This is a genomic window from Prescottella defluvii, from assembly GCF_000738775.1.
GTDB lineage: Bacteria > Actinomycetota > Actinomycetes > Mycobacteriales > Mycobacteriaceae > Prescottella > Prescottella defluvii.
Genome location: NZ_JPOC01000038.1, coordinates 1 through 55821 on the forward strand (window position 1 = coordinate 1; position 55821 = coordinate 55821).

Genomic DNA, 55821 nt, shown 5'->3' on the forward strand with positions numbered 1-55821 from the left:
CCCCGCCGGTACAACGCGACGACCTGCAGCACCGTCTCCGTCGACAGGCTCGACGGCGTGAAGCGGAGCCGCTGCGACGCCCCCTGCACCTCGACCGCGAGACCCTCGACCGCACTGAACCGGATGCCCTGGGCTTCGGTGCTGGCGGTGAGCAGGACCCGATGGATGTCCGCGGGCACGGCCGTCAGATCGATCGAGACGCTGTCGTCCGCGGTGAGAGCGACACCGGCGACCTTCGGGTTGTTGAAGAACACGAAGTCGTCGTCCGAACGCACCTTGCCGTCGTCGGCGAGCAGCACCGCCGCGATGTCGACGAGTCCCGACTGCCCGGACGTGGTCAACCGGACCGTGTACCGGTCCTCGCCCAGGTCGGTCTTCGAACCCTTGACCACGTCCAGCATCGCGTTCCCCATCGTTCCTGTTCGTCGTGTGACGGTCCGTCGACCGCGACCCATGCTGACACACCGGGTCCGCGGAACCGCTCGCCGATCTCGGCGTCCGTGTGCTGCTAGGCCGTCAGGCCGGCGGTGACCATGTCGACCAGGGTTTCGGCGAGCGCGTCGAGGGAGGCCGGCCCGTGGTCGAGAGACTCCTCGTTCCGGGTCTCGTAGACGGCGAACGCCCCGACGATCATGTTGAACGCCGTGTCGATGCGGTCGGCGGCGACGGTGCCCGGCAGGTGCGCGAGGGCCTGACGGAACCCGGCGATGGTTCGCTGATCGGCCGGGTCGAGGGTGGCGACGCAACTGTCGGAGTTGTAGTCGATGCGCGGGGTCATGCGTGCGGCGTACCGCGCGAAGTCGGAGTGCGGCAGTGCACCTCGAACGTGGTCCGCGATCGGGTACACCACCGCCTCGACGAGCCCCCGCACTCCCAGGTCACGCCCCTCGGCCGCGGCGGCGTCGAGGAATTCCGTACGGGCGTGGGTCGGATCGGCTTTCATGTTGCGGTCTACTCCTCGAGTCGTTCTGGTGGGTGGGCGCGGCTCCGATGCCCAGCGGTCGATGGGAGTCGGAGCCAGCGGCGTATCAGGCGGTGAGACCGGCCGTGACCATGTCGACGAGCGTGTCGGCAAGCGCGTCGAGGGTGGCCGGCCCGTGGTCGAGGGATTCCTCGCGGCGGGACTCGTAGGCGGCGAGGGCACCGACGATCATGTTGAAGGCCGTGTCGATGCGGTCGGCGGCGACGGCGTCCGGCAGGTGCGCGAGTGACCGACGCAGACCGGTGACGATGCGCTGGTCGGGCGCGTCGAGAGTGGCGACGGCGCCGGCGGAGCTGTAGTCGATGCGCGGGGTCAAGCGTGCGGCGAACCGGGCGTAATCCGAGCGCGGTGGCGCGTCCCGCATGTGGTCCCTGATCGGATACACCACCGCTTCGACGAGGTTTCGTACGTCCAGGACACGCCCCTCGGCGGCGGCAGCGTCGAGGTACTCCGTCCGGGCGATGCCCAGGGTGACGCGGCGCCGGCGGAACACCGCCGCCAACAGGCCCTCACGATCCCCGAAGTAGTACTTGACCGCGGACATGTTGTGCTGCTCCGACTCGCGGAGAATCGTCCGGATCGTGACGTGGCCGCTCCCCCGTTCGTCGAAGATCCGGTCGGCGACGCTGACGATGCGTTCTTTCGCCGCCGTGATGATCACCATATAAGTCAACGTATTAGTAGGGGCGTGGGGAGTCAAGGGGAGTCAAGGGGAGTCAACAGGACACAAAAAAGCCTCCCATCTGCAAGCAGATGGGAGGCTTTATGGCGGTGGCGGAGGGATTTGAACCCTCGGTACGGGGTTACCGTACACAGCATTTCGAGTGCTGCACCTTCGGCCGCTCGGACACGCCACCGCCGAGAACTGTACCGGAGCCGACGCTCAGCCCGAAATCGGCAGGTCAGCCCTATTTTCCGGTCAGTTTGTCCTTGATCGTCGAGGCGGCGTCCTTGACCTTTTCACCCGCGTCCTTGACTGCGGATTCGACCTGGTCGCCCTTGCCCTCGTTCTTCAGGTCCTCGTCGCCGGTCGCCTTGCCGGCGGCCTCCTTGGCTTTACCGCCGAGGTCCTGCGCCTTGTTCTGGGCCTTGTCTCCGATTCCCATGAGTCACCTCCGTGAATCTGCGTTGAACCTTGCGGTCCCGGTGCCACACGAGCACCTGCCTCCACAAGACCACGATTCGCCGAACCCTGCCGGGAAAGTCAACGCCCGAAAGTCCCCAGAGTCGGCGTTACCACTGGTCAACGGGTCAGCGCTGATCCCGGAAGAATTTTTCGAGAACGCCGGCGCACTCGTCCTCGAGCACTCCACCGCGCACCTCGGGACGGTGGGTGAGGCGGCGGTCGCGGACCACGTCCCACAGCGAACCGACCGCACCGGTCTTCGGCTCCCACGCCCCGAACACCACCCGCCCGACGCGGGCGAGCACCAGGGCGCCCGCGCACATCGTGCACGGCTCCAGCGTCACCGCGAGCGTCGCGCCCTCGAGCCGCCAGCCGTCGCCGTGCACGCGGGCGGCCGCGCGCAGGGCCAGGATCTCGGCGTGTGCGGTGGGATCGCCTGCGGCCTCGCGGGCGTTCGCGGCGCGGGCCAGTTCCACCCCGTCCGCGTCGAACACCACCGCGCCGACGGGCACGTCCGCGTCCGAGCCCGCGGCGGCGGCCTCGAGCGCGACACGGATCATCCGCTGGTCGTCCTGCAGGGTCACGCCGGGATGCCTGCCGTCAGCGCGAAGCGAGCTTGTCGAGCTCCGCCGACAGCTCCGTCTCGAAGCCGCAGCGCTGCGCGATCATCGCCAGCTGCTCGTCCGGGTACAGATCGGTCTCGGCGAGGATCACCCCGAGCACAGCGTCGGGCAGGCCCAGGTCCGCGAGCACACCGAGGTCGCCCTCCTCCCACGGTTCGACGTCGTCGAGCTCGTCGGGGTCGATGTCGGGGATCTCGATGTTGAGCGACTCGAGGACGTCGGCGGCGATGTCGTAGTCGATGGCGGCCGTCGCGTCGGAGATCAGCAGGCGGGTGCCGGTGGGCGCGGGCCGGACGATGACGAAGAACTCCTCGTCGACGTCGAGCAGACCGAACACGGCACCGGAGCTACGCAGTTCGAGCAGTTCCTTCTCGGCCGTCCGCAGGCTCGTCAGCGCACCGCCGGTCAACGGCGCGCACTTCCAGCGGCCTTCCTCACGGACGACGGCCACGCCGAAGCCGTCCAGGTCCTCCATCGAGCCCGCCGAGGCGCTGTTCTCGTTCGCGCGCTGTGCACCCATGCGGGCAACGGTAGCCCGCGCAGTGCCGCTATAAGAAGTCCACCGACAAATGTGCCAACCTGTTCCGGTGACTGACGACGTTTCCGCACCTGAAGTCTGTGTTCTCGGTCTGGGTCTGATCGGCGGATCCCTGCTCCGCGCGGCGGTGGCGGCGGGCCGTGACGGCTGGGGCTGGAACCGCTCGGCCGGGGCGGTGGAGGCCGCCCGCGCGGACGGATTCGACGCCGACACCGACCTGATCTCCGTGCTCCGCCGGGCCGCCGGGACCCGCGCGCTGATCGTGGTCGCGGTGCCGATGCCGGCCGTCGACGCGACACTCGCCGCGATCGCCGAGCACGCCCCCGGCTGCCCGGTCACCGACGTCGTCAGCGTCAAGGCCGAGGTGGCCGCCGCCGTCGCCCGGCACGGCCTGCGCGACAGGTTCGTCGGTGGGCATCCGATGGCCGGGACGGCCCGGTCCGGCTGGGAGGCCGGCGACGCCGACCTGTTCCGCGACGCGGTGTGGGTGGTCGGCGCCGACGACGGCGCCGATCCGCTGATCTGGTCGCAGGTGGCGCGGTTGGCGCTGGACTGCGGCTCGGTGGTGGTGCCGGCGGAATCCGTCGAACACGACGCCGCCGTCGCCCGCATCTCGCATCTGCCGCACGTGCTTGCGGAGGCGCTCGCGCTGTCCGGGGCGGCGGGCGGCGATCTCGCGCTGGGGCTGGCCGCCGGGTCGTTCCGGGACGGCACCCGGGTCGCCGGCAGCGCGCCGGGACTGGTCCGGGCGATGTGCGAGGGCAACCGGGACGCCCTGCTCACCGCGCTCGACGAAACCCTCGGCGTTCTCAACCGCGCCCGCACCGAACTGTCCGACGCGGGCACGGTCGCCGACCTGGTGGAGTCCGGGCACGCGGCCCGCCTGCGCTACGAGGACCGCGAACGCTGGACCATCACCGACATCGAACCCGGCTCCGCGAACTGGCTCGAACGGATGCGCGACGCCGGACGCCGCGGCGGGGTGCTGCGACCGTGAGCACGCCGACGCTGCGGGACGTCGCGGGCCTGCTCGCCAAGAGGGAGATGACCGCCACCGAGCACGTGCGGGCCACGCTCGACGCACTCGACGGACTGCTCGGCACGCCGTGGTCGAACCTGGTGGCCGCGCGCGACGACTCCGCGGCACTCGACGCCGCCGCCCGCGCGGACGCCGCGATCGCCGCCGGCGACTGGATCGGACCGCTGCACGGCATCGCGGTCGCGGTGAAGGACAACATCGACGTCGCCGGGATGCCGACACGTTGCGGCAGCGCCGTCCTCGCCGACGCCCCGCCCGCGGCGTCCGACGCCCGGATCGTGACGCGACTGCGGGAGGCCGGCGCGATCGTCGTCGCCAAGACGCACCTGCACGAGTTCGCGTACGGCCCGACGGGTGCGGTCAACGTGTCCGGGCCGGCCGCGCATCCCCACGATCCGACGCTCGTCACCGGGGGTTCGTCGTCCGGGTCGGCGGCGCTGGTCGCGAAGGGCGTCGTCCCGCTGGCGCTGGGCACCGACACCGGTTGCAGCGCACGCACTCCCGCCGCCCTGTGCGGGGTGGTCGGTTTCAAACCGAGCTTCGGCGCGCTGCCGACCGGCGGCGTGTTCCCGCTGTCGACCACGTTCGACCACGTGGGCCTGCTGGCCGCCGACGTCCTCGACGTCTCGTTGGCGTGGGGCGCGATCCCCGGCATCGCGCACGTCCGGACCCCGGTCGCGGGACTGCGGGTGGGGCGCTTGCGCGGGGAGAACTGGGATGTCGCCGACGGCGGCATCGCGGCGGCCGTCGAGGCGGCCTGCCGGTCGCTGACGGACGCGGGCGCCGAGGTGGTGGACGTGGAACTGCCCGAGACGCCGCAACTGCTGGCCGCGTACCCGGTCATCACCGGTTCCGAGGCCTACGAGACCCACCGGGTGTGGTTCGAATCCGCGCCCGAGCGGTACCAGGTGCCGACGGCCGCGCTGCTGGCCGCGCAGCGGGACCGCCCGGCCGTCGAGTACCTGCACGCGGTGCGGACCGTGGAACGGCTTCGCCGCCAGGCGCTCTCACGGCTGCGCGGCGATCTGGGGCTGGACGCACTGATCACCGCCACCACACCGCTGCGTGCCGTCACCCTGGAGCAGGCACTCTCGACCGATCCCGCCGTGGCCCGAACCCCGTTGCTGCGCATGTGCAGTCCCTTCAACGCGCTCGGCATCCCGGCGGTCTCGGTGCCCGTCACGATCGACGACGGCGCACCGGTCGGCATCCAACTGATCGGCCTGCCCACCACCGCGGGCGGGCACGGTTCGCACCCGGCCGAGTCCGCGGCACTGGCGTGCGCGCTGGCGGTGGGCTGACCTCCCGGCCGCGGATCAGGCCAGTTGCAGGGTCGTCACGCAGGTCGGGTCGTCGTCGTGCGTGGAGATCTCCGAGGTGGTCGAGCGGCCACCGCTCTCGACGGTGACGGTCGCGTCGACGGCACGCGGCAGCCACAGCCCGAAGAAGCCGTTGTCGTTGACGCGGAGCGCCTCGTCGACGAGTACGGCACCGGTCGCGCGGTCGACGACCTCGACCTGGACGTCCTCGTTCGGCATCTCGCCGAGGCACGTGGTGAGGCTGTGGAAGTAGCACTCGTGCGTCCGGTCGACGTAGGGCGCGATCGAGACGTAGAACTGGTCGTCGGGCAGCGCCAGGGAGGTCGTGGCGCCGCTGCTGTCGGAGAGTTCGACCGTCCGCGGCTTGACCGACGCGATCAGATCGGCGGGACGATCGGCGACCGGCATGGCGTCGAGCCGGGTGACCACCTCACGGGCGTCGAGGCCGTCGAGGCCGTGCTCGGCGAGCAGATCCGCGGGCGCGGTTGCCGACGGCCCGTCGGGGTCGGTCGAGGCGCATCCGGCGAGGAGCGTCACCCCCATCAGAACACTGGCGAGGGCCGTTACTGTCTTCGTGAACCGCGTACGAGCCATGCCGTCGACAGTAACGTGACAGCTACGGGGTAGGGGTATCCGACGGGTCGCTCAGATCCGCTCCGCCAGACCCGGGTAGTCCAGGACGAAGCCGTCGGCGTCGACGGTGATCGACGAGGACGACACCGGCGACAGGACGTGGATGCCGTCGGCGCCGCTGCTGTAGGTGAGCGAGGCCTCCTGCACCGCGAGGTCGGGCAGATTGACGTACACGACGGGCACCTGGATGTCCTCGGACTCGTGCTGCAGGCCGAACCGTCGGATGGGCAGGGTGTTGAAGAACGGACTCAGCACGACGTCGACGTCCTTCGCGCCGGCGAACCCGGACCGCAGGTGCGTGGTGCCGGTCTCGACCATCCAGACGCCCTCCTCGTCGCGGCTGATCGACATGTGCCGCTCCCCCGCGGCCAGGGCCGTGTGCAGGGACAGGCGACGGGTGACGCCGTTCTCGTCGGTGACGAGGTCGTAGGACGCGCTGAACGCGGGGTGCTCGGGACACTCGCCGCCGACGACACGTCCGGTGGCCTTGATCCGGTTTCCGCTCAACTGCACCCGTACCGATTCCAGGCGGGTTGCGTCGTGCGCACGCCATGTGAGGACGGCAGGCCAGCGCGACGCGGCGCTCGCGGACGACCGGGGTGTGCCGGGGACGGGGTTGCTCACGGTCTCTACGGTAGGCGACGAAGGCCGTCCAGGCGTGGACCGCGGGTGGGATTGCCTCGCGCGGGTCGTCATTCGGACAATTCGCCGTATTCCTCGGCGCGCTCGAGCACCGCGATGCGCCGCGAGAACACCACCAGGGCGCTCAACCCGACCGCTACGTTGACGAGCGCCCCGAACTCCTCCGCGACGAAGTTGAAGACCTCCGTCAGCAGGATCGTCACCAGCGCCGCCGCCCGCAGCATCCGCACCGGCCGGATGCCACCGCCTCGCAACCGGGCGATCGCGATCCAGCAAAGCACGAAGGCCACGGTCGAACCGCACATCTGGCCGATCGTCGTGATGTCGGTGCCGGTTCCGCCCGCGAGGCCGTCGGACAGTGTGACGATCGCGTTGACCAGGCCCGCGGTGGAGAACAGTGCGAGCGCGAGCGCGGCGATCCACAGCGCGCGGGGGCCGTCGACCACCCGCGACACGTGCTCGCGGAGCCATGTTCCGACGGTGTCGAGGCGCCCGGTCCGCCGGGGCGCGCACCGCGACAGCAGGTCCTCGATGCTCGCGATCGCCGCGGGATCGACACCGTCGGCCGCGGCCCGGCGCAACTGCCCGCGGGCCTGCGCCAGGCGGTTCGGTGTGAGCCCGCGCCCCAGTCCGTCGGCGGCGGTGGTGGCGGCGTTGACGAGGTCTTCGGCGGCGGTCCGGTGGCGGACGTCCTGGATCCAGCGGTTGAGGAGCAGCAACGCCACGACGACGACGTACATGATCGCGACCGACGGCTGGAAGAAGTAGTCGTTGGTCTTCGTGACGAATTTGCCGACCTCGTCCAGGAACAGTCCGAAGCCGATCCCCCCGGCCACCACCGCGACCATCCGCGGCAGGGCCCCCAGGAACGAGAACAGCACCACCAGGGCGATGACGAGACCGAGTCCGCCCCACAGTGAATGCGCGATGTGCAGCGTCGCGCCACCGATCTGCGGGTAGCCGGTCGCGTGCAGGTACGCGCGGGTCACCAGGATCGTCAGGATTCCGATGACGACGAACGCCTCGACCAGCGCACCGGATTGCGCGTCACGCAGCAGCCGCGCACTGCGAGTCGGGGATGAACGTTCGGCGGGTGCAGACGCGGTCACCATGCAGCACAGAACCTTTCGGCAGGTGTCGGCGGCCTGCGCCGCGAACTCGGGTGGAGGACTCTTTACTTTCGCCCGCGGTGGCCGCAAGGTTGATGGTGGTCCACCAGGATGTAAGGACGAGTCCGAACCAGATAGCTGTAGTCAGAGATTTGGAGGATAGGACATGACCGAAGGTTGGGGTCGTACAGACAGTCCCTTCGATGACATTTTCGCGAGGTTCTTCGGATCGGGGTTGTCGTCCCAGCCCCCGGTCCAGCGCGTCGATCTCGGACGGCTCCTCAACGACGGGGCCCGGCAGTTGATCGCCACGGCCCGCGACGCGGCCACCGAGTGGGGCAACAGTGAGATAACCCCCGAACACCTGCTGTACGCGGCGGCGCAGAACGATCCGACGCGGGGCGTGCTCAGCAGCATCAATCTCGATCCGGACGAGTTGGCCTCGAAGATGGCCGCGCACCTGGACAAGCACGGCACTCCCAAGACCGAGCCCGGCTCCCCCAGTCTCAGCCCCGCCGCGAAACTCGCGCTGAGGACGGCCCAGCAGCAGGCCAGCGAATCGGGACGCAGTTACATCGGACCCGAACACATCCTGATCGGCATCGCCGCGAACTCCGAGAGCCCCGCGGGCAAGGCCCTGCTGGGCGCCACCATCGAGGGCGAGAAGGCGACGGCGCCGCCGAGTTCCACGCCGACGCTCGACGAGTACGGCCGCGACCTCACCGCCGAGGCCCGGGCCGGCAACGTCGACCCGGTGGTGGGGCGTGCCGACGAGGTGGAGCAGACCATCGAGATCCTGTCCCGCCGCCGCAAGAACAATCCGGTGCTGATCGGCGATCCGGGCGTCGGCAAGACGGCGATCGTGGAGGGTCTGGCGCAGCGCATCGTCAACGGCGACGTGCCGTCGACGCTCACGGACCGTCGGGTCGTCGCACTCGACGTCGGCTCGCTGGTGGCGGGCACCAAGTATCGCGGCGAGTTCGAGGAGCGGCTCACGAAGATCCTCGACGAGGTGAAGGCGCACTCGGACGAGTTGGTGCTGTTCATCGACGAACTGCACACCATCGTCGGCGCCGGGGCGGGCGGCGAGGGCGCGATGGACGCCGGCAATCTGCTCAAACCGGCCCTGGCCCGCGGCGAACTGCACGCGATCGGCGCCACCACCATCGACGAGTACCGCAAGCACATCGAGAAGGACGCCGCGCTCGAGCGCCGCTTCCAGCCGGTGCTCGTCGCCGAGCCGTCGGTCGACGACACCATCGAGATCCTGCGCGGACTCGTCGACAGCTACGAGGCGCACCATCAGGTGCACTACACCGACGAGGCCCTCGTCGCGGCCGCCGAACTGTCCGATCGTTACATCACCGACCGGTTCATGCCGGACAAGGCGATCGACCTCGTGGACCAGGCGGGTGCGCGCGTCCGGTTGCGGACGCGCACACCCGATTTCGACACCCGAGCGGCGGAGGAGGAGTTGTCCCGGCTGAAGCGGGAGAAGGACTCCGCGGTGGGGCAGGAGGACTACGAGCGGGCCAACGACCTGAAGCGGCAGATCACCGAGGCCGAGGAGCGACTGGGGACGGCTCCCGACGAGGCCACCCCCGACGTCACCGTCCTCGACATCGCGCACGTCGTGTCGCGGCAGACCGGCATCCCGGTCGCCGATCTCACGTCCGAGGAACGCGAGCGGCTGATGAAGCTCGAGGACGTTCTGCACGAGCGGGTGATCGGCCAGGCCGAGGCGGTCACCGCGGTCGCCGAGGCGGTGCGCCGCTCGCGGGCCGGGCTGTCCGATCCGAACCGCCCGATCGGGTCGTTCATGTTCCTCGGGCCCACCGGTGTCGGCAAGACGGAGACGGCGAAGGCGTTGGCGGAGGCCGTGTTCGGCGACGAGGACCGGATGATCCGGTTCGACATGAGCGAGTTCCAGGAGAAGCACACCGTGTCCCGGCTCGTCGGCGCCCCGCCCGGCTACGTCGGCTACGAGGAGGCCGGGCAGCTCACCGACAAGGTGCGCCGGCAGCCGTACTCGGTGGTGTTGTTCGACGAGGTCGAGAAGGCGCACCCGGACGTGTTCAACGTGCTGCTGCAGTTGCTCGACGACGGCCGCGTCACCGACGCGCAGGGCCGCACCGTCGACTTCAAGAACACCATCGTGATCCTCACCAGCAACATCGGCTCCGACCTGATCCTCGGTGCGAAGGGCGAGGACGTCGAGGATCTGGTCCCGACGCTGATGGAACGGCTGCGCTCGCACTTCCGGCCCGAGTTCCTCAACCGGATCGACGAGACCATCGTGTTCCACCGGCTCGACCAGACCGAGTTGCGGCAGATCATCGAGCTCATCCTCGACGGCACCCGTCGCCAACTGCACGCGCAGAAGGTGGAACTCGACATCACCGAGGAGGCCGTCGACTGGCTCGCCGATAAGGGCTACCAGCCGGAGTTCGGGGCACGACCCCTGCGCCGGACCATCCAGAAGGAACTCGACAACCGCCTCGCCGGGCTGCTCCTGTCGGGCGAACTCGAACCCGACGACATCGTCCGGGTGTCGGCGAACGGCGGTCTCGAACTGGGCGTCGTGCATCCCGGCAAGGGTGAGGGGTCGCTTCCGTCCAGCCCCGAGCCGAGCAAGTCGGAGAAGGCGTCGTCGGACACCTGAGGTTCCAGCGACGCGGAGGCGCTCGGCCGGATCACCCGGCCGAGCGCCTCGTGGACGCCAGGACCTTCTCGAACCAGTGGGTCGCGTAGGTGTTGTCGTTGTAAGCGGGGATGCGCCGATACCCGGACCGCTCGTACAGCGCGACGGCCTCGCCGAGCGCGGCATTGGTGTCGAGCCGGACCACGCGTGCACCGTGGTCCGCGGCGTAGGCCTCGAGGTCGTCGAGCAGTCGGCGCGAGAGCCCGAGTCCGCGCACGTCCGGGGACACCCACATGCGCTTGATCTCGGCGGCCTCGTCGTGGAGCTTGACCGCTCCGCAGCCGACGGGGGTGCCGCGCAGGTCGGCGACCAGGACGGCACCGTTCGGCGGCCGCAGTTCGTCGCCGTCGGCGGACGTGCTCGCCGACGGGTCGAAGCCCACCTCGAGACGCTCGTCGACTTCGGCGAAGTAGCGCCCGAAGCAGAATCGGACGGCCTCCGAGTCGGGGTCGGCGGCCGTGATCCTGACGGCCGCGGCGTCGAGCAGACGCGTGACGGCGCCCATCGCGTCGAGCAGTTCGGCGCGGCGCCGGTCCGGCAACGCGCCGAGGATCCGTTCGGCCCGGTCCTGCGACGCCTTTTCGAGGGCATCGAATTCGGCGCGGCCGGCAGCGGTGAGAGTGACCAGGCGCCCGCGCCCGTCCGCAGGGTCGGGCGTGATCTGCACGACGCCGTCGTCGGCGAGAGCCGCGAGCAGCCGGCTGGTGTAGCCGGAATCGAGGTCGAATCGCGCACGCAGGTCGCGGACACGGACGGTGCGGTGGCCGACCTCCCAGAGGATCCGGGCCTGCGAGTACGGGCGCCGAAGATCCAGGTAGCGGTCGTGCAGCACACCCAACTGCTCGGTGATGCCCATGTTGAACGCCCGCAGCGCTGCGGTGTCCTCCCGAAGGTCGCTCATTTACCTGACTTTAGTCAGAGATTCCGCGTTCGGCCAAGTGCCGGGGAAACCGGCCGGGGCGGGTGGGCGGTGTGACGCGTCCACGTCGGAGGACTCGAGTAACGTGCTCCTGTATCTGTGCGTGAGGAAGGGTGCCGTGACGTCGACGGGGAACATGGTTGGGCTGTTCGCCGGTATCGGCGGCGTGGAGTTGGGGTTGCGTGGGCACGGCTGGGAAACCGAACTGCTGTGCGAGATCGACCCCGGCGCCCAGCAGGTTCTGCGAACCCGGTTCACGGGCGTCGAACTGCACGGTGACGTCACCCGACTGCGGTCGCTGCCGCAGGCCACCGAACTGGTCGCGGCCGGCTTCCCGTGCCAGGACCTGTCGCAGGCCGGCCGCACCGCCGGCATCACCGGCGCCCGATCCGGGCTGGTCGACGAGGTGTTCCGGCTGGTCAAGCGCAAGAAGGGCCCGCGCTGGCTGCTGATCGAGAACGTGCCGTTCATGCTGCAACTCAACCGCGGCGCCGCGATGCGGCACATCACCGACGCCCTCGAGGACCTCGGCTACACGTGGGCGTACCGGGTCGTCGACGCCCGTGCGTTCGGACTGCCGCAGCGTCGGCAGCGGGTGCTGATGCTGGCGTCGCGCACCGACGATCCCCGCGAGGTGCTGTTCGGGCAGGACGCCGGCGCCCCCGACGTGGGCGACCCGTCGCTGCAGCCGTGCGGCTTCTACTGGACCGAGGGCGTTCGCGGTCTCGGGTGGGCGGTCAACGCGGTGCCCACCCTCAAGGGCGGCTCCACCGTCGGGATCGCGTCACCGCCGGCGGTGCGGTTGCCGTCCGGGGAGATCGTCACCCCCGGCCTGATCGACGCCGAACGCCTGCAGGGCTTCGACCCCGACTGGACCGCCCCCGCCACCGAGGTCAAGGGCGTGCGCAATGGGCACCGCTGGCGTCTGGTCGGGAACGCGGTGAGCGTGCGGATGGCGGCGTGGGCGGGTGGACGGCTCAACGAACGCATCCCCTACAGCCCCGACCACGAGACTCCGCTGAAGCCGGGCGACGCGTGGCCGGGTGCCGCGTGGGGCCGCAACCGGCAGGCCTTCCGTGTCCACGAGTCGCACTGGCCGGTGCAGGATCCGTACGAGGATCTCAGCGGGTTCCTCGAGCATTCCCAGTTGTTGTCGGCGCGGGCCACCGCCGGGTTCCTCAAGCGGGCCCGCACCGGCAGCCTGCGGTTCGTGCCCGGTTTCCTCGACGACGTCGAGAGCCACCTCGACCGGATGGGCGGCTATCCGGAAGCGGTGGCCTGAGCCCGCTGCGAGAATGGTGTCGATGCCGTCGACCGATCCCGCGACCAGTGCCCGCATGCGGGCACAACGTCGACGCGACACCGCACCCGAGATCGCGTTGCGCCGCGAACTGCACCGCCGCGGGGCCCGCTTCTTCGTCGACCGCGCGCCGCTACCCGGTCTGCGCCGGCGGGCCGATCTGGTGTTCCCGCGCCGCCGCATCGCCGTCTACGTCGACGGCTGCTTCTGGCACCGCTGCCCACAGCACGCGACCGCACCCAAGAACAATGCGCAGTGGTGGGCGGACAAGTTGGCGGCCAACGTCATTCGCGACCGCGACACCGACGCCCGACTCGCCGCAGCGGGGTGGACCGTGGTGCGGATCTGGGAGCACGAGGACCCGGCCAACGCCGCAGATCGGGTGCAGGCGGCGTTGGCCGGGGACTGATACGTTCTCGAATCATTTGGGGCGCAAGCTCAGTCGCGGCAGCGCCCGTAGTGCCGTCAGCCCGCGCAGGGCGGCGTGCCGCCGAGCGTCGGATCGAGCGCCTTCAGGACGAGGAACTGCGGGGCCGGGTGGTACAGCAGCCCACTGAGGTGGACGAGAGGGAGCCCAGGGCACGCGTACTGGACCGTAATGTTCTGCACGAATGCTTCGTCACCGGCAGCGGCAGTCAGGAACGACTGTTCATACCTCGGCGTGATAATCCCATCGTTTGCCTTGCCATTCCAGAAATTGGATGCGATGACGGTGTAGTGAACACCCGGAAGCGTCTCGCGGCCGGCGTTGAGGTTCGCGAGGAACTTCGAGCCCGTGAACTGCTGGTACACGGCCGGGCCGACCGTCGGATCGGCCCACGCGGCGGTCTCACGGACCGATTCCGGCAACCACGTGGGAAACAGCCTGTTGAACGTCTGCTCCAGGCCGTTGCCGTCCGATCCGTGGTTGGAGGGCGCGATCCCGACCAGCGTGTGAACCTTGTTGAGCGCAGGATTGGCGAGATTGGCTCCGCCTTCGAAGCGGAGGTACTGGCGGGCCATCATGCCGCCCTGCGAGTGCCCCACGATATCGACCTGGGAGCTGTTGGTGCGGGCGAGGACGGTGTCGACGAACGTCGCCACTTGCTTGGCCGAGGTGCGGATGTCGTCGGTCCCCCATGCGATCCCGGTGATCGCGGGCACACCGGCATAGCTGGTGCCGCCGTAATTCAGGGCGTAGACGCAGTAGCCGGCTGCCACCAATTTCGCGGCAAGTCCGGTGGTCCCACCCCAGGCTTCCATCGTGCTCGATCCCGTGCCGTGCAAGAGGACAACCGGGCGGGGGTGTTCCGGGGCGGGACTGCACGTCCAATCATTCACCCCCGCGGGAAAGTCCGGAGACGATTCCTGGGCGGACGCGGTCGCCGGAGCGACCAGCACCCCGGCGATAAGTAAAGCGGCTGTAGCGAACCCCTTGAGGGCTACGCTGGATCGACGGATCAAATGAGAACTCCTCAGCTTGAAAAACTCTCGGAAAGAATTGGCCGTAAGGCCCGCAATTGTTATCACATCGCTGCGAGAGAAAGCGGCGATTCCGGGATCTGCGACCGCTACGCTCGCGAGCATGAGGATCCTCGTTGCCGGCGCCGGGGGTGTCGTCGGACTGCCGCTCACCCGGGAACTGATCGCGCAGGGCCACGAGGTGGTGGGCACCTCGCGCAATCCGGACTCGCGTCCCGAACTGCGCGAGGCGGGCGCCACCGTCGTGCGACTGGACGCGTTCGACGCCGCCTCCGTCGATCACGCCATCGCCGAGGCCCGGCCCGACGCCGTCATCCACCAGCTCACCGACCTGTCCGCCGTCGACCTCGAGGCCAACGCGGAACTGCGCATCGTCGGCACCCGCAACCTGGTCGACGCGATGCGCCGGTACGGCGTCGATCGGTTGATCACCCAGTCCATCGCGTGGCTGTACGCCGACGGTGAGGGTCTCGCCGACGAGACGGTGCCCCTGATGGCGCCCACCGGTCCGACCGCCCGCACCGTCGAGGGCGTGGTGGCGATGGAGCATGCGTCGGCGGAGATCCCGAACCACGTGATCCTGCGCTACGGCAAGCTGTACGGGCCGGGGACGTGGTACTCGCCCGACGGCGACTTCGGCCGTGCCGCCCGAGACGGAGTGTTCGCCGGCAACGGGATCGAGAGTTTCCTGCACATCACCGACACCGTCGCCCCCACCGTCGCGGCCCTCGACTGGCCCACCGGGATCGTCAACGTCGTCGACGACGAGCCCGCCGGACCGGACACCTGGGTGCCGACGTTCTGCCGCTGGGTGGGTGCGCAGGAGCCGAGCGGCCTGGGCCCCGGCCACGGACGCGGAGCGTCGAATGCCAAGGCACGCAAGCTCGGTTGGGCGCCACAGTATCCGTCGTGGCGGGTGGGGATGTCCGCCTGACGATTCTGCGACGGCGGTCTCCCCCTACACCGCGCCGGACCACTCAGCCGTTGTGCGAGAGACAGAAGGGGTGCCCGGCCGGGTCGAGCAGAACTCTCCAGTGCGCGATGTCGGGCTGGAACGTGGGAAGCTTCGCCCCCAGCGAGAGCACGTACGCCTGTGCCGCATCGAGATCGTCGACGCCCAGTTCGATGTGCGCCTGCTTTCCCTGCGCCGGGTCCGGCCAGGTGGGCCTGCGGTAGTCGGCGACGCGAATGAAGCCGAGACCGGGCTCGCCGCCACGGCCCAGCAGGACGAAGTCGTCGCTCGAGAACAGGACCGGAAGCCCGAGCATCGAACTGTAGAAGGCCGACAGTTCCGCAGGATCCGGACAGTCGAAATCGACGGACAGGAAACGGATTTGCGGTGGTGATGTCACATTGTGCGTCATGAGCGCCACCATAGAAGCCGATGCGGACAGCTTCTGTCCTGGTTGTTCGGGAAGATGGTGTCGTGATCGGTACCTCTGCCCGACTGCTCGACCTACTGGCCCTGCTGTCCTCCCGTGTGCAATGGACGTCCGCCGAGTTGGCGGATCGGATGAATGTCGATGCGCGGACCATCCGTCGGGACGTCGCACGGTTGCGGGATCTCGGCTACGTCGTGGAATCGGATCCGGGGCCGTGGGGCGGGTACCGGCTGGGATCCGGTCGCCGGATTCCGCCCTTCGTGCTCGACGACGAGGAGGCGCTCGCGGTGGCGATCGCGCTGCGGGAAGCGGCCGGCACCGGCGTGCTGGGCGGTGATCAGGCCGTTCTGTCTGCGCTGTTCAAACTGCGCCGGGTACTGCCCGCGGGTGTGGCCGACCGGCTGAGCGCCATGGATACGGTGATCGTGCATTCGGCACCGGCCGACGGGCCACAGATCGACCCGGACGTCCTGCTGCGATTGGCGACGGCCTGCCGCCGGTTCGAGCGGCTCGTGCTGTCCTACCGAAATCACGGCGGGTCGGACTCCGTTCGAGAAGTGGACGCCTATCGCCTCGTTCGACGGAACCGCCGTTGGTACCTGGTGGCCAAGGACGTGTCGAAGGGCGCATGGCGCAGCTTCCGGGCGGATCGTGTGCTCGACACCCGCACCATCGGCAGCCGGGCCGAGCCGTTGGACGCACCGGATCCGGAATTGTTTGTGGCAGAGGGAATATCCAGCGTCGTGTACCCGATCTACGCGACCATTCGCCTCCCCCTGCCGATCGAGCGTGCGCGGGCGGTGGTCCCACCGACGATCGGAACGCACACCGCCCGAGGCTCCGATTCGACGATCGTCGTCATCGGCGGCAACGACGCCGACATGCTCGTCACCTATCTCCTGGGCCTGGGCGTCACCCTCGAAGTGCTGTCCCCTCCCGAGGTGCACGACTCACTGCTGCAACGGATGCGGGACCTGATCGCGGCCAACACCCGACCGGACGCCTAGGGACACACCTGTCCGCACTCGACGGCGGCTCAGAGACGCGTCCACGTCCATCGGCAGGAAGCTGTCAGTGGGGATTCCGGCGTCACCAGTCGCGGCATCGTGTTGACTCCGTCGGGCGGCCCGGACTGCGGCTCGACGCAGACGGCGTCGTCCTCCATGTCGTAGACCACTACCCACCGCTCGGGGCTACTGACTTCCAACCGGAGCACGCCCGGCCACGTCAACGCCACCCGCACGCCGTCGACCATTCCGAAGCAGTCATCCCACGGTCCCGGCTCGGGGGCGATCCGTGCGCCCGACGGAAGGTAGTCCGGCCCGCGCAGTTCCTGCCAGTCGGGCGCGAAATCGATCCGGACGGGCTCGGTGTCGTCGCTCAGGTGGCGCTTGAACCACGGGTGCCACCCGACCTGGGCGGGAAAGGGATCCGATTCCGCGGCCACCGCCATGGAGAGGTCGAGAACGTCCTCGGTCAGGCGGAAGCTCTGGATCACCCGACCCGTGAACGGCCACGGCGGGGCCAACGCCTGCCGCAACGTCATGTGCGTGTCCGAGGCGTCGACGACGTCCCATTCGCCGTCCCGCACCGTGCCATGGATGGCGTGCGGGTCCGCATTCAGCGGTAGCTGATGCGTCTCCGCGCCGACGGTCAACTGTCCGTTACCGATTCGCCCGCACCACGGCGCCATGGGGAAGCAGCCGTACCCGTCGCCCTGCGCGAGCAGTTCGGTCCCGCCCACGACGAGGCTGGTGATGGTGCCGCCACGTCGTGGCGAGATCCGGACACGGACGTCGCCGGCTGCCATTTCGTGGTCGCCACTGTCGGCGTCGATGATCATGGCGGACATCATGCCGAACGAACCCGGCAGAGCGGACAGAATCATCACCCGCCGTTCACCTGGCGACCACCGCGCGGCCATCGCCTCCGCATAGCTTTCGCGGCATGAATCTTCGTCGGGCCCTCTCCGCACTCGCCGTCACCTCCGTCGCTGCCCTCCCGCTCGCGGCCCTCACCCCGGCCGTCGCCTCCGCCACCGGCAGCCTCGACTGGTTCGGTTCGGCCGGCAGCAGCGCGCCGGTCGAACCCGGCTTCGACCTCCAGGCACACCGCGGCGGTCTGGGCCTGTACACCGAGAGCAGCCTCGAGGCCTTCGCCAACGCGCTCGAAATGGGTGTCACCACACTGGAACTCGACACCCAGATCACCGAGGACGGCGTCGCCGTCGTCACCCACGACCGCAAGATCTCGAACAAGAAGTGCCAGGACACCGCCCCGGCGACGCTCGGCGATCCGGAGTTCCCGTACGTCGGCAAGTACATCAAGGACCTGACGCTCGCCCAGGTCGAGACGATGGACTGCGGTTCGCTGCGCCTGGCCGATCACCCCGAACAGCAGACCGTGCCCGGCGCGAAGATGCAGACCCTCACCGCCGTCCTGGACCTGGTGAAATCGTACGACGCACCCGACGTCATGCTGAACATCGAGACCAAGGTGGAGGCCGGCGCACCGTCGGAGACGGCGCCCCGCGAACTGTTCGTGAGCACCGTGCTCGACACCATCCGCGACGCCGACATGCTCGACCGTGTCACGATCCAGAGCTTCGACTGGGGATCGCTCATGCTCACCCGTGAGCTGGCACCGTCCGTCCCGGTGGTAGCCCTCACCAACGGCGACTTCCTGCAGATCGGCAAGGACGGTGCCTCGCCGTGGCTCGGCGGGATCGACATCGACGACTTCGGCGGCGACGCAATCGCGGCGATCTCCACATTCGGCGCATCCGCCTACTCGCCGGTACAGGGAACCCCGCAGGGCGGCAAGGTGTCCGATCCCGGTTTCACGCTGTACGTGACCGAGGAGATGGTCGACGCGGCCCATGCGCGTGACATCAAGGTCGTCCCGTGGACCGTCAACGATCCCGAGACCATGCACGCCCTGATGGACCTCGGCGTCGACGGCATCATCACCGACCGCCCGGACCGTCTGCGCACCGTGCTCACCGAGCGGGGTCTGGAACTGCCCGCACCCGCTGCGAAGAAGTAGCGCCGCCGCGTTCTCGGTACCATCGGAGAGGACGTGCCGCCCGCGTGATTCGAGGTCGCGGCGGGCGTCCTCTCAGGGAGATGGTCCAGGTGGATCGATCGTCGGAGACGGAACAGCCCTCGACGGGCGGGACCGCGGAGCGCCTGCAACACCTGCTGCGGCCGGACGTGACGTGGACACCCACGGTCGACGGCTATCTCGACGCCCTGCCCGGCCGGGCAGTTCCCCCGCCGGGGCGCGCGCAGGCCGCGTGGCAGTCGACGCTCGGCGCGGCGATGTACCAGCGGATGCAACGGGTGACCGCCGCCGTCATGGCGCCCGGGTTCTCGACCGTCGCTGCGCAACTCCGGTTGCGGCCGGGGCAGACGGTGGTCGACGTCGGTTGCGGGCCCGGGAACGTCACCACCGCTCTGGCCGACGCGGTCGGCCCGCACGGGCTGGCGGTCGGGGTCGACCTGTCGGCGCCCATGTTGGCGCGGGCGGCCCACCGGGCCCGCCCGAACATGGGGCTGCTCCGCGGCAATGCGACGGACCTCCCGCTGCGTGACCACTGCGCCGACGCGGCCTGCGCCACGCTGGTGATCATGCTCGTTCCCGAACCGGTCGACGCCCTGGCCCAGATGATCCGGATCGTGAAGCCCGGCGGGTGGCTGCTGGTGATGGTCCCGTGCCGCCCCGACGGGCTGTCCGCCGCGATCACCGGTCCGCTGATGGACCGCGTCGGGCGCTTCGGTGGCGCGCGCATGTTCACTCCGGACGAACCGGCAGACCTGCTCGAGCAACTCGGCTGCGAGCGCATCCGCACCCGTCAGCAGTGCAACCTGCTCACCGTGCGCGCCCGGACCCCGGCCGCCACCCCGGATTCGACATCCACCTCGTCGGGAAGGAACAGCACGTGAACGCGAATGCGCCCCAACCACCCCCTCCACCGAACCCCGCCGACTTCGATGCGCTGTATCGCGGTGACTTCGACGCCCTCAACCAGAACCCGCAGCCCACCGAGACCGTGCAGCATCCCGGATTCCGGATCGACAAGGTGCCGTGGGACATCGGCGAGGCCCAGCCGGTGATCCGTGACCTCGAGGCCGACGGCCGGATCGCCGACGAGGTCCTCGACATAGGTTGTGGGCCCGGCGAGAACACGATCTTCCTCGCCGACCGCGGATATCGGGTGCTGGGACTGGACGCCGCACCCGCCGCGATCGACATCGCCCGGGACCGCGCCCGACGCCGCGGACTCGAGCGGGCCGTCGCGTTCGACGTCGCCGATGCGCTCACGCTCACCGACTACACCGACCGGTTCACCACCGTGATCGACAGCGCGCTCTATCACTGCTTCGACGAGGACACCCGGCACCGCTACGTCGCGGCACTGCACCGGGCCGGCCGCCCGGGCGCACGACTGCACCTGTTGTGTTTCTCCGATCTGGTTCCGGACGAGTTCCCCGGGCCCTTCCGGATCGGCGAGGACAACCTGCGTGACACGCTCGCCGGTGCGGGATGGGCGGTGCGCCGACTCGAACGCACCACCTACACCACCGCGTTGACCCGCGGCGACCTGGCGCAGCAGGCCGGCGCGCCGCTCGCCGCGATCGCCGACCGTCTCGGTTACGACGCGCAGGACCGCCTGCTCGCCCCGGCCTGGCTGGCCACCGCCGAACGGACGCCATGAGCACGGTGGCACTGGAGTTGGTGCCACCGGAACTGGACGGCGGCACGGACCGGGCCGGTCGGGAAACCTGCACGGCCGCAGAACATTGCCGCCGCCACGGGCTGCTCGGCCGGGTGAGCCATGTGATGGTGCCCGGCATCGTCGCCGAGGACAGCGGTCGGCCCGTCCCGCTGGCACCACGGATGGACGTGCTCGACTTCTGGGCGACGGTCCGCCCGGCGCTCGGCCCCGTCGCGGGGCTGTGCACACAGGTCACCGTGTTCCACGACGAGCACCTGCTCGCCGACCGGGTGCGGCGGCTGCGGGCCGCCGGCATCGACGGCATCACGTTCGTCGGCAAACCGCACGGCGTGCCGGCCACCGCGGCGGCGGGGGTCTCGCCGCAGGACGCGCTCACCCGGTTCCGCGACCTGGTTCCCCACCGCGGTGTGGTGCTGATTCCCACGCGCCGGGGCGAGATCGACCGGTTCGCCGGGAAGTGCGACCGCGGCGCAACCTTCGCACTGACCCAACTGCTGTACTCGGACCGGATCGTCGATTTCCTGCAGACGTTCGCGGCACGCAGCGCGCACCGCCCGGAGATCCTGCTGTCCTTCGGATTCGTCCCCCACATGGAACGACAAGTGCGGCTGATCGATTGGCTCATCCACGACACGGGCAACGAACTGGTCCGGTCGGAACAGGAATTCGTCGCCCACGCCGCGGCCGGCTCACCGGGGCAGCGCCGACGCGTGCTGGTGGACCTGTACCGGCGCGTGGTCGACGGGGCCCGCGAACTGGGCTTCCCGTTGGGCGTGCACCTCGAATCACCGTACGGGGTCTCCGACGCCGCCTGCGCGACATTCGCCGAGATGCTCGACCACTGGTCCCCGGCGCCACCGCCGCTGACGTGCGACAGTCGTTGACGGACAGTCGAGTATGCCGAGGAGGTTCCATGTCGAGTACCGGGGCACGGCTCAGCGTCGAAGATGCCCGCACCCATCTCGCGTCGCAGCCGTTCAGCGTCCTGCTCGGGGCACGGCTGGTCGCGTTCGACACGGACGGTGCCGTCCTCGAGGTCGATTCGCGGCCGGACCTGCTGCAGCAGAACGGCTTCCTGCACGGCGGGGTGCTGGCCTACGCCGCCGACAACACCCTCACCTACGCGGCCGGCACCGCACTGGGACCCGGTGTCCTCACCGGCGGCATGACCATCGAGTACGTGCGTCCCGCCCAGGGGCGGACGCTGCGTGCGACCGCCCGCGTCGTCCACTTCGGACGGCGCCGGGCGGTGTGCCGGTGCGAGTTGGAGATGGTGGCCGACGACGGCAGCACCCGCCTGTGCGCCGTCGCGCAGGGCACCGTGCTGCCGGTCGCCGCCCCCTGATCAGATGTCGAAGAACACCGTCTCGGCGCCGCCGTCGGGGGTGTCCTGCAGACGGATGTCGAAGGTGTAGAACACCTTCCCGTCCCGCTCGGAACGCTGCGCGATCAACGTCTCGCGGCGGGTCTCCCACTCGATGCCCGCCAGGACCGGGTCGGCGGCATTGCGGGCGGCCTCGTCGTCGAAGTAGATCCGGGTGTGCAGTCCGACGTTGATGCCGCGGGCGAACACCACGACGCAGATGTGCGGGGCCTGCACCCGACCGCCGTCCGCGTCGACGGGTCCCGGCTTGATCGTCCGGAACTCGAAGACCCCGGAGTCGAAGTCGGCGCCGGTGCGTCCCCAGCCCCGGAACGTCGGGTCCGGTTCCTTGTCCTGCGTGTCGAGTCGGTGCGCGTACCTGCCCGACGCGTCGGCCTGCCAGATCTCGAGCAGCGCATCGCGCACCTGGGTGCCGCTGCCGTCGAACACGCGGCCCTCGATCGTGATCCGCTCACCGACGGTGCCGTCGGCGACCAGGTCGTTGCCGAAGTTGTTGTCGAAGATGTCGAAACCGGCCTGCTGCGGTGCGAGCCCGATGTGCACGTACGGCCCGCCGGTCTGGGACGGCGTCTCCGGGAACCGGGTGACCATCGGGCGCGGGGGCAACGGGGAGGAGGGCAGGGCGAAGGTCATCGCGGGGCTCCCGGGAGGGTGTTCTCGAAGAAGGTGGCGCGACGACCGCGGAGGGTGACGTCGAAGCGGTAGGTGCGGGCGTCGAACGGGATGTGGTTCGCCGGGTCCTCCTGCGCGATGAGGCTGCGCACCTGCTCGACCGTGGGGATCGTCTTGGCGATGGGGCACCGCTCGATCAGTGGGTCGCCCTCGAAGTACAACTGGGTGATCAGGCGCTGCGCCCAACCGTCGGCGCTGAGCGACATGTGGATGTGCGCGGGCCGCCACGCGTTGGTGCTGTTGGCCCACGGGTACGGGCCCGGCTTGATGGTGCGGAAGACGTAGTAGCCGGTGCTGTCGGTGATCATCCGTCCGCAGCCGCCGAAGTTGGGATCGATCGGCGCGAGGTACTGGTCCTTCTTGTGCCGGTAGCGCCCACCGGCGTTGGCCTGCCACACCTCTACCAGTGCCCCGGAGACGGGATTGCCGAACTCGTCGCGCACGTAGCCGTGCACCACCAGGCGCTCACCGATCGGCAGTCCGTCCTTCGCGAAGTTGAGGATCAGGTCGTTGTCCTTGTCCCCCAGTTCGTTCGCGCCGAACACCGGGCCGGTGATCTCCGAGAGCGTGTTCCGCGGCGAGATGAGCGCGTTGCGCGGCGAGCGCAGCACGCTGGTCTTGTAGCCCGGGGTCAACGCGGGCGGATGCGCCGTCGCGTCGCGTTCGACGAATTCGCCGATGGTCATGGTGGTACTCCTGTCGAGCGGGTCACCGACCACGCTATTTCTGAACACACATCATGTAAATTGACCATTTCGGCGCCTATTCATAACCTGTGGATATGCCTGACGGGTTCGTTCCCCCTCCCGAATCCCCCACCGCCTCCCGTCTGCTGCACCGGATCCGGTTGCGGCACCTGACGTGTTTCGTCGCGGTGGCGCAGGAACGCAACCTGGGCCGGGCCGCCGCGCGACTGCACCTGACGCAACCCGCGGTGACGAAGACCCTCAACGAACTCGAGGCGCTCGCCGGCACGCGCCTGGTCGACCGGGGCCGGCACGGCGCCCGGCTCACCCCGGCCGGTGAGCAGTTCCTGCGGCACGCGGTGGAGGTGACCGACGCGATGGAGTCGGCGGCCGCGGCGCTCGCCGGTGCGGGCGCGCCCAGTGCGCCGATCCGGGTCGGTGCGCTGCCGACCGTCGCCAGCGTGCTGCTGCCGGCCGCGATCACCCGCCTGCACCGGACGCATCCGGGTGTCGGCGTCCAGGTCACCACCGGGTCCAACGCGGTCCTGCTCGCCGCGGTGCGCGCCGGGGAGCTCGACCTCGCGCTCGGACGGATGACCGAACCCGTTGCGCTGCAGGACATCGCCTTCGAGCTGCTCTACACCGAATCACTGGCCCTGATCGTGCGCCCCGACCACCCGCTGACCGCGTCCCCGGGTCCGGCACCGATGCCTGCGGTACTCGAGTACCCGCTGGTGGTCGCGTCCGCGGGCACCGTCCCGCGCCACCACACCGAGGTGCTGCTGCAGCGGCACGGCCTGCACCTGCCGGCCGGCTGCGTCGAAACCCTCGACGTCACCGTCGCCCGCACCCTCGCCCGCCGCGGCGACGCGGTGTGGTTCACCCCCGAACGGGTGCCCCAGACCGATCTCGACGACGGCACCCTCGTCCGGCTCCCCCAGCCGACCCCGGGCACCGCGGAGCCGGTGGGCCTGTTCCGCCGCCCCGCGGCGGAATCCTCCTCCGCCATCGAGGAACTGGCCGGGATCCTGAGGTCACTCGCGGCCGGGGCGGCTCAGTAGCCTGCGGTCGCGTCGATCCGCGCCAGCAGTTCCTCACCGGCGACGAAGCGGCGCACGTTCTCCGCGACGTGCTCGGCGAACGCACCGCGTCGTACAGACGGCGGGTTCGAGTCGTGCGGGGTGATGATCGCGTTCGGCAGTGTCCACAGCGGATGGCCGTCGGGCAGCGGTTCCGGATCGGTGACGTCGAGCCCCGCACCTCCGATCGTGTTGTCCTGCAATGCGGTCACGAGTGCGTCGGTGTCGACGAGTGGTCCGCGGGCTACGTTGATCACCCACGACCGGGGGCCGAGCTTCGCGAGCTGCGGGGCCCCGAGCAGGTGCCGGGTGTCGGCGGTCGCCGGGGCGGCGATCACGACGTGGTCGACGCGTCCGAACACCTCGTCGACCCGGTCCGCGGTCACGACCTCGTCGGCGCCGGGTACCGGTCGACCGGAGCGGTTCACCGCGATCACCGTCGCCCCCACTGCGGCCAGCATCGGGATCATCGCGCGTCCGATGCCCCCGGCACCGATGATCGCGACCCGGGCCCCGCGCAGCGTGCCGACCTTGTCGAAGAACTCCTTCTGCCGCCACGTGGTGGCCGCGAGATGCTCGGGCAGCGCCCGCACCCCCGCCAGCAGCAGCGCGAACGCATGCTCGGCGACGGTCGCGGAGAAGGCACCCGCCGCCGACGTCCACACCGGGCCGGGATGCCGCTGGATGGTCCCGGCGTCGAACCAGTGTTCGACGCCGGCCGAGTGCAACTGCACCCAGCGGATCGAGTCGGGCAGTTCCACGGGAAACCTCGCCGTGTCGTCGCCCGCCCACACCAGCGCCTCGGCATCGGCCAGGTCGACGACGCGACCGCCGCCGCGGACGACGGCGTCGACGAGCAGGTCGTCGGGTCCGGGGCCCAGCGCGATGGGCGTCGGCGTTGTCGTCACGGGTTCTCCTCACACGGCACGGTCCGGGCGTCCGGGCCCCGATCCGAGACATCGTTTCACCTCGGGGCCCCGATTCCGGAACCATACCGACAGGCGATTCGTCCTATTTTTGTAGGAAGTGCCCGACCGACAGAAAGAAGGCCATGAGACGCCGACCGCGTAAACCTCGAAGACCCGTCGACCATCGTGTGATCATCATTGACACCCCGGCTGTGGAGGCGTCGTCGTGCTGACCCTGCTCGGAATCGTCGCCGGTATCGCCGTGGTGCTGGCGATCACCGCGCTGACCGGCTACTTCGTGGCCCAGGAGTTCGCCTACATGGCGGTGGACCGGTCCCGGCTCAAGGCCCGCGCCGAGTCCGGTGACGCCACCGCGGCCCGTGCGCTGGCTGTCACCCGCCGCACCTCGTTCATGCTCTCCGGCGCCCAGCTCGGCATCACCGTCACCGGCCTGCTCGTCGGTTACGTCGCCGAACCCCTCATCGGCCGCGGACTCGGCGAACTGATGGGCGGCATCGGCATCCCCACCGGCGTCGGCATCGCCGTCGGCGCGATCCTCGCGGTGCTGTTCTCCACCGTCGTGCAGATGGTCTTCGGTGAGCTGTTCCCGAAGAACCTCGCGATCGCCCGGCCCGAACCCGTCGCACGCCGGCTCGCGCTGTCCACGACCCTCTACCTGAAGCTGTTCGGCTGGCTGATCTGGCTGTTCGACCAGTCGTCGAACCTGTTGCTGCGGGCGCTCAAGATCGAGCCCGTCCACGACGTCGAGCATTCCGCGACGCCCCGCGACCTCGAGCACATCGTCGCCGAGAGCCGGGACGCCGGCGAGTTGCCGCGCGAGCTGTCGACGCTGCTCGACCGCATCCTCGACTTCCCCACCCGCACCGCCGAGCACGCCATGATCCCGCGGGCGCGCGTCGATCTGGTCCGCATGGACGAGCCGATCGGCAACGTCCTGGCCCGGATGGGCGCCGGACACACCCGCTACCCGGTCGTCGGCGACACCAGCGACGACCTGCAGGGCGTCGTCCACCTGCACGACCTGCTCGGCGCCGACCCCGTCGGCACCGCCGCCGACCATGCCCGGCCGGCGGTGATCGTGCCGACGACGCTGCCGCTGCCCGACGTCCTCGCCCAGATCACCTCCGCGAAGGACGAGATGGCGCTGGTGATCGACGAGTACGGCGGCTTCGCCGGTGTCGTCACGATCGAGGACATGGCGGAGGAACTGGTCGGCGAGATCGCCGACGAACACGACCCCGACCACGAGGACACCGAGGTGGTCGCCGTCGACGGCGGCTGGCTGATCCCCGGCGGCGTGCACATCGACGAGGTCGCCCGCGTCCTCGACGAACACCTGCCCGAGGACGACGACTACGAGACGTTCGCCGGCCTGGTCATCGCCGAGTTCGGTGGACTCCCGAAGGTGGGCGACACCGTCACCGTCCGGCTTCCCGCCGACCCGGCCGATCTCGTCTCCGACGAACCCCCGCCGACGACCGACCTCAACGTCGAGGTGCGGGCCGTCGACAAGCACGTGCCGTCGGCACTGTTCGTGACCGTCCACACCGACCGGAAGGGCACCGTCGATGAGTAACCCCTGGATCGTCCTTGCCGTCACCGTCGTGTTGATCGCCGCGAGCGCCTTCTTCGTGGCGGTCGAGTTCGCGCTCATCGCCGCCCGCCGACACCGCCTCGAGGACGCCGCACCGACGAGCCGTTCCGCGCGCGCCGCCCTGCGCAGCTCGTCCGAGCTGTCGGTGCTCCTGGCCGGCTCCCAGCTGGGCATCACCGTCTGCACGCTCGCGCTCGGCGCGGTCACGAAACCGGCTGTGCACCACTGGCTCACGCCCGCGTTCGCGGGCTGGGGGGCGCCGTCGTGGCTCGCCGACGTCGCCGGATTCGTGCTGGCACTGATCATCGTGACGTTCCTGCACCTCGTGGTCGGCGAGATGGCGCCGAAGTCGTGGGCGATCGCCCACCCGGAGAAGTCCGCCACGATGCTCGCGATCCCGATGCGTGGCTTCATGTGGCTCACCCGGCCGCTCATCGTCGTCCTCAACCGGGCCGCGAACTGGTGCCTGGTCAAGGTCGGCGTGCAGCCGGTGGACCAGGTCGCGTCGGGTCAGGATCCCGAGGCACTGCGGCACCTCGTCGAGCACTCGGCGACCGTCGGCACACTCGACGAGCGCTACCACGGTCACCTCACCAGCGCGCTGGAACTCGAGTCCCTGACCGTCGGTGACATCGTCCGACCGAACGACCGACCGAGCAGCGTCGACGCCGACGCCCCCGTGGACCGGATCCGTGAGACCGCCGACGCCAGCGGCCACCTGCGCCTGCTGGTGCACAACGGCCACGACGTAGAGGGTGTCCTGCACGTCCGCGACAGCCTCGGCGCACGGCCGGACGTCCGGGCCCGCGACCTCATGCGCGATGTGCTCACCCTCGGGTCGGCCACCCCCGTCTACGAGGCGCTCGCGACGATGCGCGGCACCCGCAGTCACATCGCGATCGTCCGCGACGACGACGGGCAGTTGATCGGGCTGATCACCCTCGCCGACGTCCTGGCGCGGCTGATGCCGAGCACGGGCGCGGCGGCCTGATCGGCGGACGCCCTCACCGCTCCATGCCCAGCCAGACGACCTCGAACGCCGCGATGCACCGCCGCAGCGTCTCGGGGTCGTCGAACTGGGCGCCGCGGGCCACGGCCTGGTAGTAGAAGATCCCGTTGATGGCGTCGATGGCCGCCTCGACGTCGAGATCGGAACGGAGTTCGCCGCGGTCGACGGCCGCATTCAGTGCGGCCGTCATCCCGCGGCGCCGCCGGCGGACGTGCGAGGACCAGTACGCCTGCTGCAGTTCGGGATTGTCCATCACGAGTGCGACACGCTTGCGGAATCGTCTGTTGCTGTAGTTCTTTCCGAGTGCCGCTTCGATGTCGCCGAACAGCAGTGCGGCGAACGTCCGTTTGACGTCCCCGGACGTGTCGATCCCAACCGTCGTGCGCCCGTGGTCGAGGGCGGCGGCGACCAGATCCGTCATGGTCGGCCAGCGCCGGTAGAGCGCCGCCCGCGACAGCCCACTGATCTCCAGCACCCGGTTGACGGTGACGGGTTCGTCGGCGTCGATGAGGAACAGTGCCGCTTCGAGGATCTTCTCGTCGTGGCCCTCGGTGCGAGGGCGACCGGGCCCCCGGGTACCGGTCGCCGTCGTCACCGTGCGATCGCCCGCTCGCGCAACCGGACGAGCAGTGCGTCGCCGAGTCCGGCGCGCCGCAACGGCTCGAGGGGATCGGTGTAGGTGTCGGCGAGGTAGCCGAGCAGGCCCCGCATGGGCTCGGGCGAGAACTCGGTGCGCAGCGCCGCGCGGGCCGCGTCGTCGAGGTCGATCCCGAGTGCCCCCAGCAGCGGTCCGATCACCTGGCGGGTGCGGTCCGAGATGCCCTGCGAGTTCGGTCCGGTGGCAACGTAATCCGCGACGATCGACTCGTGGTCGGCACCCAACGCGAGCAGCAGCGACGCCGCCAGCACGCCGGTCCGGTCCTGGCCGGCGGTGCAGTGGAAGGCGACGGTGCCGGGGCTGTGGGCGATGACCGACAGCGCCGTGACGATGCGCGGCGCGGCCGTCTCGAACATACGGATGTACATCGCCGCGAACGTCGACTGGTCGAGCACGTCGGAGGCGCCCGTCGCTTCCCGCGTCGTCTCCGCGACCGACGCGATGAACGGCACGTGATGGTAGGTGACGGGCAGGTCGGCGAGCGGGCCCCGCCCGGTGACCCGCAGCTCGTCCGGCGACCGCAGGTCGACGACGGCGGTGAGGCCACCGTCGACGAGTCGGGCGGCCGACGCCGAGTCGGTGAGCGACAGATCGTCGGCGCGGATCGCGAAACCCGCACGGACAACGCCGTCGCGGGCGGTGATGCCGCCGAGGTCGCGGAGGTTCGCGGGGGCCGACAAGGTGAGATCGGGGCGGATGTCGAGGGTGGTCACGTGATTCTCTTTCTGATGATGGCGCTCGCCTGATCGATGGCGGTGACGAGCACGACGATGCACAGGACCATGGCACTGAGGTGGCCGTAGTCGTAGCGGTTCATTGCGGTGGTGAGTTCGAGACCGATGCCGCCGGCGCCGACGAGGCCGAGGATCGTCGCGCCGCGCACGTTCCCCTCGAACAGCAGGAGCGTGTAGCTCGTCAGCATCGGTATCGCTTGCGGCAGAATGCCGTAGCGGATGATCTGACGTTTCGACGCGCCGACGGCCTCCATCGCGACGATCGGGCCGCGGTCGACGGATTCCATCGCCTCGGCGAAGATCTTGCCGATCGATCCGATCGATCCGATGGTCATCGCGAGGATGCCGGCGAACGGGCCGAGCCCGACGGCCGACACGAACATGAGCGCGATGACGAGATCGGGGACCGAGCGGATCACGTTCATGATCCAGCGGCACGGGAAGTACAGCCAGTTGGGTGCGATCGTGCGCGCGGCACCGAACGCGACGACCAGGGACAGTATCGCGCCGAGAGTCGTTCCGACGACAGCCATCTGGAGCGTCTCGACGAGCAGTTCCATGATCAGCGGCAGCTTGCCGAAGTCCGGCGGGAACAGCCTGCCGAGGAACTCGCCCATGTTGGAGGCGCCCTCACCGAGGCGCAGGAAGTCGAACTGGGCGCCGTCGGCCGACCACAGGAACAGCCCGACGGCCAGGGCCACCCCGATGCCGACGCGGGCGCGCGGGACGACGAACGCCTGCTGCATTCTGTCCCGTTCGCGCGGATCGAGCGACGCCTCGAGGGTGCGGGAGCCGCGCATCAGTTCTCCTCCGCGGCGACGCCGTCGTACACGGTCCACAGGTCCGCTTCGGACAGGTCGGCGGTGCGTCCTTCGACGACGACCCGCCCGCCGCGCAGCCCGACGATGCGGTCGGAGTGAGCGAGGGCGAGCGGCACGACGTGCAGACTCACCAGGACCGGAATGCCCTCCTCACGGGCGATCGACTGCAGCAGGTCGAGGACCACGCCGCTCATCGTCGGGTCGAGGGAGGCGACGGGTTCGTCGGCGAGGATCACCCGCGGGTTCTGCATGAGCGCGCGGGCGATCGCGACGCGCTGCTGTTGACCACCCGAGAGGGACCGCGCCTCGTCCTTCGCCTTGTGCGCGATACCGACGCGCTCGAGCAGATCGAGCGCACGCGCGCGGTCCGAACCACGAAACGTGCCGAGCAGGTTGAGCGGACCGGCGTCGTACAGCGCACCCGTGAGGACGTTGGTGAGGACCGGCAGACGTCCGATGAGGTTGAACTGCTGGAACACCTGCCCGACGTCGGCACGCAGATCGCGCAGTTGCCGGCGTCGCACCCCGGAGACGTCGACACCGCCGACGGTGACCTCGCCCGAGGTGATCGGGGCGAATCCGGTGAGCGCCTTCATCAGTGTCGACTTGCCCGACCCGGACGAGCCGAGCAGTGCGACCACCTCACCCGCGTGCAGTTCGAGATCGACCCCGTCCAGAACGAGTGGGGTGTCGGGCGCATAGCGCACCCTGAGATCGCGAACCGTGACACGAGCGGTGTCGACGGCCCGCGCTGGTGGCGCGAGCGTGCCCAGCGGAGTGCTCATGATCGTGTCCTTTGCTTGCCCGGCAGGGTCATTCGAGGTCGGAGATGTCGACGTTCGCGACGGCGGCGATGTCGACGTAGGGCTGGAAGACCGCCGCGTCCGGTTCGATGATCGGAGCGGATCCGTCACCGATGCCTTCGCCGTAGATCCCCAGCGCTTCCTTGTTCTGCGGGGAGAAGACCTTGGGCAGCGCCTCGATCAATGCCTGCCGCTTCGCGTCGCTCATGCCGGGGTTGCCGAGCACCGAGGTCGACACGGGCATCGAGATGCTCTCACCGATCGAGCGGGTCTCGCCCACCTCGAACGGGAACATCGGATTCCCTGTGCCCGCCATCGTCGGGAAGATCGTCGCGGTGCAGGCAACGTCGGCCTGCCCGTTCTTCAGGGCGAGGAAGCTGCGGTCGTGGCCTCCGGAGATGAGGACCTCGTAGTCGCTGTCCATCTCCAGACCTGCCTCGTGCAGCATGTGGATCGGCAGGAAGTAACCGGAGCTCGACGCCGGGTCGGCGAAGGCGACGGTGGTGTCGGGCGAGATGTCGTCGAGCGACCGCAACGGCGACGAGTCGAGGACGAGGCACGTGGAAACGGGGTCGCCGTTGCCGGGCCAGGCGACGAGCGAGTCGATCTCGCCGGTGTTCACCGCGAGCGCGGACGGGAAACCACTCATGATGCCGATGTCCTCGTGGCCGGCACGAATCGCTTCGATGACGGCCGAGTAGCTGGGGACATCGGTGACCTCGACGGTCAGACCGGTCTCCGCCTCGAGCAGCGCGGCGATCGTCTCCACCGGGGTGGCGGCGTTCGGGTCGTCGGAGAGCGGGAGCGTCGCGAAGCGGATCACGTCGTCGTTCCCGGACGCGGAACCTCCACTACCGGAGGAACACCCGGTGAGAACGAGGGCGGAGGCGGCGACGAGCGCACCGATGGCGATGGGGGCGCGAGTTCGCATAGGAGTACTGCCTTTCGGATGAGGCGGAAACCTGCGGGCGGTGCCGAAGCGGGCAGACACCATGAGACCGAGAGAAAGTGACGCGCAATTACGAGACCGGCGATACGAGAATGGAAGTCTTGATGAACGCGCAGTGACGCCGTCGAACCTCGAGAACGTCAGGCGTAGGGTCTGACAGTGGAGGACCGAAACGGGGCGAGAACATGGCCGATTTCGTGCAACACCGGCAGCACGGCTGGTCCGACAGGCACACCACCGCCTCCCGAGCGGCGCGGCTGTCTATGTTCATGGTGCTGTCGCTGATCCCGGGCGTCATCGCCGTCGGGCTCGGCCGGTCACCCTTCGCCGTCTTCTGGCTCGTCGTGTTCACCGCACTCGCCATCGGCGTCGCAGCGGCCCTGCTGCCGTCGAGCGACGACCGACAGCGGACGTCCTTCGGCTGACGGAGGCTCCGCGGGCGAACTCGGGTGGACAGGCCGACTCCGGGGAGAGCACTCGATTGGCACCGACGACGCCGGCCGTGACATCCGTCTCAGCACGCTCGGCCCGCGACCACCCCGCCTCTCGGGCACGGCTGAGGTGCCGAGAAAACGAGGAAGCCCCCACCTGCATCGCTGCCGGTGGGGGCTTCCTGTTGTGCGCCCGAAGGGATTCGAACCCCTAACCTTCTGATCCGTAGTCAGATGCTCTATCCGTTGAGCTACGGGCGCATGTCCAAACAGTATTAACTTGTTACTGGTCCAACGAGAAACCAGCGTGGCGGAGGCGAGAGGATTTGAACCTCCGGTCCCCTTTGAGGGGGACAACTCATTAGCAGTGAGTCCCATTCGGCCGCTCTGGCACGCCTCCTTGGGGGCCGGCTCTCTCGAACCGCCGAGCGAAACATTACACAGAGTTGCCCGACAAACACAAAACGGCTGGTCAGCGACGTCTGTGCCATGAAATCACCGTAGGTTCCCGTCGAACCAGTCGAAGATCCGGCGCTGCGCGTCGAGCATCGCGACGACGAGCGGATCCTCGTCCCCCGCATCTGCCTCGGTGACCGGCCGTTCGCCGGCTCGGTGCGCGAGGCCGCTGTAGCTGACGACGTTGGTGGGCGCGTCGGCCTGCGCGACGGCGTCGCGGAGCCGCTCGACGTGGTCGCGCGGGGTGAGAGGGTCGTCCTCGCCGTACAGGCCCAGCCACGGCGCCTCGAGCGACGGCCCGGCCTCGAGGAGGGTGGGGGTGTCGTCGTTGAGGGGTTCGACGATGCCGTGCGCGGAGACACTCACCGCGGCCCCGACCGGCCGGTTGGTGGCGACGATCATCGCGGCGGTGCCGGCGTCGTCGAATCCGAGCACCCCGACGCAGTCCGGGTAGATGCCGCGGCCCACGAGCCAGTCGAAGGTGGCGTCGAAGTCGTCGAAGAGGCTCTGCCCGAACACCTCGGTGTCGCTGTGTGCGGCTTCGCGATGGAACAGGTGCGGGGCCACCACCAGCCAGCCCTCCGCGGCGAGCGCGCGCATCAGGTCGATCAACGCGGTGGTGAACTCGCGGGACTCGTGGAGCACGACGATGCCGCCGCGCGCGTGGCGATCGGGTTCGACGGCGGTCAGCGGCACCCGCGAAGCCTCCGCGGTGGAGTCTCCATCGGCACGCAGGGGAGCGCTGTCCCGGAAGATTCCCGGCATGAATCAACTTTGGCACGACCACGTCGACAGTGCACGTGATCGCAGGGCGCATAATCGCATCGTGACCCCCGTGACCCGTGCTGATCTCGATTCCATCCCCACCTACGTGCCGGGCCGGAGTTTTCCCGGGGCGATCAAGCTGGCGAGCAACGAGACGACGCAGGGGCCGCTGCCCGGCGTCGCGCAGGCCATCGCCGACGCGGCCGCGACCGCGAACCGCTACCCCGACAACACCGCGGCAGCGCTGGTCGGCGCGCTGTCCGAGTCGCTCGGCGTGCCCCGGGAGCACATCGCGACCGGATGCGGCTCGGTGGCGCTGTGCCAGGAGTTGGTGCAGGCCACGTGCAACGAGGGCGACGAGGTCATCTACGCGTGGCGGTCGTTCGAGGCGTACCCGGTGGTGACGAAGGTGGCCGGCGCGGTCTCGGTGCCGGTGCCGCTCACCCCCGAACACGGCCACGACCTGGACGCGATGGCGGCCGCGGTCACCGACCGCACCCGACTGATCTTCGTGTGCAACCCCAACAACCCGACCGGCACCGCGCTGGGCCGCGAGGAACTCGAGCGGTTCCTCGACGCCGTCCCGGCGAACGTCGTGGTCGCCCTCGACGAGGCGTACTTCGAGTACAACCGGTCCGGCGTCGACGGCATCGACCTGGCCCGCACCCGCCGCAACGTGGTGGTGCTGCGCACGTTCTCCAAGGCGTACGGGCTGGCGGGCGTCCGCGTCGGCTACGCGGTCGCCGATCCGGCGATCATCGCCGCGCTCACGAAGGTGCACATCACGTTCAGCGTCAACGCCGTCGCGCAGGCCGCCGCGATCGCCTGCCTGACCGCGCAGGACGAACTGCTCCGCCGCACCGACGACATCGTCGCCGAACGCGATCGGATGCGCGGCGCGCTCCTCGCCGCCGGCTACGACGTCCCGGTGACGCAGGCGAACTTCGTGTGGATGCCGCTCGGTGAGCGCTCCGCCGCGTACGGCGAGGCCAGTGCGGAGGCCGGTGTGGTGATCCGCCCGTACGGCGTCGACGGCGTCCGGATCACGATCGGCGACCCCCACGAGAACGACGCGTTCCTCGCGTTCGCGACATCCGCGGCGGCACTGGAACTCGCCGGCGTCCCGGCCGGCTCCCCCACGAAGTAATCCAACCGTTATCGGTCGCTTGTTTCTCCGTCACCAAATCGTTGGCAGACTCTGGGCGGTGTGTCGACCAGGGAGCGATCTGTCCGGACGCCGGACCCGGGGTCGGGTGTCGGTTGTCGCCGCGGCGCTCGGCGCGTCACTGACCGTCGGCGCGCTCGCCGTCGACGCCCGGCCGGCGGACGGTGACGTCGTTCCGGTGCGACTGCTCGCGATCAACGACCTGCACGGCAGCCTGCAGCCACCCGAGGGCGCTCGCGCCCAGATCTCCCGGCCCGACGGTCCCGCGACCGACGCCGGGGGCGCCGCGTACCTCGCCGCGTACGTCCAGCAACTGCGCGGGCAGGCGCCCAACTCGCTGCTCTACTCGGTGGGCGACAGCTGGGGGTCCTCCCCGATCGAGTCGGCCCTGTTCCACGACGAACCGACCGTGGCCCTGTTGAACCGGATTGGCGTCGACGCTGCGTCGATCGGAACCCACGAGCTCGACGACGGGCTGGCGGAACTGCACCGCCTGCAGAACGGCGGCTGCCACCCCGTGGACGGCTGCCAGTTCGAGCCGACCTTCGGCGGCGCCCAGTTCCCGTTGCTCTCCGCGAACATGGCCCTCCCCGACGGCACCCCCGCGGCCCTGCCCTACGCCGTCGACTACGTCGACGGGATTCCGGTCGGGGTGATCGGCGTGATGCCCTCCGACGCGCCGTCCAAGATCTCCATCGACGCGGTCGCCGACCTGACGTTCGGCGACGAACTCGAGGCGATCGACCGCACCGCGGACACCCTCGACTTCCTCGGCGTGCGCGCCATCGTGGTCCTGCTGCACCGCGGCGACACCCAGTCCGGCCTCGGCGGCCCCAATTCGTGCGACCTCGCCGACGGTCCCGCCCGCGCGATCGCGACGCAAGCGTCCCCCAAGGTGGACGCGATCTTCACCGCCGACACCCACGCGCAGTTCAACTGCACGGTCGCCGATCCCGCCGGCAACCCGCGTCCGATGATGCAGGCCGCCTCGCACGGACGGATGGTGTCGGTGGTGGACCTGGCCATCGACCGCGATACCGGCGAGGTCGATCGGGACCGGACACAGGCGTTCAATCAGATAGTCACCCAAGACATCTCGCCGGACCCGTGGGCCGCCGAACTGGTCGAGCGGGCGAGCACGCAGTCCGCCGAGGTTGCCGAACGGTCGGTCGGCATCGCGACCGCCGACATCACCCGCGAACCCGACACGAGCGGTGAGAGTCCGTTGGGCAACCTGATCGCCGACGCCCAACTCGAGGCCGCCCGCGGGCGCGGGGCACAGATCGCCCTCACCAATCCGGGTGGCATCCGGGCCGACCTGCTACCCGACGCCGACGGCACCGTCACCTTCGGTGCCGCCTACCAGGTGCAGCCGTTCGCGAACTCGCTCGAAGTACGAACGGTCACCGGCATGCAGTTGAAAGATGTTCTCGAGCAACAGTTCCAACCGCAGTCCGACGGCTCGACACGGGAGCTGATCCTGGCACCCTCGTCCAGCCTGGCCTACCGGATCGACCGCGGAGCACCGATCGGTTCACGCATCGCCGACATCCGGGTCGACGGCATCGCCGTCGACCCGGACACCCCCTACCGGGTGGCGGTCAACAAGTTCCTCACCGACGGTGGCGATGGTTTCACGGTCCTGCAATCCGGCACCGAACCCGCCTCCGCCGGAACCGATCTCGACGCCCTCACCGCCTACCTGACGAACCACTCCCCCGTCGCACCGCCACACCCCGGACGCATCGCAGTCGCGTCGCCGAACTGAGTTCCGGCGCACTCGACGCTGGCCCGTCAACTTGGCCTCAAAGAACTGTCCCCCCCATCGGGGGACACGCTGCCCGAATGCGGGACACCTCGCTACCGGAGCACGTCGGCCCGCGCGTTGCGCCGGGTGTCCACGAGCGCGCCGTCGGTGGCGAGGGTGTAGTCGGCGCCGACGAAGACCTCCGTCGCGCGGGCCGACCCCTTCGTCACGTAGTCGAGGAATGCGACCTCGACGGCCGGGAACACCGAGTTGGCGGGACCGTCCATGGGCTTGCCGTGGCTGGCCCCGCGGACCGTGGTCAGCCAGGCGGGCGCCTGCACCTGTGGGTACTGGACGAGCGACGGCCAGCCCGCCGGGTGCACGATGAAATCCGAAGTGCCGGTGACGATCAGCGTCGGCACCGTCGACGGCGTCACCCCGATGCCGAGAGTCGCGGGACCGGGCTCGATCGCGAGGGCGCCGACGACACGGAAGTCGGGGTCGAACTGCGTACCGATCCCCTGCAGCCGACCGCCGGAGATCAGTGCGGAACCGCCGCCGGCGGAATGGCCCGCGACGACCGTGCGGGTCAGATCGATACGGCCGTGCAGCGGACTGGTCACATCGGAGTTCACCGCCGCGGCGGCCCGCGCACCCATCTCGTGGGTGAGGCCGAACCAGTTGACGAGCGAATAGTTGACCGCGACGACGTAACCGTGGCTCGCCAAATGCCGGACGGTGGAGTCGTAGATGCCGGGTTCGACCAGGATGCCGGGCGTCCACAGCACGAGGGGCAGTGCACCGAGTTCGGCGATGTCCTCGGGGTAGTAGAACTCCACCCCGACAGGGTTACGCAGACCGGCGTCGGGGAAGGTCCCGAAACACTGCAAATCGTCCTGCACGTCGAAGCCGAGACGGACCACGCGGACGTAGAGGTCGGTCAACCCCACACAGTCCTGCACGCTGCTGGTGGCGGTGACCGCGTGCGGACCGGGCACGCCGAACTGCTGCTGGATCGCCGACGCGGACGCCGGGACCACTCCCGTCGGCGTCAGGCCCAGCGAACCGGTGTCCGGTGAGGCCGACGCCCCGACTGCCGGGGCGAGAACGAGCGCGGTGGCCGTGAGACCGATACCGAGCATGCGGGCGGCGAGGTGACGCATGGATGCCTTCCTGCGGTGGAGCTTGATCACGACCATGCTGCCATGGGCGTCTCCCGGACCGAACGGGGCGGATCGTGGGCATGAAAAAGCCCCTCACCTGTCGAAACAGGTGAGGGGCTGTTGCGGAAGCAGCCAGAATTTCTCCTGGTCTGTAGGTTTTCCTCCAACAGACCGATCAGCGCCCACTCATGACTCCCCCACGGTGTGTCATGCGTGTGTCACATCGAGCCTCGTGACGTCAGCTCGGAATACTCCTCGGACGACGTCCGACTGCATGCGGTCTCCGTACGGGGTATTCAAATCCCTCTGCTCCCGCCAGGACCCTTCAGCTGTTCATCAAGCTGAGGGGCATTTCGGCCTAGGGAGTGTTCAGGTACGTTTCGATGGCTTGCTGGGCCTTCGGGTTGCCGTTGCCGATACCGACGATGCCTCCGATAACGGCGCCGGTCGGGCCGCCGATGATGCAGCCGGCGAGGCTGCCGGGGAACATCGATATGCAGCCGATGCCGAGGCCTATAGCGGAGCCCGTCGCGACCCCCTCGGCACCGCCTTGCTCCCAGCCGATGCCCAACTCGTTCAACATGTTGTCGAGCGCCTGCTGTTTGGTCAGTGGCGGCTGGGTGGTCGGCGGCGGGTCCGCGTGCGCAGTCCCGGCTCCGACGAGTACCGCTCCGGCGACCAGCGCCGATGCTGCCACCCTTTTGATCAGGTTCATCGCGATCACACCTCGCGGTCGAAGGACGAGTCCGGCCGACTGTATTCCCGCCGTCTCCCGGCCGTCCGGCTAACGGTCCGCACTGTTACCCAGCTGCTGCCATGACGATCTACCGGGCTCCGTTGCACTTCGGCACCAGCTCACCTGCCTTGCCAGGCATAGTCGATCACGTTGTCGACAGCCGTCACGGTGAGGTCTCCTGCTTCGAGGTCCTCGAGGGCTGTTCCTTCGAGGAGATCGACAGGGGTCAGCCACCAGGTCAAGGCACCGTAGGGGTCCCTGTCGACGAAGAGGCGCCGGTTCGCGTGTGGCGGACGAAGTCGTGAATCTTGTGCCGCTGGATGTCGAACTGGGAGGTCGGGTACGCACCCTACGGAAGCCGTCCGGCCGGCTGGCGAACCGCCGGCAACTTCCTCTTCTTGTCCGGTGTTCTGCTTGATGCCCTGCCTGGCATCTATCTGTGGCAGAGAAGAACCCCACGACCGGGTCCTTCTCGAAGCCCGCCGAGATACCTCACTCGGCCCGGTCCTGGCCCAGTGTCTACAACGTCATGACCCGCGACAGCTAGTTGCGCACGGCCCCATCAATTGCTCGATCGACTCCGTAGACACCGAGTTCGAGCAGGCGATCAAGGATATCGAGTAGTGATGCGCCCTCGGTCACGAGTCTGTGCCGCCGTGTAGGCCGCGAGCGTGGTCGGGTTGATCCGCTGCACCGCGAGCCAACGTTCGACCGCCTGAGCCACCGTGACGATCCCCGCCTCGTCGGCCGCAGCCTGAGTGGCTTCCTTTTTGAGCGTGTCCTGCAACTCGTCGAGGAACTTCGGAAGGTTGCCGGATCTTCCGACGTCAGGGGCGGTTATTTAGAACCGCCCCTGACCTTGGCGGAAGCGGAGGGATTTGAACCCCCGGTGGGTTCAACGCCACGCTCACCTTCAAGAAGCGCCGGGGATAAATTCACGATCCAGCGAGAGTTTGTCCGGTCAGGTAGTTACCTACGCGCGACCGATCCACACCTGACCATGACCCCATCGGGATGCGCCACGATCACCACATCTGGAACACGTCGACGATGTTGTCCCAGTACGAGAGATCGTTCACGGTGAACGCCATCGTCCCGCCGCGAGACACCGCCTCCTCGATCAACTCGTGGGTCGAAGCGAACACCAACGTCGGGTGCGTGTCGTAGATCGACCCCTCACCGAGATAGACCATCTTCTGGTCGTTGGGTACGACGGCATCGAAAATGTTGCCCGCACCGACATCTCGCAACACGCGAGTCTCGTTGCGGTCGAACGAGATCGCCTGGTACCGGTCCCCCGAGAAGAGCTCAACAGCCGAGGCTGTCCCCGCGCCGAGCGCCAGGACAGCGCACGCACCTGCTGCCGAAGCCGCGATCTTCAATGCCGTCTTCATGGTCCCCACCTAGGAATCCTCCTGTCCCCGCCGCCGCGAATCGGCGGCGTGCTGACATCACCACGCTGCCGAAACCGAAATCAATCAGATGATTCAGTTTGTGAGGTACGTCACGTTGAACGAAACGGCTCTGCGTAGGGGCGCGTGGTCGAGACCTGCCAAAGGCCTCGCCGTCGTCTTCTGTGGCGAGACGGCTGTTGAGCGCGGTTCAAGCGTGTCGGCGGCGAATAGTCATCCCAGGAACGAAACTGTGCAGATGTCGCCGCTCGGCAGCCCGACTTTCTCAACGACATTTCTCAACGCCACGCCCGCGATACCAGCGATCGCGTGTCATGCCTGTGCCACTTCGGGACGTTGCCGGATCTTCCGACGTCAGGGGCGGTTTCTCAAAACCGCCCCTGACCGTGGCGGAAGCGGAGGGATTTGAACCCCCGGTGGGTTTAACGCCACGCTCGCTTTCAAGGCGAGTGCATTCGGCCGCTCTGCCACGCTTCCGTGGCAGATCCTAACCGCATGCGCGGCGGGGGGTGAAACCGATCAGCCGCCGGCGCGGTCGCCGATGGCGCCGTCGACCTTCTCGAAGACGTCCGCGAGCATCCGCATCTCGGACCTGCCGAGCAGGTTGATCAGGTAGTTGCGCACCCCGTCGAGGTGTGTGGGGGCGGCCTCAGCGAGTCGGCGGCGGCCCTCGTCGGTGATGACTGCGAGCACCCCGCGCCCGTCCTCGACGCACTGGCTGCGCTCCACCATGCCCTCGGCCTCCATGCGGCGGATCTGATGTGTGAGGCGACTCCGCGACGACAGGACGCCGTCGGCGAGGTCACTCATCCGCAGTGATCCGTCCGGGGACTCCGACAGCATCACCAGGATCCGGTACTCGGCTAGGGACATGCCGTGTGCCGTCTCCAACTCGCGGTTGAGGACGTCCATCAATCGCTGACTGCCGTCAATGAATGCGCGCCACGCGCGCATCTCGTCGGCACCGAGCCACGCCACCCCGGCACCCGTGGTTACTCGAGCATCTGCTGTCACGAATGCATAGTAGTGCTACCTATCGCCCGACCGTGCGAAGCACACTCGAATCGATCTCCGCGATGCTGGACATACCGGCCAACCCCATTGTGACGTCCAAATCCGCCAACAGGATTCGTAGCGCGTGCCGGACGCCGTCGGCGCCCGCCAGGCCGAGGCCGTAGGCCCACGGCCGCCCGTAGAGCACCGCGTCGGCACCGAGCGCCAGTGCAATCAACACATCTGCGCCGCAGCGGATTCCGGAGTCCAGCAGGACGGTGGCCCGATCCCCCACCGCCGCGGCGACGGGGCCGAGCGCGTCCAGCGCGGCGATCGCGCCGTCCACCTGCCGGCCGCCGTGGTTGCTCACGATCACTCCGTCGGCACCCGCATCCACCACGGCCCGCGCATCGTCCTCGTGTACAACACCTTTGACCAAAACGGGGAGACCGGTCCACTCGTTTATCTTCGCGATGTCCGACGCCCGCAACGCGTGGTTGCCGAACAACGACACCCACGTGAGCACCGCGATCTGCATCGCCTCCACGCTCTCCTCCGGCGGCGCGGCCAACCGCGCGCGGAACACCGGATCGGACAGGTAGTTGGCGATGCCCTGCGCCCGCAGGAACGGCAAGTGACCCAGTTCCAGATCCCTTGGCCGCCAACCCATTCCCGGAGTGTCGACGGTGACGACGATCGCCTTGGCGCCGGCCTTGGCGGCCCGCTGCACCAACGACTGCGCCAGTTCGTCGTCGGCGGGCCAGTACAGCTGGTACCACCAGTTGTCCCCCGAGACCGCGCCCACGTCCTCGATGGTGGACGACGCCGCCGTCGACAGCACCGAACCGATCCCTAGTTCGGCGGTCACCTCGCCGACGATCGTCTCGCCCCGCTCACGAACCAGACCGAGCACTCCGATCGGTGCGGTCAGCACCGGTGCCGCGAGGCGCGTGCCGAGGATGTCGACGCTCAGGTCCCGCGCGTCGGGCGCCCCGGTCCCGCGCAGCATCCGCGGCACCAGGGCGCGGCGGGTGAACGCGTCCAGGTTCGCCGCGGCGGTGCGCTCGGTGGACGCGCTGCCCGCGATGTACGCGTACGCCTCCGCGCTCAGTTCCTCCCGCGCCCGGGCCTCGAGCCCGGCCGCGGTCATCGGCAACTCGGGGCGGGCGCCGCCGATGCCGGTCAGGTAGATCTCGTTCTGCATGTTGCCGAAGAAGGTCATCCGGTGACGCTAACCCGGTCGGACTAGCGTCAACGGCATGTACGCGATCACAATTTCCGAGCCCGGTGGACCCGAAGTGATGTCCTGGTCCGAGGTTCCCGATCCGACACCCGGCCCCGGCGAGGTCCTGCTCGACGTCGCGGCCACCGCCGTCAACCGCGCCGACCTGTTGCAGCGCCGCGGAATGTATCCGCCGCCGCCCGGCGCGAGCGACATCCTCGGCCTCGAATGCTCCGGCGTGATCTCCGAGGTCGGCGCCGACGTGCACGGCTGGAAAGTCGGCGACCGGGTGGCGGCGCTGCTCGCCGGCGGCGGCTACGCCGAGAAGGTCGTTGTCCCGGCCACCCAGTTGCTGCCGGTCCCCGACAGCCTCGATCTGCGGGCGGCGGCGGCGTTGCCGGAGGTCGCCTGCACGGTGTGGTCCAACCTGGTGATGGAGTGTGGCCTGCACGCCGGCCAGGTGCTGCTGGTGCACGGCGGCGGCGGGGGCATCGGCACCCACGCCATCCAGGTCGGCAAGGCACTCGGTGCGCGGGTCGCCGTCACCGCCGGCTCCGCCGACAAGCTCGCACGCTGCGCCGAGCTGGGCGCCGACATCCTGATCAACTACCGCGACGACGACTTCGTACAGGTGCTCCGCGCGGAGACCGGCGGTCGCGGCGCGGACCTGATCCTCGACAACATGGGCGCGTCGTACCTCGACCGGAACATCGACGCCCTCGCGCCCGACGGGCAGTTGGTGATCATCGGCATGCAGGGCGGCCGCAAGGGCGAACTGGACATCGGCAAGCTGCTCGGCAAGCGGGCCCGGGTGCTCGCGACCGGGCTACGGGGACGCCCCGAGACGGGACCGTCCAGCAAGGCGGCGGTCGTCGCGGCCGTCCGGGACAAGCTGTGGCCGCTGGTCGGCGAGGGCATCGTCGCGCCCGTCGTGCACGTGGAACTGCCGATCACCGAGGCACCCACGGCGCACGGGCTGCTCGACTCCCCCGACACCGTCGGCAAGGTGGTACTCAGCGTGCGGGCGGAATGAGAGCTAGCCCAACGCCCCGAGGTGCTTGACGAGCTGGTTGATCTCGTAGCGGGTGGTGTAGGGCGCCAGACCCACAGTGATGGCGCCGCCCTCGTCGTTGACACCCAGCGCGTCGAGCAGGCGGTTGCCGCACTGCAAGCCGCTGACGGTGGCGATCCGGTTGTCGGCGAGGTGCGCGGCCACCTTGTCGGCCGGCACCCCGGCGACGGTGAAGCTGAGCGTGGGCACCCGGATCGGGGACCGGCCGATGATCGTCACCTGCGGCAGCGCGTCCAGCGACCGGATGAGGTAGTCGAACAGCTGGTCGTGGTACTCCTGCAGCGAGCTGATGGACGTCTCGAGCCGCTGCCGGCGGGTGCCGGTCGCGGTCTCCTCGAGCCCGGCCATGAAGTCGATCGACGTGGTCAGCCCGGCCAGCAGCGCGAACTGGTGTCCGCCGACCTCCATGCGTTCGGCACCACGCGCGTACGGGTTGAGCGAGACGGCGGGGATGCGGTCGAGCAGCGTCGGGTCCCGGAACACCAGGGCACCGACCTGCGGGCCGCCCCACGACGGCGCGCTGACCGCGATGACGTCGGCGCCGAGGTCGTTGATGTCGAGGTGCGCGTAGGGCGCGGCCCCGACGGCGTCGACGACGAGCAGTCCGCCCACCTCGTGGATGCGGTCGGCGGCCACCCGGACGGCGGGCGCGGATCCGACGATCGGCGACGCCGCGGTGAGTGCCATCAGGCGCGTCGTCGGCTGCACCAGGTCGGCGAACTGCCAACTCGGCAGCTCACACGTCTCGATCTCCACCTCGGCCCACCGGACCTGCGCGCCGTATCGGCTCGCGATACGCAGCCACGGCGCGACGTTCGCCTCCTCGTCGAGGCGGGACAGCACCAGTCCCGTGCCGAGGCCCAACCGGGAACTGAGTGACTCCGCCAGCCAGGCCAGCAGCACCGCCCGATCGGCGCCGAGCACGACACCCGCGGGATCGCCTCCGACCAGGTCCGCAACGGCCTCACGGGCTGCCGCGACGATGGCGGCGCTGCGCCGCGACGAGACGTGCCGGCCGGACGCCGACGAGGCCGCCGCGCGGAACGCGGTCGACACGGTGCGGGAGACCGCGTCCGGGATCTGCATACCGGCCTGCGGGTCGAGATGGACCCATCCATCGCCCAGTGACGGGATCAGTCCCCGTACCCGGGCAACGTCGTAAGCCATGACGGACACTCTAAGTCCCGGTGTCAACACCGCGTGATTCAGATCCGACTTTTCGGAACGTGCTCTAGCACACGACACTTCCGACACTGCCGACGTGCCCTCGGCAAACCGGCACCGAAACGTACAAGATGGAGCCATGACGCAACCGGAGAACGAACGCGTGCTCGTGATCGGACCCGACGGCCATCCAGTTCCGGTGGCCGCGGCCACGAACCGCACCGACGGAGCCGCGGACGGCACGGCGGACCAGAGCGACCCGGACGCACTCACCGACATGGTGGAGCAGCCCGCGAAGGTCATGCGCATCGGCACGATGATCAAACAGTTGCTCGAGGAGGTGCGCGCCGCGCCGCTCGACGACGCCAGCCGCGCCCGGCTCAAGGAGATCCACAGGTCGTCGGTGCGCGAGCTCGAGCAGGGGCTGGCTCCCGAACTGCGGGAGGAACTCGAGCGGCTCACCCTGCCGTTCAACGACGACTCCGTGCCCACCGACGCCGAACTGCGGATCGCACAGGCTCAGCTCGTCGGTTGGCTCGAGGGCCTGTTCCACGGCATCCAGACCGCGCTGTTCGCGCAGCAGATGGCGGCACGCGCGCAACTCGAGCAGATGCGTCAGGGCGCACTCCCGCCCGGGATGAGCATGGGACCGCAGCACCGCATGCCGGGTTCCGACGACAGCTCGGGGGGCGGGACGGGGCAGTACCTGTAGCGCCCGCCGGCACCCTTCGAGTGCGCCGAAACCGGCAACTCCACCGCAAACGGTAGGCTCGGAACTCGTGTCAGCAGCAGCCTTGGATCACGAGCCGGCGTCCGACGCCGATACCGACGTCGTCGGGTCCGATTCGCAGACGTTCCGTCGCGCGTTCCAGGACCTTCGGGACGGGTTCGCGCAGCGTGAGCTGTGGCTCAACCTGGGCTGGCAGGACATCAAACAGCGGTACCGCCGGTCGGTGATCGGTCCGTTCTGGATCACGATCGCCACCGGCGTGCAGGCGACCGCGATGGGCATCCTGTACTCGGCGCTGCTGGGGATGCCGCTGCAGACGTTCCTGCCGTACGTCACCGTCGGCCTGATCGTGTGGAACCTGATCAGTGCGTCGATCCTCGAGGGCTCCGAGGTGTTCATCGCCAACGAGGGACTGATCAAACAGTTGCCGTCGGCGCTGAGCGTCCACATCTACCGGCTGGTGTGGCGCCAACTGCTGTTCTTCGCGCACAACCTGCTGATCTACGTGATCATGCTGTTCGCGTTCGGGGTCTGGAAGAACATGACGTGGACGGCGCTGGCCGCGATTCCGGCGCTGGGCCTGATCGTGCTCAACGCGCTGTGGGTGTCGATCGTGTTCGGCATCTTCGCCACCCGCTACCGCGACATCGCGCCGATCCTCGGCAGCATGACGCTGCTGCTGTTCGTGCTCACCCCGATCTTCTGGTCCACCGAGGTGCTCGAGGCCCAGGGCGGCGACGTTGCCAAGCGCGCGCGGATCGCCGAACTGAACCCGCTGTACCACTTCCTCGACATCGTCCGCGCCCCGATGATCGGCGCGGACCAGGACGCCTACCACTGGTACATCGTGCTGGCCTTCACCGTCGTCGGCTGGACCGCCGCGATCTTCGCGCTGCGCAAGTACCGGGCCCGCGTGGCCTACTGGGTCTAGGGGGAAACCGACATGACGAGCAATGTGAGCATCGAGACGCGCGGCGCGTGCGTCGACTTCCCCATCTTCGACGCCAAGTCGCGGTCGCTGAAGAAGGCGTTCCTCGGCAAGGCCGGCGGCTCCATCGGCCGCAACGACTCCGACGTCGTCGTGGTCGAGGCACTCAAGGACATCACGCTGTCCCTCCAGGAGGGCGACCGTGTCGGACTGGTCGGCCACAACGGCGCCGGCAAGTCGACACTGCTGCGACTGCTGTCGGGCATCTACGAGCCGACCCGCGGCAGCGCCCGCGTCCGCGGCCGCGTCGCGCCCGTGTTCGACCTGGGCGTCGGCATGGACCCGGAGATCTCCGGCTACGAGAACATCATCATCCGCGGCCTGTTCCTGGGGCAGACCCGCAAGCAGATGCTCGCGAAGATGGACGAGATCGCCGACTTCACCGAGCTCGGCGAGTACCTGAACATGCCGCTGCGGACCTACTCGACCGGCATGCGGGTGCGCATCGCGATGGGCGTCGTCACCAGCATCGACCCCGAGATCCTGCTGCTCGACGAGGGCATCGGTGCGGTCGACGCCGAGTTCATGAAGAAGGCCCGCATCCGGCTGCAGAAGCTGGTGGAGCGCTCCGGCATCCTCGTCTTCGCGAGCCACTCCAACGAGTTCCTGGCGCAGCTGTGCGACAGCGCGATGTGGATCGACCACGGCCAGGTGCGCATGCACGGCGAGATCGAGGACGTCGTCCGCGCCTACGAGGGTGACGACGCCGCCGACCACGTCCGCCACGTGATCGCCGACATGAAGCGGGAACGGGACAACGAAGAGAAGGCCTCGTGACCGAGAAGATCGTCGGCGTCGTCGTCACCCACAAGCGACGCGAATTGCTCGCGCAGTCGCTGAAGGTGCTGGCCGCGCAGAGCCGTCCGCTCGACCACCTCGTCGTCGTCGACAACGCCGACGAGGCCGACGTCCGTGCGCTCGTCGAGAGCGCCGACGTCCCCACCACCTATCTGGGGTCCAAGCACAACCTCGGCGGTGCGGGCGGTTTCGCGCTCGGCATGCTGTACGCGCTGTCGCTGGGTGCGGACTGGGTGTGGCTGGCCGACGACGACGGTCGCCCCGAGGGCCCGGACGTCCTGGCGACGCTGCTGGCGTGCGCGCAGCGGCACGGCTTGGCCGAGGTCTCCCCCGTCGTGTGCGACATCGCGCAGCCGGACCGGCTCGCGTTCCCGCTGCGCCGCGGCGTGGAGTGGAAGCGCTGGCGGTCCGAACTGGGCGACGACGACCTGCTGCCCGGCATCGCCTCACTGTTCAACGGCGCCCTGTTCTCGGCGTCCGCGATCGACGCCGTCGGCGTCCCGGATCTGCGACTGTTCGTCCGCGGCGACGAGGTGGAGGTGCACCGTCGCCTGGTCCGCTCGGGATTGCCGTTCGGCACGTGCCTGCAGACCGCGTACGTGCATCCCGACGGCGCCGACGAGTTCAAGCCGATCCTCGGTGGCCGGATGCACACGCAGTACCCGGACAACGAGACCAAGCGTTTCTTCACGTACCGCAATCGCGGTTACCTCATGTCGCAGCCGGGCATGCGCAAGCTGCTGCCGCAGGAGTACGCGCGCTTCGGCTGGTACTTCCTGGTTTCGCGCCGCGACCCCAAGGGCTTCCGCGAGTGGATGCGACTGCGCGGACTCGGACGCCGGGAGCGGTTCGCCCGGCCCTGATCAGGGTTCGCTTCGGTCGTATCCCCAGCTGCGGCACACCTGATCGGCAACTTCCCGCGTCGGACGCTCGGGTGCCGTGCTCGGGTCGATCGGCACCATGTCGACGATCGTGGTGGACGTGTATCGGCCGTCCGGCAGGTAGCAGGCCACCATGCTGTTGGTAGCTTCCGCCTGGGCTTGGATTTCGTCGACCTCAACACCGCACGGCCGCGGCACCTTCGGCGCGCGCGCCGCCTCGGCCTCGGCGGCCCTGATCTGCTCCCACGCCTCCGGCGGTAGCGGCTTCTCCAGCAGGTTCTTCGGGATTCCCGTGGTCGGGTCCAGGGGTGCGACAGCCGGCCGCGGCTCCTTAACCCGGTCGTAGACCGGCGGCCACAGTTCGGCGCCGGGGACCTCGAGCCCCGCGGCCACCCGCTCCTCGGTCTCCCGGTCCAGCCGCTCGACGGCGTCACACGGCAGCGCCGACGTGCTCTCGCGCGCATCGGCGACGAGGTGCACGGCGTCGGGCACAGCGGGCGCGGCGCCGTCACCGCCCCCACTCACGATTCCCGCGAGTCCGACCGCTGCGACGGCGATACACGCAGCTCCCACGGCGACTTTGCGTCCGCGCCCGGTAATTCCCCCCAAATCGGCCATAGTCGATGAGACCACGAATTCCCGCAGCAGCACGGGCATTCGCGGAGCGGGAGTCGATTCCGCCGCCGTCTCCCGGCGCAGCCCTGCATCACGAGGACATCCCTGGCAGCATGGGGACGAACTCGACGCTCACGTGGGAGGGGTCCGCGCATGCTCGATCGGTTCAAGAAGTCGTCCCGGCTCAAACTGCAGCGGGCGGTTGCGGAGGTGCTCCGCGATTCGGACCGCCAGACGCGGATCGGGCAGGAGAACCGGCACGACCAAGTACTCGCGGAGCTCGCCGCGAACAACGGTGAGATGAAACGCGTGCTGCACGAACTCGCGGAGGCGCGCGGGCAGGTGGCGTCGGTCAGCGAACGCCTCGATCAGCTCGAACAGCGCGCTCGACGCGACATCTCGTATGCGCTCGACATCCGTGCCACCGCCGAGAGTGCCCAGTTCGTGCTCGACCACATGCCGAAGGCGCCCGTCTTCCGGCATCCCCACGACACGCTGCGGTACGGGCTCGAGATGGTCAAGGTCGACGGACTGGCACTCGAGTTCGGTGTCGCGAGCGGCACGACGCTGCGGATCATCAGCGACGCGCTGCGCCCCACCGGACACGAGGTGTGGGGTTTCGACGTGTGGACGGGACTGCCCGAGGCGTGGCGCAGCGGATTCCCGGCCGGCGAGTTCGCGCAGGCGGACGTGCCGTCGGTGCCCGGCGCGCAACTCGTGTCGGGACTGTTCGAGGACACGCTGCCCGGCTTCCTCGACGATCGTCCCGGCCCGGTCGCGTTCGCGCACCTGGACGCCGACCTGTACTCGTCGACCCGCACGGTGCTCGACCTGCTGGCCGACCGACTGGTGCCGGGCACGGTGCTGGTGTTCGACGAGTACTTCAACTACCCCGGCTGGCAGAACCACGAGCACCGCGCGTGGACCGAGTTCGTCACCCGCACGGGACTCGAGTTCGACTACCTCGCGTACACCGGCGACCACGAGCAGGTCGTGGTCCGCCTACGCGAATAAGCCTGCCGCGGATCACTTTCCGTACAGGCGCGCCCAGTTCTCCCGGCTCGTCAACTGCGGGAACTCACGACGGTAGGCCTCGGCGACCGCGGGCGCGTCAGCACGGAAGCGCTTCATCACCCCGAGCAGGCGTCCGGTCATCTCGGCCGCCTTCTCCCGATCGAACCGGCGTTCCCGGACCCCGGACTGCGACGCGTCGGTCACGAAGACGTGCGCGAACCGTCCCACGTGCCACCACTGCGCATCCTCGAACGAGACCGTCACCGGGCCCGGCTCGAGTCGTCCCCGGGCCTGCCACAGCGCACGCTTCGCGAGGATCATGTCCTCGAGGTGCGGCTTCGGCGGCGGATCGGCCCGGCGCACCGGCACCGTCGGCAACTCCGACGCGGGGCGGGTGACCGTCTCCGAGAAGCGCTTCCGTTCGGCGTTCACCGATGCCAGCGCCGCCTGGCCGCCGTCCGCCAGCGCGGCGGGCCCCTCGAGGAAGCCTTCGAGCGCACGCAACTGGGTGTGTGCGAGACCGTACTGCATGCTGACGATCGAGCGGGAGATGTCCCGCGCGAGATTCTTCGCCAGCGCGGACGGCGCGAAACCGGGATCGAGTGCCGCGGTGATCAGTCCGTTGCGGGTACTGAAGTAGTGCGCGAAACCGTCGACGTCCTTCCAGTAGAAGTCCGCGTGCCACACCGCGGCGCCTGGCAGCGTGATCGTGGGGATGCCGGCCCGGCCCGCGCGCAGGCTGAACTCGACGTCGTCCCATTGGAAGAACACCGGCAGCGGCAGCCCGATCCGGCGCAGCGCCTCGGCCGGGATCAGGCACGACCACCAGCCGTTGTACTGGGCGTCGACGCGACGCTCCGGCAACTCCTCGAGCACGTTGTAGTTGTGCTCGCTGTACTTGTCCGTCGGCAGTCCGCGCCGCAGCGTCGCCAGATCCACCCGCTCGGCCGTGGCCAGCAGGTAGTTGGGGTTGTAGAGGAACAGCATCTCGGCGCCGATCAGCGCCGGGCTGGCGGTGCAGTTCGCGAATGCGCTCAGCCGCAGCACCGTCTCCGGTTCGCAGAGGATGTCGTCGTCCATCAAGATCACGTCGGTGTCGTCGCCGGACGCGGACGCCTCGAACAGCCCGCGGGTAAAGCCACCGGCGCCACCGAGATTCGGCTGACGCAGGTACTGCAGGCGATCCCCGAACGCCGGTGCGACCTGCTGGAAAAGCTCACGGTCCTCGACCGGGTCGGTGCCCTGGTCCACCACGTACACGGTCTCGAGACGCTCGACGACGGCCTTGTCGGACGCCAGCGCCGCCACCGTCTTCGCGCAGTCGTCGGCACGGTTGAACGTGCAGATCGCCACGGCCACCGGGCGCGGCGGGTTCGACGCCTCGACGCTCCACTCGATCCGGTCGAACGTCACCTCAGCGTCGAGCGCCTCGAACTCGAGCCACAGCGAGCCGCCGTCGACGAACTGATCGAGGGCGCTGGAGAGGGTGACGGTGCCCTGGCCGTCGGCGGTGGTGGCCCCGACGATGCGGCGGTGACCGCCGATGTCCGACGCGACGAGTAGCACCCGGCACGACGTGGTGGACAGGACGCGGACGCTGACGGTGACCTCACCGACCGTGGTCCAGCGCTGCCAGTAGCTGGCCGGGAACCGTCCGAAGAAGGTGTTGGTGTTGGCGCGTGCGCCGGCGTGCAGGCTCAGCGAGAACCGGTCACGGGTGGACTCGCCCTTCTCGACCACCGCATACAGTTCCTCGTTCGCGACCGGTGACGTGCCGGCGAACAGGGTGCGCTGCGCGACGAGGCGAGGCGTCAGTTCGCTGTCGGAGGCGGCACGGGTCTCGGACGAGTCAGCTGAATCCACACCCGGCAGGGTATCGCGACACGGCGTGTCGACGCGCGCCCACCCGGTCTGACCGGCCGGTACGGTCAGGCGGCCGCGTGGGCCGCCGCGCGCAGCACCGCCTTGCGCCGACGCAACGTCAGCAGGCCCTGCGCCATCTGCACGACGTCGCCGACGGAGATGCGACTGGCGTGCGCGCGATGCTCGTCACTCAAACGGATCGGGACCTCCACCGGACGGATCCCAGCGGACTCGACGGCGTAGTCGAGTTCGGTGGTGAACAGGAAGCCGGGCTCGGTCAGGTGCGGGGCCAGTGCCCGCAGCAGGTCCCCGTCGACCACGAACGTGCCCTGCGGGTCGCCGGTGCGGGTGCCGAGGATCGTGCGCCGCAGCAACGCGAACCCACGGGTCATCACCGCCCGGGCCAGACCGCGGTCGACCACCGAGTCGGGGTGCGCCTTGGACCCGATCACCACGGCCGGACGCTGCCCGGTCTCCCGCTCGACCCGGTCGGCGCCGTCGACGTCGTCGAACCCGAACGGCAGGTCGTCGGCAGTCAGCAACACGCGTGCACCGCGCGACGCGAGCGCGCCGGTCCGCAGCGCGTTGCCCATGCCCTTGTCGCTGGTCATCGGGACGAAGACCACTCCGTCGGTGTCCCATCCGGCGGCCAGGTCGGCGCAGATCGCGGCCGTGGCGTCGGTGGACCCGTTCTCGACGACGATGATCTCGACGGACCGGCCGTCGAAGTGCTCGGCGAACCGACGGACCGTGGCCTCGAGGACATCGGCCGAATTGTGCGCCGGGATCACGACGGACAGCTCGTAGCCGCCGTCGAAACCGCCTCCCGAGCTCGTCTCCACCCGATGACCTCCGACCTACTCGTTTTCCCCGACTTCATTGCGAACCGCGCGGAATATTACGCTCCGACGACAGGGATGCTGCCGCCGCGCAATCCGTCCGACGACGAAAGCCCGCCGTGAACTCTGATCTGCCGCTGCTCAAACGTATGACACCACCGGTCCTCCTCGCCGCGCTCGTGGCGATCGTCGCGGCGATCCCGCTGTTGTCGAACCGGTGGTTCTACTACTGGGACGACAGCGCGGCGGCGTTCGCGCCCGGCTGGCACACCATCGGCGAGCGTCTCCTCGACGGATCCTGGCCCACCCTGTTCCCCGAGATGTGGGCGGGCGGCAACGTCACCGCCGAGGCGCTGTACGGCACCTACAACCCGGTGCTGCTCGCCGAGGCCGCGCTGGTCGCGCTGGTACCGAACCTCGCCATCGGCATGACCCTGGTGAAGATGCAGTTCCTGGCGCTGCTCGCGGTCGGCGTCTACGTGCTCGCCCGCCAGTACGGCGCCTCCCGGTCGATGGCGTTCGTCGCCGGCTTCGCGATGCCGTTCGCCGGATACACCCTGTACTTCGACGCGTCCACGTGGGCGTCGGGCCTGATCGCATTCGCGTGGATCCCGCACGTGTGGTGGTCGACGCGCGCAAGCGCGATGGGCCGGGTCAACCCGCTGGTGCCGATCGTGTTCGGTTTCCTGGCGATGACGACCGGCAACCCGTACGGTGCGGTCGCGGTCGCGGTCGTCTACCTCGCGGTGATCGCCGAGACCGTCGCACGGAACCGCGCGAAGGACACCGAACGCCCGTTCCCGGGGATCCGGTCGCTGCTCGTGAGCGGCGTCTCGATCGTGATGATGTCGCTGATCGTCTACCTGCCGCTCGTGTTCACCACCGGAGTCTCGGTGCGCACCCAGACCGGCATCCGCAACGACGACTCCCTGCGCCCCGGACTCGGTGACCTGATCAACCTGTCGGCGCTGTCGAACCGCCCGTACGGGCCGATCTTCGAATCGACCGCGGCCACCGTCCCGCTCGTCTACCTCGCCTGGTTCCTGGTGCCGCTGGCGCCGTGGATCCGGTGGGGGTCGCTGCGGCGCCTCGGCCGCAGCACCATCTCGCTCGCCGTGTTCGGCGGCATCTACCTGATCCTGCTGCTCGGACCTTCGAACCTGTGGCTGTTCCGCTGGCCCGCCCGCCTCATCGAGTACGGGCAGCTACCGGTGATCGTCATCGCCGCCGTCGCGCTGTCCGCCGGGCTGGCGCGGGACCGCTGGAAGCTGCGCCTGGGCATCACCGCGGGGCTCATCGTCGCGCAGTTCTACCTGTCGTGGGCCGAGATCCCCGAGGACATCGGCATCCACCTCGCGGCCCTCGCGATCACCGTCGCACTGACCGCGCTGGCGCTCGTCGTGTCGTTCCGCAAGCCCCGACTGCTCGCGGGCGCACTCGTGGCCGGCACCATCGTGGCGCTGGCCGCGCAGACCAACCTGTGGTTCACCGGCAACTACAACGTCACGCCGTGGAAGTTCCCGCGGCAGGAGGCCTTCCTCGACGAGCACTTCGAGACGCGCTACCCCGGTACGACGTTCGTGGTCGCGGACCGCGAGAACATCAGCCCCGACGACCCCACCGGCCAGTGGGGCGACGTGCTATTCGGCAGCCTGTACCAGCCCGCCGGGGTGGAGGCCGTCAACAACTACGCCGGCATCAGCTTCAACTCGTTCGTCGACGACCTCTGCATCTCCTACTACGGCGGCGTCCCGTGCGGCGACGGCGTCGCCCGCCTGCTCGCCGAGTCGCCGGACACCGGAGTGTCGTGGCTCGACGCGATGCGCATCGACACCGTCGTCGTACAGAACAGCGGGCCGTACGGCGGCACCCACGCTCTGGACGCACTGCCCGCCGACGACTGGAATGTGCGCGTCGAACACGGCGTCACCGTCGGCACCCGCACCGCACCGCACCAGTGGCCCGACGGACGACTGTCCGCGACGACGCCGGGCCTCGAGATCACCGGCGACGCCGCCTCCACCGACACCCACGAGACCGTGACGTACACCGGTTCCGGCACCGCCACATTCGCGCTCCTCGCGTGGCCCGGCTGGACGGCGACCGTGAACGGCGAACCCGTCGACATCACCGAGAGCCCTGGCGGACTGCTGCAGGTGCACCTGCCGGACAGCGGTAGCTCGGAGTCCACATTGGCCCTCCGATTCACGCCGCCCGGAAGCACTCTCGGCTGGGGACTCGCGGGAGTCGGACTGCTGGTGGCTCTCGGACAGGGCGCGTGGTTCGCGGTGCGCAAGCGCAAGGTGCGAGCCACCGCCTGACGCCTGACGGGCGACCCGCCGCTTCCGAACTGACCTCCCGCACGCCCGATCGCGTCCGCGGGAGGTCAGTTCGGGTGCACGAGCGCACCTTCGGATGTCGAGGGCGTGCCGGCTCCAGCAAGTGGACCGGCTACCAGCCCTTGGCGTCAGGCGATCCCTTCGTGGGAATGTCCGCCACCACTTCGTTGGTAGCAACGCCGTCGCAGCCGAGGGCGTCGAGCGCAGCCGCGTCTGTGTAGTACTTCAGTTCCGGGTAGTACTCACCCAGGACCTCACGCTCGTCGCCGGGCCGCTTGGTGTCGAACAGCGACTGCTCGAAGTCCGGGTTCGCCATCATGTTCCGCAGGGACAGCCAACCGAAGTCTGGGTTACCGGCGCCGTCGCCCCTCTTCGACCACTCAGCCCACGCGACGCCGCACTCCTTCGTGGCGAACTGGGGTCGGTCCTCTGCACGGCTGATGACGAGCGTGTAGTAGCCGTCCCCGTCGAGCGGGAACTGCTCGTCGTGCACGCCGTCCATGACTGCGGTGGTGGCCTGGGACTCGCTCAGCGAGTAGGACCAGTAGCGCAGTTGCGCATCCTTTTCCGAGTAGGTCGGCTCGTTGCGGAGTGTCTGGACTGTGGTCGGCGCCTTGGCCCGGACCACGACGACCTTGCCGAGATTCCGGTTGACGATGGTGCGCAGGTAAGTGTTGAACACGTTCGGGTAGTAGCTGCCGCCGGTTCGGGGAGGCGTCGGCACGCTGGGATCGGAGTAGTCGATCGGGTTGGTGCTCCACATGTCCTTGTTGTAGGCCGGGTCGTACTGTGCTCGCCAGTCCGCCGGGTACTTGGCGGGGAAGTAGTTGGACACTCCCGGGGGATGAGCCATCTCCTGGTACGCCTTCGGATCCATCTGGATGGCACTGAAGTTCGGGAGGTTCACCTCCTCCGGGCCCTTCGGATTCGAGCCGAGGATGTCGCAGGCCTGCTGGCCTCGCAGCACGGTTCCGTCCGCGAGCGTCACCTTGGCGGTGGCCATCGGCGAGCCGCCGGCGATGTCGAGTCCCTCGTCCGGAACGTAGACCCGGTACATCACCGACTCGATCGGCAGGCCCGAGCCCTCCTTGAACCACTGATTCTTCGAGGGCATTGAGTAGAAGTAGTTGCGCGGCGGCTGACCGGCTTCCTGGTTCAACTCGATGTCCGCAGGCTTCGCAGCGAGCCGCACCTCGACCGTGTACTTGCGCTGGTCCTCGGAGGTGCCGTACCGGGCAGCCCCCTCGCGGAAGGTGTTCACCGAGCCCTCGTCAGGATCGATCATGTAGTCGGCGACGCCGTCGACCGGTAGTCCCGCCTTGTCGTAGGCGTTGTACGCCATGAAACGAGACTGCGGGTAAATGCCCTCGATCTCGACCTTCGACCCCGGGGGACGGACGAAAGTGGTTGCCCAGTAGACGGCCCCGGCGTCCGGGAACGCCTTGTTGGTCAGCGGACTCTTCCCGACCGCGCCATGCGAGAAGAAGCAGTTGCTCAGCGGACCTCCGACGAAGTTCTCGAAGAACTGCTGCCGGTACTTGTCGTCCGGCGATGGCTCCGGGTTCTCGGGCTCGGGGTTCGTCGATCCGAGACCCGTC

The 55821-nt window shown here is 69.0% G+C and carries 57 protein-coding genes and 4 tRNA genes (1 of these 61 only partly in view); 25 read left to right on the plus strand and 36 right to left on the minus strand.

The annotated features are described in order from the left end of the window. The 7 genes from IJ15_RS0114645 to IJ15_RS0114675 form a co-directional block, all read right to left on the minus strand. Positions 1-413: TerD family protein (locus IJ15_RS0114645; RefSeq protein ID WP_031939094.1), on the minus strand; the 413-nt coding region annotated here is incomplete at its 3' end. Between the two features lie 95 nt (positions 414-508). Beyond that, positions 509-943 (minus strand): hypothetical protein, encoded by a 435-nt coding sequence (locus tag IJ15_RS0114650; RefSeq protein WP_031939095.1) that lies wholly within the window; start codon positions 941-943, stop codon positions 509-511. An 85-nt stretch (positions 944-1028) separates the two neighbouring features. Then, a complete protein-coding gene (locus tag IJ15_RS0114655) occupies positions 1029-1646 on the minus strand; it encodes a TetR/AcrR family transcriptional regulator (protein WP_031939096.1) in 618 nt (205 codons plus the stop codon). Positions 1647-1748: 102 nt separating this feature from the next. Then, positions 1749-1839, minus strand: a tRNA-Ser gene (locus IJ15_RS0114660). Positions 1840-1890: 51 nt separating this feature from the next. Beyond that, positions 1891-2088, minus strand: a complete 198-nt coding sequence (locus IJ15_RS0114665; protein ID WP_031939097.1) for a CsbD family protein — start codon at positions 2086-2088, stop codon at positions 1891-1893. 145 nt (positions 2089-2233) lie between these two features. Further along, positions 2234-2692 carry a nucleoside deaminase gene (locus IJ15_RS0114670; RefSeq protein WP_031939098.1) on the minus strand — a complete coding sequence of 153 codons (459 nt, stop codon included), beginning with the start codon at positions 2690-2692 and terminating at the stop codon, positions 2234-2236. Positions 2693-2708: 16 nt separating this feature from the next. Next, positions 2709-3251, minus strand: a complete 543-nt coding sequence (locus tag IJ15_RS0114675; RefSeq protein WP_031939099.1) for a tRNA adenosine deaminase-associated protein — start codon at positions 3249-3251, stop codon at positions 2709-2711. A gap of 49 nt (positions 3252-3300) precedes the next feature. Here IJ15_RS0114675 and IJ15_RS0114680 point away from each other — a divergent pair, with 49 nt between their 5' ends. Both IJ15_RS0114680 and IJ15_RS0114685 read left to right on the plus strand, forming a co-directional pair. Beyond that, a complete protein-coding gene (locus tag IJ15_RS0114680) occupies positions 3301-4266 on the plus strand; it encodes a prephenate dehydrogenase (protein WP_031939100.1) in 966 nt (321 codons plus the stop codon). Then, positions 4263-5609, plus strand: a complete 1347-nt coding sequence (locus IJ15_RS0114685; RefSeq protein ID WP_031939101.1) for an amidase — start codon at positions 4263-4265, stop codon at positions 5607-5609. Before IJ15_RS0114680 ends, IJ15_RS0114685 begins: the two co-directional genes overlap by 4 nt. Before the next feature lie 15 nt (positions 5610-5624). On the opposite strand, the gene IJ15_RS0114690 is transcribed toward IJ15_RS0114685, so the two are convergent. The 3 genes from IJ15_RS0114690 to IJ15_RS0114700 form a co-directional block, all read right to left on the minus strand. Beyond that, positions 5625-6221, minus strand: coding sequence for a CueP family metal-binding protein (locus IJ15_RS0114690; RefSeq protein WP_031939102.1), 597 nt, complete (start codon positions 6219-6221; stop codon positions 5625-5627). A 51-nt stretch (positions 6222-6272) separates the two neighbouring features. Further along, positions 6273-6884 carry a putative glycolipid-binding domain-containing protein gene (locus IJ15_RS0114695; RefSeq protein WP_081880742.1) on the minus strand — a complete coding sequence of 204 codons (612 nt, stop codon included), beginning with the start codon at positions 6882-6884 and terminating at the stop codon, positions 6273-6275. A gap of 68 nt (positions 6885-6952) precedes the next feature. Beyond that, positions 6953-8014: a hypothetical protein gene (locus IJ15_RS0114700; RefSeq protein WP_051918914.1), complete on the minus strand. Its 1062-nt coding sequence runs from the start codon at positions 8012-8014 to the stop codon at positions 6953-6955. Between the two features lie 163 nt (positions 8015-8177). Here IJ15_RS0114700 and IJ15_RS0114705 point away from each other — a divergent pair, with 163 nt between their 5' ends. Next, positions 8178-10673 (plus strand): ATP-dependent Clp protease ATP-binding subunit, encoded by a 2496-nt coding sequence (locus IJ15_RS0114705; protein WP_031939105.1) that lies wholly within the window; start codon positions 8178-8180, stop codon positions 10671-10673. 31 nt (positions 10674-10704) lie between these two features. Here IJ15_RS0114705 and IJ15_RS0114710 read toward each other — a convergent pair whose 3' ends face one another. Further along, a complete protein-coding gene (locus IJ15_RS0114710; RefSeq protein WP_031939106.1) occupies positions 10705-11613 on the minus strand; it encodes a helix-turn-helix domain-containing GNAT family N-acetyltransferase in 909 nt (302 codons plus the stop codon). 136 nt (positions 11614-11749) lie between these two features. On the opposite strand from IJ15_RS0114710, the gene dcm reads away from it, so the two are divergent. Together dcm and IJ15_RS0114720 are read left to right on the plus strand one after the other, a co-directional pair. After that, entirely contained in the window at positions 11750-12913 is a 1164-nt protein-coding gene (dcm, locus tag IJ15_RS0114715; protein ID WP_031939107.1) for a DNA cytosine methyltransferase, read from the plus strand. A 22-nt stretch (positions 12914-12935) separates the two neighbouring features. After that, positions 12936-13340 (plus strand): very short patch repair endonuclease, encoded by a 405-nt coding sequence (locus IJ15_RS0114720; protein ID WP_031939108.1) that lies wholly within the window; start codon positions 12936-12938, stop codon positions 13338-13340. A 56-nt stretch (positions 13341-13396) separates the two neighbouring features. Here the strand turns inward: IJ15_RS0114720 and IJ15_RS0114725 are convergent, their stop codons facing one another. Further along, complete coding sequence (locus IJ15_RS0114725; RefSeq protein WP_081880743.1) at positions 13397-14497, minus strand: esterase/lipase family protein; 1101 nt, start codon at positions 14495-14497, stop codon at positions 13397-13399. Between IJ15_RS0114725 and IJ15_RS0114730 the strand changes: the two genes are divergently transcribed. Continuing rightward, on the plus strand, positions 14496-15326 hold the full coding sequence (locus IJ15_RS0114730; RefSeq protein ID WP_031939110.1) for an NAD-dependent epimerase/dehydratase family protein: 831 nt from the start codon (positions 14496-14498) through the stop codon (positions 15324-15326). The genes IJ15_RS0114725 and IJ15_RS0114730 overlap by 2 nt on opposite strands. A gap of 43 nt (positions 15327-15369) precedes the next feature. On the opposite strand, the gene IJ15_RS0114735 is transcribed toward IJ15_RS0114730, so the two are convergent. Beyond that, entirely contained in the window at positions 15370-15756 is a 387-nt protein-coding gene (locus IJ15_RS0114735; RefSeq protein WP_031939111.1) for a VOC family protein, read from the minus strand. 62 nt (positions 15757-15818) lie between these two features. Here IJ15_RS0114735 and IJ15_RS0114740 point away from each other — a divergent pair, with 62 nt between their 5' ends. Then, positions 15819-16781: a helix-turn-helix transcriptional regulator gene (locus IJ15_RS0114740; protein ID WP_031939112.1), complete on the plus strand. Its 963-nt coding sequence runs from the start codon at positions 15819-15821 to the stop codon at positions 16779-16781. 29 nt (positions 16782-16810) lie between these two features. Here the strand turns inward: IJ15_RS0114740 and IJ15_RS0114745 are convergent, their stop codons facing one another. Further along, a complete protein-coding gene (locus IJ15_RS0114745; RefSeq protein ID WP_231569542.1) occupies positions 16811-17662 on the minus strand; it encodes an aldose epimerase family protein in 852 nt (283 codons plus the stop codon). 59 nt (positions 17663-17721) lie between these two features. Between IJ15_RS0114745 and IJ15_RS0114750 the strand changes: the two genes are divergently transcribed. The 5 genes from IJ15_RS0114750 (at position 17722) to IJ15_RS0114770 (ending at position 21857) form a co-directional block, all read left to right on the plus strand. Continuing rightward, positions 17722-18819 carry a glycerophosphodiester phosphodiesterase family protein gene (locus IJ15_RS0114750; protein ID WP_031939114.1) on the plus strand — a complete coding sequence of 366 codons (1098 nt, stop codon included), beginning with the start codon at positions 17722-17724 and terminating at the stop codon, positions 18817-18819. Positions 18820-18908: 89 nt separating this feature from the next. Beyond that, positions 18909-19718, plus strand: coding sequence for a class I SAM-dependent methyltransferase (locus IJ15_RS0114755; RefSeq protein ID WP_197059835.1), 810 nt, complete (start codon positions 18909-18911; stop codon positions 19716-19718). Continuing rightward, positions 19715-20491 (plus strand): class I SAM-dependent methyltransferase, encoded by a 777-nt coding sequence (locus IJ15_RS0114760; protein WP_051918921.1) that lies wholly within the window; start codon positions 19715-19717, stop codon positions 20489-20491. The genes IJ15_RS0114755 and IJ15_RS0114760 overlap by 4 nt, the downstream gene beginning before the upstream one ends. Next, a complete protein-coding gene (locus tag IJ15_RS0114765; RefSeq protein ID WP_031939117.1) occupies positions 20488-21396 on the plus strand; it encodes a mycobacterial-type methylenetetrahydrofolate reductase in 909 nt (302 codons plus the stop codon). Before IJ15_RS0114760 ends, IJ15_RS0114765 begins: the two co-directional genes overlap by 4 nt. Positions 21397-21425: 29 nt before the next feature. Then, positions 21426-21857, plus strand: a complete 432-nt coding sequence (locus IJ15_RS0114770) for a PaaI family thioesterase (protein ID WP_031939118.1) — start codon at positions 21426-21428, stop codon at positions 21855-21857. On the opposite strand, the gene pcaG is transcribed toward IJ15_RS0114770, so the two are convergent. Continuing rightward, on the minus strand, positions 21858-22529 hold the full coding sequence (gene pcaG, locus IJ15_RS0114775) for a protocatechuate 3,4-dioxygenase subunit alpha (protein ID WP_031939119.1): 672 nt from the start codon (positions 22527-22529) through the stop codon (positions 21858-21860). It lies immediately after the preceding gene. Continuing rightward, positions 22526-23254: a protocatechuate 3,4-dioxygenase subunit beta gene (gene pcaH, locus IJ15_RS0114780; protein ID WP_031939120.1), complete on the minus strand. Its 729-nt coding sequence runs from the start codon at positions 23252-23254 to the stop codon at positions 22526-22528. The genes pcaG and pcaH overlap by 4 nt, the downstream gene beginning before the upstream one ends. A gap of 95 nt (positions 23255-23349) precedes the next feature. On the opposite strand from pcaH, the gene IJ15_RS0114785 reads away from it, so the two are divergent. Next, positions 23350-24315, plus strand: a complete 966-nt coding sequence (locus IJ15_RS0114785) for a LysR substrate-binding domain-containing protein (RefSeq protein ID WP_031939121.1) — start codon at positions 23350-23352, stop codon at positions 24313-24315. Here the strand turns inward: IJ15_RS0114785 and IJ15_RS0114790 are convergent. Then, complete coding sequence (locus tag IJ15_RS0114790) at positions 24309-25241, minus strand: D-isomer specific 2-hydroxyacid dehydrogenase family protein (RefSeq protein ID WP_031939122.1); 933 nt, start codon at positions 25239-25241, stop codon at positions 24309-24311. The two genes, IJ15_RS0114785 and IJ15_RS0114790, sit on opposite strands and share 7 nt — an antisense overlap. Before the next feature lie 226 nt (positions 25242-25467). Between IJ15_RS0114790 and IJ15_RS0114795 the strand changes: the two genes are divergently transcribed. Together IJ15_RS0114795 and IJ15_RS0114800 are read left to right on the plus strand one after the other, a co-directional pair. Beyond that, a complete protein-coding gene (locus IJ15_RS0114795; RefSeq protein WP_031939123.1) occupies positions 25468-26838 on the plus strand; it encodes a hemolysin family protein in 1371 nt (456 codons plus the stop codon). Next, complete coding sequence (locus IJ15_RS0114800) at positions 26831-27847, plus strand: hemolysin family protein (RefSeq protein WP_031939124.1); 1017 nt, start codon at positions 26831-26833, stop codon at positions 27845-27847. Before IJ15_RS0114795 ends, IJ15_RS0114800 begins: the two co-directional genes overlap by 8 nt. Positions 27848-27860: 13 nt before the next feature. Here the strand turns inward: IJ15_RS0114800 and IJ15_RS0114805 are convergent, their stop codons facing one another. Genes IJ15_RS0114805 through phnD form a run of 5 tightly spaced genes read right to left on the minus strand, consistent with a single transcriptional unit; the run spans position 27861 to position 31812 of the window. Next, complete coding sequence (locus IJ15_RS0114805; RefSeq protein ID WP_031939125.1) at positions 27861-28460, minus strand: TetR/AcrR family transcriptional regulator; 600 nt, start codon at positions 28458-28460, stop codon at positions 27861-27863. After that, on the minus strand, positions 28457-29236 hold the full coding sequence (locus IJ15_RS0114810; protein ID WP_031939126.1) for a tyrosine-protein phosphatase: 780 nt from the start codon (positions 29234-29236) through the stop codon (positions 28457-28459). Before IJ15_RS0114810 ends, IJ15_RS0114805 begins: the two co-directional genes overlap by 4 nt. Then, positions 29233-30057 (minus strand): phosphonate ABC transporter, permease protein PhnE, encoded by an 825-nt coding sequence (phnE, locus tag IJ15_RS0114815; protein ID WP_031939127.1) that lies wholly within the window; start codon positions 30055-30057, stop codon positions 29233-29235. The genes IJ15_RS0114810 and phnE overlap by 4 nt, the downstream gene beginning before the upstream one ends. After that, positions 30057-30863: a phosphonate ABC transporter ATP-binding protein gene (locus tag IJ15_RS0114820; protein WP_031939128.1), complete on the minus strand. Its 807-nt coding sequence runs from the start codon at positions 30861-30863 to the stop codon at positions 30057-30059. Before IJ15_RS0114820 ends, phnE begins: the two co-directional genes overlap by 1 nt. A gap of 28 nt (positions 30864-30891) precedes the next feature. After that, a complete protein-coding gene (gene phnD / locus IJ15_RS0114825; protein WP_031939129.1) occupies positions 30892-31812 on the minus strand; it encodes a phosphate/phosphite/phosphonate ABC transporter substrate-binding protein in 921 nt (306 codons plus the stop codon). Positions 31813-32015: 203 nt separating this feature from the next. On the opposite strand from phnD, the gene IJ15_RS0114830 reads away from it, so the two are divergent. Continuing rightward, positions 32016-32255, plus strand: coding sequence for a hypothetical protein (locus tag IJ15_RS0114830; protein ID WP_031939130.1), 240 nt, complete (start codon positions 32016-32018; stop codon positions 32253-32255). Between the two features lie 194 nt (positions 32256-32449). On the opposite strand, the gene IJ15_RS0114835 is transcribed toward IJ15_RS0114830, so the two are convergent. The 3 genes from IJ15_RS0114835 to IJ15_RS0114845 form a co-directional block, all read right to left on the minus strand. Beyond that, positions 32450-32522: transfer RNA gene (locus IJ15_RS0114835), tRNA-Arg, on the minus strand. Between the two features lie 47 nt (positions 32523-32569). Then, positions 32570-32661, minus strand: a tRNA-Ser gene (locus IJ15_RS0114840). 95 nt (positions 32662-32756) lie between these two features. Then, on the minus strand, positions 32757-33482 hold the full coding sequence (locus IJ15_RS0114845) for a dienelactone hydrolase family protein (RefSeq protein WP_031939131.1): 726 nt from the start codon (positions 33480-33482) through the stop codon (positions 32757-32759). Between the two features lie 61 nt (positions 33483-33543). Between IJ15_RS0114845 and hisC the strand changes: the two genes are divergently transcribed. Further along, positions 33544-34629 carry a histidinol-phosphate transaminase gene (gene hisC, locus IJ15_RS0114850; RefSeq protein ID WP_031939132.1) on the plus strand — a complete coding sequence of 362 codons (1086 nt, stop codon included), beginning with the start codon at positions 33544-33546 and terminating at the stop codon, positions 34627-34629. 79 nt (positions 34630-34708) lie between these two features. Then, positions 34709-36415, plus strand: a complete 1707-nt coding sequence (locus IJ15_RS0114855) for a bifunctional metallophosphatase/5'-nucleotidase (protein ID WP_031939133.1) — start codon at positions 34709-34711, stop codon at positions 36413-36415. 92 nt (positions 36416-36507) lie between these two features. Here IJ15_RS0114855 and IJ15_RS0114860 read toward each other — a convergent pair whose 3' ends face one another. From IJ15_RS0114860 to IJ15_RS0114890, 6 genes are all read right to left on the minus strand, one after another. After that, entirely contained in the window at positions 36508-37557 is a 1050-nt protein-coding gene (locus tag IJ15_RS0114860; RefSeq protein WP_197059836.1) for a poly(ethylene terephthalate) hydrolase family protein, read from the minus strand. 358 nt (positions 37558-37915) lie between these two features. After that, positions 37916-38272: a membrane protein gene (locus tag IJ15_RS0114865; RefSeq protein WP_031939135.1), complete on the minus strand. Its 357-nt coding sequence runs from the start codon at positions 38270-38272 to the stop codon at positions 37916-37918. Between the two features lie 1046 nt (positions 38273-39318). Next, the gene (locus IJ15_RS0114875) at positions 39319-39687 is read right to left on the minus strand and encodes a hypothetical protein (protein WP_156112110.1); all 369 of its coding nucleotides are present in this window, start codon (positions 39685-39687) and stop codon (positions 39319-39321) included. Positions 39688-40092: 405 nt separating this feature from the next. Further along, a tRNA-Ser gene (locus tag IJ15_RS0114880) sits at positions 40093-40182 on the minus strand. A gap of 42 nt (positions 40183-40224) precedes the next feature. Next, positions 40225-40659: a MarR family winged helix-turn-helix transcriptional regulator gene (locus tag IJ15_RS0114885; protein WP_051918946.1), complete on the minus strand. Its 435-nt coding sequence runs from the start codon at positions 40657-40659 to the stop codon at positions 40225-40227. 79 nt (positions 40660-40738) lie between these two features. After that, on the minus strand, positions 40739-41920 hold the full coding sequence (locus tag IJ15_RS0114890; RefSeq protein ID WP_031939139.1) for an alpha-hydroxy-acid oxidizing protein: 1182 nt from the start codon (positions 41918-41920) through the stop codon (positions 40739-40741). A gap of 37 nt (positions 41921-41957) precedes the next feature. On the opposite strand from IJ15_RS0114890, the gene IJ15_RS0114895 reads away from it, so the two are divergent. Continuing rightward, the gene (locus IJ15_RS0114895; protein WP_031939140.1) at positions 41958-42953 is read left to right on the plus strand and encodes an NAD(P)H-quinone oxidoreductase; all 996 of its coding nucleotides are present in this window, start codon (positions 41958-41960) and stop codon (positions 42951-42953) included. A 3-nt stretch (positions 42954-42956) separates the two neighbouring features. Here IJ15_RS0114895 and IJ15_RS0114900 read toward each other — a convergent pair whose 3' ends face one another. Next, positions 42957-44159: a cysteine desulfurase-like protein gene (locus IJ15_RS0114900; RefSeq protein WP_031939141.1), complete on the minus strand. Its 1203-nt coding sequence runs from the start codon at positions 44157-44159 to the stop codon at positions 42957-42959. A 136-nt stretch (positions 44160-44295) separates the two neighbouring features. Here IJ15_RS0114900 and IJ15_RS0114905 point away from each other — a divergent pair, with 136 nt between their 5' ends. The 4 genes from IJ15_RS0114905 to glfT1 all read left to right on the plus strand — a co-directional run bounded on the left by IJ15_RS0114905 (position 44296) and on the right by glfT1 (position 47535). Beyond that, on the plus strand, positions 44296-44868 hold the full coding sequence (locus IJ15_RS0114905; RefSeq protein ID WP_031939142.1) for a bacterial proteasome activator family protein: 573 nt from the start codon (positions 44296-44298) through the stop codon (positions 44866-44868). Between the two features lie 67 nt (positions 44869-44935). Beyond that, entirely contained in the window at positions 44936-45817 is an 882-nt protein-coding gene (wzm, locus tag IJ15_RS0114910; protein WP_031939143.1) for a galactan export ABC transporter permease subunit Wzm/RfbD, read from the plus strand. 12 nt (positions 45818-45829) lie between these two features. Further along, positions 45830-46651: a galactan export ABC transporter ATP-binding subunit Wzt/RfbE gene (gene wzt / locus IJ15_RS0114915; RefSeq protein WP_031939144.1), complete on the plus strand. Its 822-nt coding sequence runs from the start codon at positions 45830-45832 to the stop codon at positions 46649-46651. Beyond that, a complete protein-coding gene (glfT1, locus tag IJ15_RS0114920) occupies positions 46648-47535 on the plus strand; it encodes a galactofuranosyltransferase GlfT1 (protein ID WP_031939145.1) in 888 nt (295 codons plus the stop codon). The genes wzt and glfT1 overlap by 4 nt, the downstream gene beginning before the upstream one ends. On the opposite strand, the gene IJ15_RS0114925 is transcribed toward glfT1, so the two are convergent. After that, the gene (locus tag IJ15_RS0114925) at positions 47536-48126 is read right to left on the minus strand and encodes a hypothetical protein (protein WP_156112111.1); all 591 of its coding nucleotides are present in this window, start codon (positions 48124-48126) and stop codon (positions 47536-47538) included. A 195-nt stretch (positions 48127-48321) separates the two neighbouring features. Between IJ15_RS0114925 and IJ15_RS0114930 the strand changes: the two genes are divergently transcribed. Then, positions 48322-49182, plus strand: a complete 861-nt coding sequence (locus IJ15_RS0114930; RefSeq protein ID WP_031939147.1) for a class I SAM-dependent methyltransferase — start codon at positions 48322-48324, stop codon at positions 49180-49182. 12 nt (positions 49183-49194) lie between these two features. Here IJ15_RS0114930 and IJ15_RS0114935 read toward each other — a convergent pair whose 3' ends face one another. Then, positions 49195-51045 (minus strand): glycosyltransferase, encoded by a 1851-nt coding sequence (locus IJ15_RS0114935; protein ID WP_031939148.1) that lies wholly within the window; start codon positions 51043-51045, stop codon positions 49195-49197. 65 nt (positions 51046-51110) lie between these two features. Beyond that, positions 51111-51887 carry a glycosyltransferase gene (locus tag IJ15_RS0114940; RefSeq protein WP_051918926.1) on the minus strand — a complete coding sequence of 259 codons (777 nt, stop codon included), beginning with the start codon at positions 51885-51887 and terminating at the stop codon, positions 51111-51113. Positions 51888-52003: 116 nt separating this feature from the next. On the opposite strand from IJ15_RS0114940, the gene IJ15_RS0114945 reads away from it, so the two are divergent. After that, a complete protein-coding gene (locus tag IJ15_RS0114945) occupies positions 52004-54205 on the plus strand; it encodes a hypothetical protein (protein WP_031939150.1) in 2202 nt (733 codons plus the stop codon). A gap of 130 nt (positions 54206-54335) precedes the next feature. Here the strand turns inward: IJ15_RS0114945 and IJ15_RS0114950 are convergent, their stop codons facing one another. Then, positions 54336-55821 carry the 3' portion of a hypothetical protein gene (locus tag IJ15_RS0114950; protein ID WP_156112113.1) on the minus strand. 128 nt of this gene lie beyond the right edge of the window, so the window shows 1486 of its 1614 coding nt (coding positions 129-1614); its start codon lies off the right edge, out of view; the stop codon is at positions 54336-54338.

Bases quoted from the DNA above. Each gene is read 5' to 3' on its own strand.
- IJ15_RS0114665 (WP_031939097.1), bottom strand. From the start codon at position 2,088: ATGGGAATCGGAGACAAGGCCCAGAACAAGGCGCAGGACCTCGGCGGT.
- IJ15_RS0114820 (WP_031939128.1), bottom strand. From the start codon at position 30,863: ATGAGCACTCCGCTGGGCACGCTCGCGCCACCAGCGCGGGCCGTCGAC.
- IJ15_RS0114735 (WP_031939111.1), bottom strand. From the start codon at position 15,756: ATGACGCACAATGTGACATCACCACCGCAAATCCGTTTCCTGTCCGTC.
- IJ15_RS0114720 (WP_031939108.1), top strand. From the start codon at position 12,936: ATGCCGTCGACCGATCCCGCGACCAGTGCCCGCATGCGGGCACAACGT.
- IJ15_RS0114885 (WP_051918946.1), bottom strand. From the start codon at position 40,659: ATGCGCGCGTGGCGCGCATTCATTGACGGCAGTCAGCGATTGATGGAC.
- IJ15_RS0114730 (WP_031939110.1), top strand. From the start codon at position 14,496: ATGAGGATCCTCGTTGCCGGCGCCGGGGGTGTCGTCGGACTGCCGCTC.
- IJ15_RS0114770 (WP_031939118.1), top strand. From the start codon at position 21,426: ATGTCGAGTACCGGGGCACGGCTCAGCGTCGAAGATGCCCGCACCCAT.
- IJ15_RS0114785 (WP_031939121.1), top strand. From the start codon at position 23,350: ATGCCTGACGGGTTCGTTCCCCCTCCCGAATCCCCCACCGCCTCCCGT.
- IJ15_RS0114745 (WP_231569542.1), bottom strand. From the start codon at position 17,662: ATGATTCTGTCCGCTCTGCCGGGTTCGTTCGGCATGATGTCCGCCATG.
- IJ15_RS0114890 (WP_031939139.1), bottom strand. From the start codon at position 41,920: ATGACCTTCTTCGGCAACATGCAGAACGAGATCTACCTGACCGGCATC.
- IJ15_RS0114710 (WP_031939106.1), bottom strand. From the start codon at position 11,613: ATGAGCGACCTTCGGGAGGACACCGCAGCGCTGCGGGCGTTCAACATG.
- IJ15_RS0114860 (WP_197059836.1), bottom strand. From the start codon at position 37,557: ATGCGTCACCTCGCCGCCCGCATGCTCGGTATCGGTCTCACGGCCACC.
- pcaG (WP_031939119.1), bottom strand. From the start codon at position 22,529: ATGACCTTCGCCCTGCCCTCCTCCCCGTTGCCCCCGCGCCCGATGGTC.
- IJ15_RS0114830 (WP_031939130.1), top strand. From the start codon at position 32,016: ATGGCCGATTTCGTGCAACACCGGCAGCACGGCTGGTCCGACAGGCAC.
- IJ15_RS0114650 (WP_031939095.1), bottom strand. From the start codon at position 943: ATGAAAGCCGATCCGACCCACGCCCGTACGGAATTCCTCGACGCCGCC.
- wzt (WP_031939144.1), top strand. From the start codon at position 45,830: ATGACGAGCAATGTGAGCATCGAGACGCGCGGCGCGTGCGTCGACTTC.
- phnE (WP_031939127.1), bottom strand. From the start codon at position 30,057: ATGCGCGGCTCCCGCACCCTCGAGGCGTCGCTCGATCCGCGCGAACGG.
- IJ15_RS0114875 (WP_156112110.1), bottom strand. From the start codon at position 39,687: ATGAAGACGGCATTGAAGATCGCGGCTTCGGCAGCAGGTGCGTGCGCT.
- IJ15_RS0114930 (WP_031939147.1), top strand. From the start codon at position 48,322: ATGCTCGATCGGTTCAAGAAGTCGTCCCGGCTCAAACTGCAGCGGGCG.
- IJ15_RS0114895 (WP_031939140.1), top strand. From the start codon at position 41,958: ATGTACGCGATCACAATTTCCGAGCCCGGTGGACCCGAAGTGATGTCC.
- IJ15_RS0114845 (WP_031939131.1), bottom strand. From the start codon at position 33,482: ATGCCGGGAATCTTCCGGGACAGCGCTCCCCTGCGTGCCGATGGAGAC.
- IJ15_RS0114700 (WP_051918914.1), bottom strand. From the start codon at position 8,014: ATGGTGACCGCGTCTGCACCCGCCGAACGTTCATCCCCGACTCGCAGT.
- IJ15_RS0114705 (WP_031939105.1), top strand. From the start codon at position 8,178: ATGACCGAAGGTTGGGGTCGTACAGACAGTCCCTTCGATGACATTTTC.
- IJ15_RS0114725 (WP_081880743.1), bottom strand. From the start codon at position 14,497: ATGCTCGCGAGCGTAGCGGTCGCAGATCCCGGAATCGCCGCTTTCTCT.
- pcaH (WP_031939120.1), bottom strand. From the start codon at position 23,254: ATGACCATCGGCGAATTCGTCGAACGCGACGCGACGGCGCATCCGCCC.
- IJ15_RS0114900 (WP_031939141.1), bottom strand. From the start codon at position 44,159: ATGGCTTACGACGTTGCCCGGGTACGGGGACTGATCCCGTCACTGGGC.
- IJ15_RS0114765 (WP_031939117.1), top strand. From the start codon at position 20,488: ATGAGCACGGTGGCACTGGAGTTGGTGCCACCGGAACTGGACGGCGGC.
- IJ15_RS0114680 (WP_031939100.1), top strand. From the start codon at position 3,301: ATGTGCCAACCTGTTCCGGTGACTGACGACGTTTCCGCACCTGAAGTC.
- IJ15_RS0114905 (WP_031939142.1), top strand. From the start codon at position 44,296: ATGACGCAACCGGAGAACGAACGCGTGCTCGTGATCGGACCCGACGGC.
- phnD (WP_031939129.1), bottom strand. From the start codon at position 31,812: ATGCGAACTCGCGCCCCCATCGCCATCGGTGCGCTCGTCGCCGCCTCC.
- IJ15_RS0114675 (WP_031939099.1), bottom strand. From the start codon at position 3,251: ATGGGTGCACAGCGCGCGAACGAGAACAGCGCCTCGGCGGGCTCGATG.
- IJ15_RS0114750 (WP_031939114.1), top strand. From the start codon at position 17,722: ATGAATCTTCGTCGGGCCCTCTCCGCACTCGCCGTCACCTCCGTCGCT.
- IJ15_RS0114655 (WP_031939096.1), bottom strand. From the start codon at position 1,646: ATGGTGATCATCACGGCGGCGAAAGAACGCATCGTCAGCGTCGCCGAC.
- IJ15_RS0114865 (WP_031939135.1), bottom strand. From the start codon at position 38,272: ATGAACCTGATCAAAAGGGTGGCAGCATCGGCGCTGGTCGCCGGAGCG.
- IJ15_RS0114800 (WP_031939124.1), top strand. From the start codon at position 26,831: ATGAGTAACCCCTGGATCGTCCTTGCCGTCACCGTCGTGTTGATCGCC.
- IJ15_RS0114690 (WP_031939102.1), bottom strand. From the start codon at position 6,221: ATGGCTCGTACGCGGTTCACGAAGACAGTAACGGCCCTCGCCAGTGTT.